59 protein-coding genes, 1 pseudogene and 2 other annotated features (1 of these 62 cut by a window edge) are annotated in these 57,671 nt (G+C 40.5%); of the genes and pseudogenes, 16 read left to right on the top strand and 44 right to left on the bottom strand.

Features of this window, described 5'->3' with window-relative positions; all coding sequences use genetic code 11:
- Positions 1 to 31 precede the first annotated feature (31 nt).
- From V3595_RS11885 to cyoE, 7 genes are all read right to left on the bottom strand, one after another.
- On the bottom strand, positions 32 to 493 hold the full coding sequence (locus tag V3595_RS11885) for a DUF420 domain-containing protein (RefSeq protein WP_057278459.1): 462 nt from the start codon (positions 491 to 493) through the stop codon (positions 32 to 34).
- Positions 494 to 699: 206 nt separating this feature from the next.
- On the bottom strand, positions 700 to 1,602 hold the full coding sequence (gene ctaG, locus V3595_RS11880) for a cytochrome c oxidase assembly factor CtaG (RefSeq protein WP_485907380.1): 903 nt from the start codon (positions 1,600 to 1,602) through the stop codon (positions 700 to 702).
- 145 nt (positions 1,603 to 1,747) lie between these two features.
- On the bottom strand, positions 1,748 to 2,083 hold the full coding sequence (gene ctaF, locus V3595_RS11875; protein ID WP_048684534.1) for a cytochrome c oxidase subunit IVB: 336 nt from the start codon (positions 2,081 to 2,083) through the stop codon (positions 1,748 to 1,750).
- Positions 2,084 to 2,086: 3 nt separating this feature from the next.
- Positions 2,087 to 2,716 (bottom strand): cytochrome (ubi)quinol oxidase subunit III, encoded by a 630-nt coding sequence (locus V3595_RS11870; protein WP_101224556.1) that lies wholly within the window; start codon positions 2,714 to 2,716, stop codon positions 2,087 to 2,089.
- Positions 2,716 to 4,587, bottom strand: coding sequence for a cytochrome c oxidase subunit I (gene ctaD, locus V3595_RS11865; protein ID WP_241590408.1), 1,872 nt, complete (start codon positions 4,585 to 4,587; stop codon positions 2,716 to 2,718). The genes V3595_RS11870 and ctaD overlap by 1 nt, the downstream gene beginning before the upstream one ends.
- A gap of 24 nt (positions 4,588 to 4,611) precedes the next feature.
- The gene (gene coxB / locus V3595_RS11860; RefSeq protein ID WP_485907379.1) at positions 4,612 to 5,694 is read right to left on the bottom strand and encodes a cytochrome c oxidase subunit II; all 1,083 of its coding nucleotides are present in this window, start codon (positions 5,692 to 5,694) and stop codon (positions 4,612 to 4,614) included.
- Between the two features lie 253 nt (positions 5,695 to 5,947).
- Entirely contained in the window at positions 5,948 to 6,886 is a 939-nt protein-coding gene (gene cyoE / locus V3595_RS11855; RefSeq protein WP_485907378.1) for a heme o synthase, read from the bottom strand.
- 599 nt (positions 6,887 to 7,485) lie between these two features.
- Here cyoE and V3595_RS11850 point away from each other — a divergent pair.
- Positions 7,486 to 8,472 (top strand): COX15/CtaA family protein, encoded by a 987-nt coding sequence (locus tag V3595_RS11850; RefSeq protein WP_485907377.1) that lies wholly within the window; start codon positions 7,486 to 7,488, stop codon positions 8,470 to 8,472.
- 181 nt (positions 8,473 to 8,653) lie between these two features.
- Here V3595_RS11850 and pyc read toward each other — a convergent pair whose 3' ends face one another.
- Both pyc and V3595_RS11840 read right to left on the bottom strand, forming a co-directional pair.
- Positions 8,654 to 12,091 carry a pyruvate carboxylase gene (gene pyc, locus V3595_RS11845; protein ID WP_485907376.1) on the bottom strand — a complete coding sequence of 1,146 codons (3,438 nt, stop codon included), beginning with the start codon at positions 12,089 to 12,091 and terminating at the stop codon, positions 8,654 to 8,656.
- A 569-nt stretch (positions 12,092 to 12,660) separates the two neighbouring features.
- Positions 12,661 to 12,942, bottom strand: a complete 282-nt coding sequence (locus V3595_RS11840; protein WP_034313996.1) for an Fpa/YlaN family protein — start codon at positions 12,940 to 12,942, stop codon at positions 12,661 to 12,663.
- A gap of 221 nt (positions 12,943 to 13,163) precedes the next feature.
- Here V3595_RS11840 and V3595_RS11835 point away from each other — a divergent pair, with 221 nt between their 5' ends.
- Complete coding sequence (locus V3595_RS11835) at positions 13,164 to 13,667, top strand: peptidyl-prolyl cis-trans isomerase (protein WP_485907374.1); 504 nt, start codon at positions 13,164 to 13,166, stop codon at positions 13,665 to 13,667.
- 64 nt (positions 13,668 to 13,731) lie between these two features.
- On the opposite strand, the gene V3595_RS11830 is transcribed toward V3595_RS11835, so the two are convergent.
- Positions 13,732 to 15,063, bottom strand: coding sequence for a PhoH family protein (locus V3595_RS11830; protein ID WP_485907373.1), 1,332 nt, complete (start codon positions 15,061 to 15,063; stop codon positions 13,732 to 13,734).
- 267 nt (positions 15,064 to 15,330) lie between these two features.
- Between V3595_RS11830 and V3595_RS11825 the strand changes: the two genes are divergently transcribed.
- From V3595_RS11825 to V3595_RS11815, 3 genes are all read left to right on the top strand, one after another.
- A complete protein-coding gene (locus tag V3595_RS11825; protein WP_485907372.1) occupies positions 15,331 to 15,930 on the top strand; it encodes a YhcN/YlaJ family sporulation lipoprotein in 600 nt (199 codons plus the stop codon).
- 160 nt (positions 15,931 to 16,090) lie between these two features.
- Positions 16,091 to 16,291 carry a YlaI family protein gene (locus V3595_RS11820; protein ID WP_072272690.1) on the top strand — a complete coding sequence of 67 codons (201 nt, stop codon included), beginning with the start codon at positions 16,091 to 16,093 and terminating at the stop codon, positions 16,289 to 16,291.
- Positions 16,275 to 16,706, top strand: a complete 432-nt coding sequence (locus tag V3595_RS11815; protein WP_485907371.1) for a hypothetical protein — start codon at positions 16,275 to 16,277, stop codon at positions 16,704 to 16,706. The genes V3595_RS11820 and V3595_RS11815 overlap by 17 nt, the downstream gene beginning before the upstream one ends.
- 39 nt (positions 16,707 to 16,745) lie before the next feature.
- Here V3595_RS11815 and V3595_RS11810 read toward each other — a convergent pair whose 3' ends face one another.
- Genes V3595_RS11810 through typA form a run of 3 tightly spaced genes read right to left on the bottom strand, consistent with a single transcriptional unit; the run spans position 16,746 to position 19,213 of the window.
- On the bottom strand, positions 16,746 to 17,030 hold the full coding sequence (locus V3595_RS11810; RefSeq protein ID WP_485907370.1) for a hypothetical protein: 285 nt from the start codon (positions 17,028 to 17,030) through the stop codon (positions 16,746 to 16,748).
- Positions 17,031 to 17,034: 4 nt separating this feature from the next.
- The gene (locus V3595_RS11805) at positions 17,035 to 17,343 is read right to left on the bottom strand and encodes a YlaH-like family protein (RefSeq protein ID WP_053534308.1); all 309 of its coding nucleotides are present in this window, start codon (positions 17,341 to 17,343) and stop codon (positions 17,035 to 17,037) included.
- Between the two features lie 22 nt (positions 17,344 to 17,365).
- Entirely contained in the window at positions 17,366 to 19,213 is a 1,848-nt protein-coding gene (gene typA, locus V3595_RS11800) for a translational GTPase TypA (protein WP_048684521.1), read from the bottom strand.
- Positions 19,214 to 19,337: 124 nt separating this feature from the next.
- On the opposite strand from typA, the gene V3595_RS11795 reads away from it, so the two are divergent.
- Complete coding sequence (locus tag V3595_RS11795) at positions 19,338 to 19,520, top strand: YlaF family protein (protein WP_034314013.1); 183 nt, start codon at positions 19,338 to 19,340, stop codon at positions 19,518 to 19,520.
- A gap of 107 nt (positions 19,521 to 19,627) precedes the next feature.
- On the opposite strand, the gene V3595_RS11790 is transcribed toward V3595_RS11795, so the two are convergent.
- Together V3595_RS11790 and V3595_RS11785 are read right to left on the bottom strand one after the other, a co-directional pair.
- A complete protein-coding gene (locus V3595_RS11790) occupies positions 19,628 to 20,431 on the bottom strand; it encodes an inositol monophosphatase family protein (protein ID WP_485907369.1) in 804 nt (267 codons plus the stop codon).
- Positions 20,432 to 20,840: 409 nt separating this feature from the next.
- Complete coding sequence (locus V3595_RS11785) at positions 20,841 to 21,038, bottom strand: hypothetical protein (protein ID WP_034314018.1); 198 nt, start codon at positions 21,036 to 21,038, stop codon at positions 20,841 to 20,843.
- A gap of 194 nt (positions 21,039 to 21,232) precedes the next feature.
- On the opposite strand from V3595_RS11785, the gene V3595_RS11780 reads away from it, so the two are divergent.
- Entirely contained in the window at positions 21,233 to 21,853 is a 621-nt protein-coding gene (locus tag V3595_RS11780) for a YktB family protein (RefSeq protein ID WP_485907368.1), read from the top strand.
- A 299-nt stretch (positions 21,854 to 22,152) separates the two neighbouring features.
- Here the strand turns inward: V3595_RS11780 and trpA are convergent, their stop codons facing one another.
- The 9 genes from trpA to V3595_RS11735 form a co-directional block, all read right to left on the bottom strand.
- Positions 22,153 to 22,932, bottom strand: a complete 780-nt coding sequence (trpA, locus tag V3595_RS11775; RefSeq protein ID WP_485907367.1) for a tryptophan synthase subunit alpha — start codon at positions 22,930 to 22,932, stop codon at positions 22,153 to 22,155.
- A complete protein-coding gene (trpB, locus tag V3595_RS11770) occupies positions 22,925 to 24,130 on the bottom strand; it encodes a tryptophan synthase subunit beta (RefSeq protein ID WP_485907366.1) in 1,206 nt (401 codons plus the stop codon). The genes trpA and trpB overlap by 8 nt, the downstream gene beginning before the upstream one ends.
- A gap of 4 nt (positions 24,131 to 24,134) precedes the next feature.
- Positions 24,135 to 24,749, bottom strand: a complete 615-nt coding sequence (locus tag V3595_RS11765; protein ID WP_485907365.1) for a phosphoribosylanthranilate isomerase — start codon at positions 24,747 to 24,749, stop codon at positions 24,135 to 24,137.
- A 10-nt stretch (positions 24,750 to 24,759) separates the two neighbouring features.
- The gene (gene trpC, locus V3595_RS11760; RefSeq protein ID WP_485907364.1) at positions 24,760 to 25,536 is read right to left on the bottom strand and encodes an indole-3-glycerol phosphate synthase TrpC; all 777 of its coding nucleotides are present in this window, start codon (positions 25,534 to 25,536) and stop codon (positions 24,760 to 24,762) included.
- Positions 25,536 to 26,558 carry an anthranilate phosphoribosyltransferase gene (gene trpD / locus V3595_RS11755; protein ID WP_485907363.1) on the bottom strand — a complete coding sequence of 341 codons (1,023 nt, stop codon included), beginning with the start codon at positions 26,556 to 26,558 and terminating at the stop codon, positions 25,536 to 25,538. The genes trpC and trpD overlap by 1 nt, the downstream gene beginning before the upstream one ends.
- A 27-nt stretch (positions 26,559 to 26,585) precedes the next feature.
- Positions 26,586 to 27,191, bottom strand: a complete 606-nt coding sequence (locus V3595_RS11750; RefSeq protein WP_063576936.1) for an anthranilate synthase component II — start codon at positions 27,189 to 27,191, stop codon at positions 26,586 to 26,588.
- On the bottom strand, positions 27,188 to 28,582 hold the full coding sequence (gene trpE, locus V3595_RS11745) for an anthranilate synthase component I (protein WP_485907362.1): 1,395 nt from the start codon (positions 28,580 to 28,582) through the stop codon (positions 27,188 to 27,190). The genes V3595_RS11750 and trpE overlap by 4 nt, the downstream gene beginning before the upstream one ends.
- Before the next feature lie 170 nt (positions 28,583 to 28,752).
- Positions 28,753 to 28,989, bottom strand: a binding site (T-box leader).
- A gap of 35 nt (positions 28,990 to 29,024) precedes the next feature.
- Positions 29,025 to 29,254, bottom strand: a binding site (T-box leader).
- Between the two features lie 69 nt (positions 29,255 to 29,323).
- On the bottom strand, positions 29,324 to 29,599 hold the full coding sequence (locus tag V3595_RS11740; protein WP_485907361.1) for a UPF0223 family protein: 276 nt from the start codon (positions 29,597 to 29,599) through the stop codon (positions 29,324 to 29,326).
- 56 nt (positions 29,600 to 29,655) lie between these two features.
- Positions 29,656 to 30,624, bottom strand: coding sequence for an NAD(P)H-dependent flavin oxidoreductase (locus V3595_RS11735; RefSeq protein ID WP_485907588.1), 969 nt, complete (start codon positions 30,622 to 30,624; stop codon positions 29,656 to 29,658).
- 407 nt (positions 30,625 to 31,031) lie between these two features.
- Between V3595_RS11735 and V3595_RS11730 the strand changes: the two genes are divergently transcribed.
- Complete coding sequence (locus V3595_RS11730) at positions 31,032 to 32,489, top strand: aminotransferase class I/II-fold pyridoxal phosphate-dependent enzyme (protein ID WP_485907360.1); 1,458 nt, start codon at positions 31,032 to 31,034, stop codon at positions 32,487 to 32,489.
- A 144-nt stretch (positions 32,490 to 32,633) separates the two neighbouring features.
- On the opposite strand, the gene V3595_RS11725 is transcribed toward V3595_RS11730, so the two are convergent.
- A complete protein-coding gene (locus V3595_RS11725; RefSeq protein WP_072272684.1) occupies positions 32,634 to 32,759 on the bottom strand; it encodes a GapA-binding peptide SR1P in 126 nt (41 codons plus the stop codon).
- A 368-nt stretch (positions 32,760 to 33,127) separates the two neighbouring features.
- Between V3595_RS11725 and V3595_RS11720 the strand changes: the two genes are divergently transcribed.
- Positions 33,128 to 33,562 carry a DUF1885 family protein gene (locus tag V3595_RS11720; protein ID WP_485907359.1) on the top strand — a complete coding sequence of 145 codons (435 nt, stop codon included), beginning with the start codon at positions 33,128 to 33,130 and terminating at the stop codon, positions 33,560 to 33,562.
- 26 nt (positions 33,563 to 33,588) lie between these two features.
- On the opposite strand, the gene V3595_RS11715 is transcribed toward V3595_RS11720, so the two are convergent.
- The 7 genes from V3595_RS11715 to V3595_RS11685 form a co-directional block, all read right to left on the bottom strand.
- Positions 33,589 to 34,416 carry a polysaccharide deacetylase family protein gene (locus V3595_RS11715; protein ID WP_485907358.1) on the bottom strand — a complete coding sequence of 276 codons (828 nt, stop codon included), beginning with the start codon at positions 34,414 to 34,416 and terminating at the stop codon, positions 33,589 to 33,591.
- Between the two features lie 42 nt (positions 34,417 to 34,458).
- On the bottom strand, positions 34,459 to 34,716 hold the full coding sequence (locus tag V3595_RS11710; RefSeq protein ID WP_306804763.1) for a hypothetical protein: 258 nt from the start codon (positions 34,714 to 34,716) through the stop codon (positions 34,459 to 34,461).
- A gap of 265 nt (positions 34,717 to 34,981) precedes the next feature.
- Positions 34,982 to 36,394: a dihydrolipoyl dehydrogenase gene (gene lpdA / locus V3595_RS11705; RefSeq protein WP_101224536.1), complete on the bottom strand. Its 1,413-nt coding sequence runs from the start codon at positions 36,392 to 36,394 to the stop codon at positions 34,982 to 34,984.
- Between the two features lie 3 nt (positions 36,395 to 36,397).
- On the bottom strand, positions 36,398 to 37,756 hold the full coding sequence (locus V3595_RS11700) for a dihydrolipoamide acetyltransferase family protein (RefSeq protein ID WP_101224535.1): 1,359 nt from the start codon (positions 37,754 to 37,756) through the stop codon (positions 36,398 to 36,400).
- Positions 37,757 to 37,876: 120 nt separating this feature from the next.
- Positions 37,877 to 38,854, bottom strand: coding sequence for an alpha-ketoacid dehydrogenase subunit beta (locus tag V3595_RS11695; protein WP_034314063.1), 978 nt, complete (start codon positions 38,852 to 38,854; stop codon positions 37,877 to 37,879).
- A gap of 3 nt (positions 38,855 to 38,857) precedes the next feature.
- Positions 38,858 to 39,973, bottom strand: coding sequence for a pyruvate dehydrogenase (acetyl-transferring) E1 component subunit alpha (gene pdhA / locus V3595_RS11690; RefSeq protein ID WP_251538854.1), 1,116 nt, complete (start codon positions 39,971 to 39,973; stop codon positions 38,858 to 38,860).
- Positions 39,974 to 40,617: 644 nt separating this feature from the next.
- Complete coding sequence (locus V3595_RS11685; protein WP_485907357.1) at positions 40,618 to 41,277, bottom strand: YkyA family protein; 660 nt, start codon at positions 41,275 to 41,277, stop codon at positions 40,618 to 40,620.
- 271 nt (positions 41,278 to 41,548) lie between these two features.
- Here V3595_RS11685 and V3595_RS11680 point away from each other — a divergent pair.
- Together V3595_RS11680 and def are read left to right on the top strand one after the other, a co-directional pair.
- Positions 41,549 to 41,647, top strand: a pseudogene (locus V3595_RS11680) (YjcZ family sporulation protein); the annotation flags it as partial.
- A gap of 240 nt (positions 41,648 to 41,887) precedes the next feature.
- The gene (gene def, locus V3595_RS11675) at positions 41,888 to 42,442 is read left to right on the top strand and encodes a peptide deformylase (protein ID WP_289349394.1); all 555 of its coding nucleotides are present in this window, start codon (positions 41,888 to 41,890) and stop codon (positions 42,440 to 42,442) included.
- Between the two features lie 48 nt (positions 42,443 to 42,490).
- On the opposite strand, the gene V3595_RS11670 is transcribed toward def, so the two are convergent.
- Positions 42,491 to 43,258 carry a Cof-type HAD-IIB family hydrolase gene (locus tag V3595_RS11670; RefSeq protein ID WP_241590435.1) on the bottom strand — a complete coding sequence of 256 codons (768 nt, stop codon included), beginning with the start codon at positions 43,256 to 43,258 and terminating at the stop codon, positions 42,491 to 42,493.
- A gap of 885 nt (positions 43,259 to 44,143) precedes the next feature.
- Here V3595_RS11670 and V3595_RS11665 point away from each other — a divergent pair.
- The gene (locus V3595_RS11665; RefSeq protein WP_034314070.1) at positions 44,144 to 44,353 is read left to right on the top strand and encodes a DNA-dependent RNA polymerase subunit epsilon; all 210 of its coding nucleotides are present in this window, start codon (positions 44,144 to 44,146) and stop codon (positions 44,351 to 44,353) included.
- Between the two features lie 3 nt (positions 44,354 to 44,356).
- Positions 44,357 to 46,027: a ribonuclease J1 gene (gene rnjA / locus V3595_RS11660; RefSeq protein WP_034314071.1), complete on the top strand. Its 1,671-nt coding sequence runs from the start codon at positions 44,357 to 44,359 to the stop codon at positions 46,025 to 46,027.
- Between the two features lie 754 nt (positions 46,028 to 46,781).
- Here the strand turns inward: rnjA and V3595_RS11655 are convergent.
- The 4 genes from V3595_RS11655 to ccpC form a co-directional block, all read right to left on the bottom strand.
- Complete coding sequence (locus V3595_RS11655; protein ID WP_284702805.1) at positions 46,782 to 47,444, bottom strand: potassium channel family protein; 663 nt, start codon at positions 47,442 to 47,444, stop codon at positions 46,782 to 46,784.
- Between the two features lie 58 nt (positions 47,445 to 47,502).
- The gene (locus tag V3595_RS11650) at positions 47,503 to 48,627 is read right to left on the bottom strand and encodes an N-acetyldiaminopimelate deacetylase (RefSeq protein ID WP_137018995.1); all 1,125 of its coding nucleotides are present in this window, start codon (positions 48,625 to 48,627) and stop codon (positions 47,503 to 47,505) included.
- Between the two features lie 75 nt (positions 48,628 to 48,702).
- Positions 48,703 to 49,413 (bottom strand): 2,3,4,5-tetrahydropyridine-2,6-dicarboxylate N-acetyltransferase, encoded by a 711-nt coding sequence (dapD, locus tag V3595_RS11645; RefSeq protein ID WP_402900603.1) that lies wholly within the window; start codon positions 49,411 to 49,413, stop codon positions 48,703 to 48,705.
- 124 nt (positions 49,414 to 49,537) lie between these two features.
- Positions 49,538 to 50,422 (bottom strand): transcriptional regulator CcpC, encoded by an 885-nt coding sequence (ccpC, locus tag V3595_RS11640; RefSeq protein ID WP_063231999.1) that lies wholly within the window; start codon positions 50,420 to 50,422, stop codon positions 49,538 to 49,540.
- A gap of 113 nt (positions 50,423 to 50,535) precedes the next feature.
- Here ccpC and V3595_RS11635 point away from each other — a divergent pair, with 113 nt between their 5' ends.
- Positions 50,536 to 51,273: a sulfite exporter TauE/SafE family protein gene (locus tag V3595_RS11635; RefSeq protein ID WP_485907356.1), complete on the top strand. Its 738-nt coding sequence runs from the start codon at positions 50,536 to 50,538 to the stop codon at positions 51,271 to 51,273.
- A gap of 38 nt (positions 51,274 to 51,311) precedes the next feature.
- Here the strand turns inward: V3595_RS11635 and V3595_RS11630 are convergent, their stop codons facing one another.
- The 4 genes from V3595_RS11630 to V3595_RS11615 form a co-directional block, all read right to left on the bottom strand.
- On the bottom strand, positions 51,312 to 52,817 hold the full coding sequence (locus V3595_RS11630; protein ID WP_485907354.1) for an MDR family MFS transporter: 1,506 nt from the start codon (positions 52,815 to 52,817) through the stop codon (positions 51,312 to 51,314).
- Positions 52,818 to 52,946: 129 nt separating this feature from the next.
- Positions 52,947 to 53,387: a cyclic-di-AMP-binding protein CbpB gene (cbpB, locus tag V3595_RS11625; protein WP_063232001.1), complete on the bottom strand. Its 441-nt coding sequence runs from the start codon at positions 53,385 to 53,387 to the stop codon at positions 52,947 to 52,949.
- Between the two features lie 122 nt (positions 53,388 to 53,509).
- Positions 53,510 to 53,656, bottom strand: a complete 147-nt coding sequence (locus tag V3595_RS11620) for a hypothetical protein (RefSeq protein ID WP_089362373.1) — start codon at positions 53,654 to 53,656, stop codon at positions 53,510 to 53,512.
- Positions 53,657 to 53,770: 114 nt separating this feature from the next.
- Positions 53,771 to 54,010, bottom strand: a complete 240-nt coding sequence (locus V3595_RS11615; protein ID WP_034314086.1) for a YkuJ family protein — start codon at positions 54,008 to 54,010, stop codon at positions 53,771 to 53,773.
- A 183-nt stretch (positions 54,011 to 54,193) separates the two neighbouring features.
- Between V3595_RS11615 and V3595_RS11610 the strand changes: the two genes are divergently transcribed.
- Positions 54,194 to 55,153 carry an MBL fold metallo-hydrolase gene (locus tag V3595_RS11610; protein ID WP_485907352.1) on the top strand — a complete coding sequence of 320 codons (960 nt, stop codon included), beginning with the start codon at positions 54,194 to 54,196 and terminating at the stop codon, positions 55,151 to 55,153.
- 92 nt (positions 55,154 to 55,245) lie between these two features.
- Positions 55,246 to 55,479, top strand: coding sequence for a glutaredoxin family protein (locus V3595_RS11605; RefSeq protein WP_387705363.1), 234 nt, complete (start codon positions 55,246 to 55,248; stop codon positions 55,477 to 55,479).
- A 91-nt stretch (positions 55,480 to 55,570) separates the two neighbouring features.
- Here the strand turns inward: V3595_RS11605 and V3595_RS11600 are convergent, their stop codons facing one another.
- The 3 genes from V3595_RS11600 to V3595_RS11590 form a co-directional block, all read right to left on the bottom strand.
- The gene (locus V3595_RS11600) at positions 55,571 to 56,056 is read right to left on the bottom strand and encodes a DUF3993 domain-containing protein (protein ID WP_485907351.1); all 486 of its coding nucleotides are present in this window, start codon (positions 56,054 to 56,056) and stop codon (positions 55,571 to 55,573) included.
- 181 nt (positions 56,057 to 56,237) lie between these two features.
- A complete protein-coding gene (locus V3595_RS11595) occupies positions 56,238 to 56,465 on the bottom strand; it encodes a hypothetical protein (protein WP_137018849.1) in 228 nt (75 codons plus the stop codon).
- 74 nt (positions 56,466 to 56,539) lie between these two features.
- Positions 56,540 to 57,671, bottom strand: partial view of an EAL domain-containing protein gene (locus V3595_RS11590; RefSeq protein WP_241590442.1) — the 3' portion only. 74 nt of this gene lie beyond the right edge of the window; the window shows 1,132 of its 1,206 coding nt (coding positions 75-1,206); the start codon falls outside the window, past its right edge — the gene reads right to left on this strand; the stop codon is at positions 56,540 to 56,542.

Genomic DNA, 57,671 nt, shown 5'->3' with positions numbered 1-57,671 from the left:
ATGCTTTTTTGCACCAGGCTTTTTCGTTATTTTAAAATCCTAGGATCGCCTTTATTAAAGATGTTGTTTCGCCGCCATGATAAATGACATAAAGCAGGATGTAAACAGCTACTCCTGTAATCCCAGTGAAAAACCAAATGATGCTGGTAGCAGGTCCGATTTTTTTATGAATGGCGAATTTACCTTTAAAACCAGTGGTAAGCATGATGATTCCCAAAACTGCTCCAGTTGTCGCAAGCGTTATATGGAAGATCAAAAAAATCGTATAATAAATTTTAATGTCATCGGGTCCGCCAAATGACGTACTGCCAATGAAGACCGTCCGGGAAAGATATATAGTGAAAAAGATTACCGCAAAAACTGCAGCTGCCATCATGGTTTTTTTATGGGTCTCGATTTTGCGTTGTTTAATTTGATACCAGCCTATTGCAACAGTGATTGCACTTAATACAATGAAAGCTGTACTTATCGTTGGAAGGATTGGTAAAGACATATGTATTGTAGTCCTCTCTATATTTATTAATCATCTACCATTTTATAAGAGGCAATCATAAAATTCAATAAAATCAAGGATTATTAACAGAATGCTCACTTTTATAGAATAGCCAAGTCGAATCACTGGCTATTTGCTTTAAATCAAAAATCAGGCAAGGCAGATAAAAGACTTGTCCGTCCCAAGACAAGTCTTTTATCGTACAATTATTCTACAGTCTGAAAATCCGAAGGTATTGGATCGATATCATTTTGGCCGCCATTCTCCTTTTTGAACCAAGCAAAGAAAATGACACCTAATACATAGCCTAAAACGATTTCTTGGATCACCTTCATCAGAACCCCGCCAAGCTGTTGATCCTCAAGCAATGGCAGTCCATTGAACATTTCCGGGCCACTGAGCGTTAAGCCGGACAGCGCTGAAGCCGGAACGCAAAGTTCCATGGCACTGGCCCAAGATTCCGCATTGGTGAATGTATCATACATCGGATCATTAGCAAAAATGATCAAAGCGCAAGCAGGGGTCATTAGAATGCCACTGCCGAAAATATATGCTACTTTTTTAACACCTGACAGACTTTCACGTTCCGGAAGTTGATTGACAAGCGGGAACCACATCAAAACAGCGGTAGTAAATAAAAGGACCGTGTATCCGGCATGAAACCACATCCCCGTTTTGATAAAGTCGAACACTAACGGGATATGGTACAACGAGAAAAGAACATTAAATAGTAAAAGGGCGACAAGAGGTCTCGTGAAAAATTGAAATAACGGCTTCACTCCCCTTGAGTTTATGAAAGTTCTCATAAGCCAATCTGGAATCGCTATGATAAATAAAGGCGGAATCACGAGATAGAGCAGTGCCATTTGAAACATGTGGGCACTGAACATGATATGGCTCAATAAATCCAGTGGCGATCCTTTTACTGCATATAGAAGGAACATGGCTATCAAAAAATAAGTTGCCTGTTTAACGGAAAGCGCTGAACTGCCCGAAAACTTCTCCCTTTTTTTTGTCACCAGCCAAAAATAGCCAACGGTTATAAGTACGAGGACGGCAAAATAATAAGGACTCCACAAAGCGCGAAATCCGAAAATATCAATAGACAAAAAAATCACCTCGTTCATAAACTTTTTCTTACTTTCATTATACCTAAAATGAAACATGGTAACAAATATAGATAAACTTGGATTCTTTTTCTAGCTACACATAAAGAAAACCGGCTATCATTCAATAGCCGATTTCCTTTATGGTTTATAACCAAACAATCGTTGTGAACACAAGGACAGTTATCAAGCCGACAGCAAGGCCGGAAAATAAGAACAATGCAATGGTGCCATGCCCTTTATGCTTCATATGCATGAAATAATACAATTGGAAAATCACTTGTACAACTGCCAGCAGCAAAATGACTGGTTTAATGAACCAATGTGAAAAACCCTCGATTCCTACAGCAGCAAAAGCAAGTAATGTAAAGAAAATCATAAGTGTAAATGATATCACTTGGTGTTTCATCTCTTCAGCATTTTTCTTACGGCGATATTTTAAATCGACATTCGGGTTCGCTGAATTTGATTGTTCATTCGCCATCAGTTATCCCACCATTCCCATTAAGTATACGACAGTAAAGATAAACACCCAGACTACGTCAATGAAATGCCAATAAAGACTCGCAACATAAAATTTAGGAGCGTTATATAAATTCAAGCCCCTTCTTGCATTACGAACCATAAGAGATATGATCCAAACCAGACCGAAAGCAACGTGTCCTCCATGAAAACCAACTAACGTATAAAACGCTGAGCCGAAGGCACTGCTTGTAAATGTATGATGGAATTCATGAACATAGTGATTAAATTCATAAATCTCGAGACCTAGAAAAGCAAAACCAAGTGCAACTGTAATTACAAGCCATGCTTGCATTTGTTTAAAATGGTTATTTTTCATATGGTACATCGCATATACACTGGTTAATGAACTGGTCAATAAAAGCATGGTTGCTACAAAAGTCAGCGGTAATTCGAATAAGTCTTTAGCTAGGGCTGCATCACCATTTGGAACTTTATCCTTCAATGCAAGGTAAGTTGCAAAAAGTGAGGCGAATAGTACCGTCTCTCCACCAAGAAACAACCAGAATCCCAAATACTTATTTTTACCTTCTAAAGTCGCTTTCTCGGGAGAAGCAGGCCAAGTGGCATCCGTGAATCTTTCATCTGCTTGCATTATGCCTTACCTCCCTTGTCTTTATTGTCCATAAGGTCTTCTTTATGAATGTGGTATCCATGATCGTCTTTAACGGAACGGATAAACATTGAACCGAATGTGATCAAAAGTCCAACAATCATTATAGGCAGGGTCCATGTCTTATCATCCATATTATATAAAGCACCGAATGCGGCAACAAATAAACCCAAGGCAATCGTTAAAGGAAGTATAGATGAATTCGGCATATGGATATCCCCCAGTGGTTCTGCAGGAGTCATTTCCTTTTTCCCTTCCATTTTTTCAACCCAGTAAGGATCTAATCCGCGGACAAGCGGCAATTGTTTGAAATTATAAAACGGCGGTGGTGATGGAATGGCCCATTCAAGCGTACGGCCGTCTCCCCATGGATCATTACCGACTTTCTCATTCTTCACAGATGTAATGATTATATTGATGACCATAACCAAGACCCCAAATGCCATTAAGAAGGCTCCAACTGTACTAATCATATTACCTGTATTGAGACCTTGATCGTCCAAGAATGTAAATACGCGACGAGGCATCCCCATCAAACCTAAGAAATGTTGAATGAAGAATGTTAAATGGAAACCGATCAAGAACGTCCAAAATGTGATTTGTCCCAATTTTTCACTTAACATCGTTCCAAACATTTTCGGCCAATAAAAATTGATTCCAGCCAGTAAGCCCAATACAACCCCACCAACGATTACATAGTGGAAATGGGCAACAACGAAATAACTATCATGGTATTGATAATCAGCTGGTGCTGATGCGAGCATGATACCTGTCACGCCGCCCATGGTAAATGTAGGGATAAAGGCAACTGCATAAAGCATCGGCACCGTGAACTTGACGCTTCCGCCCCACATCGTAAAAATCCAGTTGAATATCTTAATACCTGTCGGCACTGCAATAGCCATGGTAGCAACGGCAAAAATCGCATTCGCGATAGGTCCTAAACCAGTCGTAAACATGTGATGCGCCCAAACCATGAAACCTAGGAAACCGATTAAGACGGTTGCAAATACCATTGATGAATAACCAAATAATCTTTTTCTGGAGAATGTAGCGAAAATTTCGGAAAAAATACCGAAAGCTGGAAGAATTAGGATATATACTTCCGGGTGACCGAATATCCAGAATAAATGCTCCCAAATGATCGTATTCCCGCCCGCTGCTACATCAAAGAAATTCGAGCCGAACATTCTGTCGAACATCATTAACACCAATCCTACGGTAAGCGGAGGAAAAGCGAATAATATCAATGCGGAAACAACGAAAGTTGACCATGTGAACAGCGGCATACGCATATATGTCATACCAGGCGTACGCATATTAATAATGGTTACTAGGAAATTGATCCCCGCAATTAATGTTCCCAATCCTGATATCTGTAATCCCAGGACGTAAAAATCAATACCATGGCCTTCGGAATGCAGGGAAAGTGATGCATATGATGTCCAGCCTGCATCAGGAGCCCCCCCTAAAAACCATGAAAGATTCAGAAAGACTCCTCCAAAGAAAAACAACCAAAAACCTAACGAGTTCAAAAATGGGAACGCGACATCACGTGCCCCTATCTGTAAGGGTACAACCGCATTCATTACAGCAAATACCAATGGCATGGCTGCCAGAAATATCATAGTTGTACCGTGCATGGTCAATATTTCATTATAAAATCCGGCACTTACGAAGTCATTATTTGGGATTGCAAGCTGGATACGGATAAACATCGCTTCCAAACCGCCGATTACAAAGAATAATCCGCCAGAGATAAGATATAAAATGGCGATTTTCTTATGGTCCACCGTCGTCAGATAATCCCAAAGCGTAGCGCCAAATCCTTTTTTATTAGCGTACGTACTCACGATTTAACCTCCTTAATCAATGTTCTATTTGTCTTCCACCTTAAGCTCTAATAGATAAGCTGCCAGTGCATTAATATCTGAATCCGAAAGTTCGCCGTAAGTACCGGTCATCGTGTTGCCCGGTTTATACTTCTCAGGATCCTTGATCCATTTTTTCACATTCTCTTCCGTATGATCCAATACGCCAGCCACTTTTTGACGTTCACCGAATGTAGCGAGATTCGGAGCCTGACGAGCAGCTTCAGGCCTGCTGTCATTTGGTGTCACCGCATGGCAGCCTATACAACTTTGATTAAAGACATCTTCACCCTGTTTGGCCAAATCACCTTCAACGACAGGTTCCTTCGCGGCTTTCATATCTTTAGTCCATGCTTCAAAATCGCTTTTGGACTTGGTTATGACCTTAAAATCCATCAAAGCATGTGAAGGACCGCAAAGTTCAGCACATTTTCCGTAAAACAAGTTGTTCGAATCTTCTGCCTTTTCACTGTCGAATTCTAAGAAAAACTGATTGACCCCTTCAGTATTTGTATCCATCTTTCCTCCGACAGCCGGTACCCAGAATGAATGCTTAACATCTGAAGCAGTTAGATTGAAGTACACTTTTTGATCGGTTGGCACAACCAAATCCTGACTTGTTACAACGCCAAGGTCCGGATATTCAAACTCCCACCAATAAAGGTTTGCCCTGACATTCACGACAAGTGCATCCTTCGTTTTTCCATCCTTATCTTTCTTATCCATTGCCTTTGTGTCGGCTAAGTCGAAAGTCGTGACGACGGTTGGAACAGCCAGAACAATTAAAAGAAGGATAGGAATAACAGTCCAGATAATTTCGAGTTTATGACTTCCTTCAATTTGTTTCGGTATTGTTTCGTCGCCTTCCTTCCGACGGAAGCGTAGTAAAACTACAACGAACAAAATAATCACAACAATAATAACCAGTACCATGATTAGTGTACTCAATATCAGTAAGTCATACTGAGATTGCGCAACATCGCCAGCTGGCTTCAGCGCGGATAGAAATGGTTCGCCGCAGCCCGAAAGGACAAGTCCTACAATACCCAGCAGAGCAATTAGGCGCCATTTGTGCAGCCTTTTTTTCATAGCTTCAGAAACCCCTCTTTCGTCAAAATTTTCTCACAAAAATAAAAATGGGCGCAATTGCGAATATTCTCTCTATGTCAATTTCTAAAAAGAAAGAATCCCTAAACTAAGGAATTATTAAGATGATCCATGTAACCGCTCTTATGTATGACCCCGTTGGTTCCGTTAATATGTATGAGTGGCGGTCAGTGCAATATATATCAGTAAGCTGGAGCCTGTAAAAGAACAGGCCGCCAGCTTATTTTAACCAAAACTAGATGAGAGTGACAATAACCATCGCTACAAATAAAATGGTCATATAATTTAAAGAATATACAAACATGGATGTTGCCCATTTAACATCATCTTTCTTTTTATACCCCTTAATTCCCAAAATAAGCCACCCCGTACTCAATAATGCAGCAAGAATAACTAGCGGAGTTCCTAATGGAGTTAAAAAGAAAGGCACAAACATTAAACAGATGATCCATAGCATAATCGACCTTTTTGCGGCCTTGAAGCCTTTTACGACCGGAAGCATAGGTACTCCGGCTGCACGATATTCTTCGACACGCCTCATTGCTAGTGCATAAAAATGAGGCGGCTGCCACAAGAACATGATCGCGAACAGGACCCAGGCGATCTTATCAAGGCCCGGGTCGACTGCAGCCCACCCGATAAGTGGAGGCACGGCTCCGGATATACTGCCTATAATCGTATTCGAGACAAATCTACGTTTGAAAACCATGGTATATAAAACAACATAGGCGAAGACGCCGAATGCACCTAGTATGGCAGTTGTCATATTAGTCAATGCAAGTAAAATCAGCCCTGCAGTAATTAAGCCGAAACTTAACGCCAATACCTTTGAAGGCTGTACTTTCCCAGTTACCGTTGGTCGGTTTTTCGTTCTTTCCATTAAATGATCGATATCACGGTCATAATAATTATTAAAACTGCAAGATCCCGCCATAATGAGCGCCGAACCTGCAAGTGTATAAAACACTACATCTAGATTGCTTAAGAAGCTAAGCCCCGAAAAATGAAGAGCTAACCACACGCCGGTAAAAGCTGTAATTATATTTGAATTGACAATCCCCACTTTTATAAGTGCGAGAAAATCCTTCCAAGCTGTTGTTTCAGGTATATCCGATTGAAGGGCGGCTTTACTGTCCTCCATGACAGCTTCTGACAAACCCCTTGTTTCTGACATTTGTTTTCCTCCTTTAAATCATTCAGCACAGACGCAAATGCAAAAAAATACTTACATATGCTATAGAACATTATTTCATACTTTTTGATATTTGTAACCAAGGAAGCGTAAACAAAAAGTAAATTATTTACCAATGACCGTTGTCAATGGAATCCATCGAGAGCTATCATTCTTAATATCATGCTTAATAACAGTAAAATTTAGTAAAATCATTTCTTCAATATATTAAAACACATTTTTGGAAGCTTTTGTGAAAATTTTTCGGATAATTTTTGACCAATTTGTGTCTCAATAATTTACTGCTGTTATAAGATGTTCATCAAGAACATGAATAGTATGCTGTTATCATCATCCCCTAGGCTTATTCCCTATTTTGCTCCTACTTGAAGGTTTACACTCCCTTTATTTCTATCAAAGTCTTTTGTAACTTTCAACTATTTCAGGCATTTTAATTAATAGCTATAATATAAACTGAACTTGTAAAATCATTCTATTTTGTGTAATATCGAGGAAGTTCGACAAATATTATGAAAAATCTTATGCTATTATTAATTTTAAGAACAATCCTATTTGCTACAGAGAAAAAGGTGGGACTACTAGTGAAATCGTCTCTTAAATGGTTTGCTGTTTTAACAACGATTGTAATGCTTTTCATCTTACTTGGGGGAGCTTTAGTCACGAAGACGGATTCCGGCATGGGTTGCGGCAGGTCCTGGCCATTGTGCAATGGCCAATTGATCCCGGACAAAATCACGATTGAATTGGTCATTGAGCTTTCCCATCGGCTCGTTTCAGGTGCTGGAGGATTCTTGGTTTTAATTTTATCGTATATGTCTTGGAAAAAAATCGGCCATATCCGTGAAGCGCGTTTCTTATCCGTCCTTTCTTTTGGTTTTCTGTTACTGCAAGGGTTGATTGGAGCCGCTGCCGTCATTTGGTCACAATCCGATTTCGTCCTTGCCCTTCATTTTGGCATATCGCTCATTTCCTTTGCTTCCGTCTTTTTACTGACACTGTTGATTTTTGAAGTAGACAAGAAGTTCGAAGCCGAAAAACTTATAGTTGACAAACGAATGAAATTCCATATTATTGGCGTATTGATTTTTTGTCTGGCAGTCGTATATACGGGTGCTCTTGTAAGGCATACAGAATCCAGTCTTATCTGTAAGGATTGGCCTTTATGTGTAAATGACAGCGCTGCACTCCCCTCAAACCTTTATGAATGGATTCAGATGGGGCACCGTGCAATGGCAGGCGCTATTTTCATTTGGGTATCATATGTGGCTTATATCGCCAAAAAACATTACAAAAATCAAAAAGTTTTATATGGCGGTTGGATTGCTGCATTCATTCTCGTATTTTTACAGGTTACAGCTGGAGCCTTTATCATTTTCTCAAGGCAAAACTTATATATCGCATTGACACATGCATTGTTCATTGCCTGCTTTTTTGGTGTAATGAGCTATTTAATGCTATTGACATCAAGAAGTAAAAAAAATGCCCTAGCCAAGCAAAAAGGGAGCTCCACGCACACAGTCAAAGGACAGGATGAACAGGATATAACACCAACTGTACCCGCCCGTTAATGTCTGATTGTTCAATCAATAATATAAAAGGATAAAACAAAAACCACCATTCCCGGGAATGGTGGTTTTTGTTTTGTCTCAGGATGACCGTACATTGCCTAAAAAGAGGGTACAGAGCAGCTTGAAACCTCAAGCATACCCCATATACCCCAAATCCTTCACAAGGTCACAGTCAGCTAGATTACTTAGTTATTTCAATCAATAAGTCTCCAGTACTGATCGCTTCTCCATCTTTTACATAAATATCTTTAATGGTCCCGGAGAATGGTGCTTGCACGGTAGTTTCCATTTTCATCGCTTCCGTAATGATTAGGTGATCACCCTGCTTGACCTGATCGCCTTTCTCGACCACTACACGAATAACCGTACCTGGCATTGTCGCACCGAGTTGTTCTTTATTTTTTGGGTCTGCTTTCATTTTTGATACAACGGAAGATTTAATGTTTTCATCCTTGATGATCACTTCACGCGATTGACCATTCAACTCAAAATAAACGACCCTTGTTCCATCAGCCAATGGCTGACCGATTGAAACCAATTTTACGATGAGCGTTTTACCCTTTTCAATTTCAACTTCGATTTCTTCCCCTAGCCTCATGCCATATAAGAAAGTCGCGGTATCGAGGTTGGAAACATCTCCAAACAGTTCAATCGTTTTATTGTAGTCCAGGAATACTTTTGGATATAGGGCATATGCAAGCACATCGAAATCAGTGACTGCCCGTCCCAGTTCCTTGAATAATTCTTCTTTAAGTGCTGCAAAGTCCACTTCTTCCAATAATTCACCCGGTCTTACTGTTATAGGTTTCTTCCCTTTCAGGATAACTTCCTGAAGCTCTTTAGGGAATCCCCCAACTGGCTGACCTAGATAGCCTTCGAATAACTCTATGACTGAATCAGGGAAATCGATGGATTTTCCTTTTGTCAGTACATCTTGTTCAGACAGGTTATTTTGTACCATGAATAAAGCCATATCCCCAACAACTTTGGATGAAGGAGTTACTTTAACGATATCGCCGAACATTACATTGACGCGCTGGTACATCTCTTTCACTTCATGCCAGCGGTCTCCCAGCCCCACTGCTTTGGCTTGCTGCTGCAGATTACTATATTGACCGCCCGGCATCTCGTGTTTGTAAACCTCGGTATGAGGTGCATTCATGCCGCTTTCGAAGTCATGATAGAATTTCCTGACCTCTCCCCAGTATTCTCCTAAACGCTCTAGTGAATCGACTTCCAATTTAGGCTGTCTGCTTGACCCCTCCAATGCATAATGAAGTGTTTGTACACTTGGCTGCGAAGTCAGTCCAGCTAAAGAACCAATCGCCGTATCAACGATATCCACACCAGCTTCGATCGCTTTAGAATACATGTAAATTCCATTTCCGCTTGTATCATGAGTATGCAGATGGATCGGAAGGGATGTCGATTCTTTCAGTTCCGAAACAAGGCGGTAAGCAGCATCAGGTTTCAAGAGGCCGGCCATATCCTTGATCGCTAAAATATGGGCACCGGCTTGTTCTAATTCCACCGCCATATTTTTATAGTATTCGATATTATACTTGCTGCGTGATGGATCATTCAAATCCCCTGTATAACAAATGGCTGCTTCCGCAATTTTGCCGGATTGACGGACTGCATCAATAGCCAATTCCATTCCTTTAACCCAGTTTAAACTATCGAAGATACGGAAAACATCAATGCCTGCATCCGCTGATTTCTCTACGAATTCACGAATGACATTATCAGGGTAATTTTTATAACCAACTGCATTTGAAGCCCTTAATAGCATTTGCAAAAGGACATTCGGAGCTTTTTTCCTGAAACTTAACAGCCTGTCCCATGGATCTTCTTTCAAGAAGCGATATGCGACATCGAAAGTTGCCCCGCCCCACATTTCCATTGAAAATAAATCAGGAAGGAGTTTTGCTGTAGGCTCAGCGATATCAAGGATATCTTTCGACCTGATTCTCGTAGCCAGTAAAGATTGATGTGCATCACGGAAAGTCGTATCGGTGATCAATACCTCATTCTGTTCTTTGATCCATTTGACCAGTCCCTCTGCACCATGCTCTTCAAGTATATTTTTTGTACCCGAGATAAGCGGCAGACCATCAACATTCGGAATTGGAGCTGGATCAAAAACCGGCTTTTTCTTTTTCTCGACTCCCGGGAATCCATTCACGGTCACATTTCCGATATATGAAAGCATTTTAGTCCCACGGTCTTTTCTGATTGGGAAGCTAAATAATTCCGGTGTTGTATCAATGAATGATGTATCATATTCCCCATTTATGAATTTTTCATGTTTAACAACATTTTCAAGGAAGGGGATATTAGTTTTAATTCCACGAATCCTGAATTCCTTAAGGTTACGAACCATTTTGGAAGCTGCCTGCTCAAATGAAAGCGCATGAGTCGAAAGTTTAACGAGAAGGGAATCATAATATGGTGTGATGACCGCACCTTGGAACCCATTCCCTGCGTCCAGACGAACACCGAATCCCCCACCGGAACGGTAAACCATCATTTTCCCGGTATCGGGCATGAAATTATTCAATGGGTCCTCAGTCGTCACCCTTGATTGAATCGCATATCCATGAGTTTTAATTCCTGCTTGTTCTGGAATCCCGATCTTTTTGCCATGGAGTTCATGCCCTTCAGCTACCATGATTTGAGATTGAACGATATCAATGCCGGTAATCATCTCAGTAATGGTATGCTCAACCTGTACCCGTGGATTGACTTCAATAAAGTAAAATTCGCCATTTGCGACAAGGAACTCGACCGTACCAGCGTTCACATAATCAATATTTTTCGCCAACTTGACGGCTGCCTCACAAATCCTTTCCCTTAAATCTTCGGAAAGGGAAACGGAAGGTGCCACTTCCACAACTTTTTGATGCCGTCTCTGAACGGAACAGTCACGTTCATATAAATGGACGATATTCCCATGAGTATCAGCCAAAATCTGAACTTCGATATGCTTCGGATTTTGTATGAATCTCTCTACATAGACTTCATCATTACCAAAAGCTGCTTTAGCTTCTGATTTTGCGCGATCATAAGCCTCTTCAACTTCTTCGATTTTTTCGACAATCCGCATTCCGCGTCCGCCGCCGCCTAAAGAGGCTTTTATAATAATCGGAAAACCATATTGTTCACCAAATTCCTTAACTTCTTCAACACTGGTCACGGGTCCATCGCTACCAGGGATAACCGGAATATCAGCCAGTTCAGCTTGTGTTCTGGCTTTTACTTTGTCACCAAACATATCTAGGTGTCTTGATTCTGGTCCGATGAAGATTATGCCCTCTTCCTCACAACGTTTCGCAAATTCAATATTTTCTGAAAGGAAACCATAACCGGGATGAATCGCATCGACTCCGCTCATTTTGGCAATCGCAATTATGCCTTCAATATCCAGGTATGCATCAATCGGCTTTTTGCCTTCCCCGACCAAATATGCCTCATCCGCTTTATATCTGTGATAAGAACCATAATCTTCCTTTGAATAGATTGCAACTGTGTGAATGTCTAATTCCGTACATGCACGAAAAATCCTTATCGCTATTTCCCCACGATTTGCCGCAAGTACTTTTTCTATACGTTTCCCCATTGCTACCACCCTAATCAATATGTATTTTTATTGAATATAGAAAAAAAGCGTGAAAGATTTCCACCACTTTTTATTCATGAATTGATTTCCCAAATAAGGAGTCCAATCTGATTAAGCTCATTTTATCGCTGATGTAATTATTTCGATATATTTTATATTCCCGTTTTTTACATCCGATAAAGACTAAAAAGAGCCCTAAACCATTAGCTAATGAAAATTTAGCTATAATAATATATTATCAAATTGATTTAACTTTCTATTAATATAACCATAATACTAAAATTAACTGAATACAATAAAAAAATAAAAAATTACATATATTCGTATATAAAAACAAGGAATTAACTCTGCTTTCCCACCAAGACTCCAATGCCTCAGCACAGGAATAGGACCATAAATTCCCAATGTTTGAATGAAAATTCAAAATATTGCAAAAACTCAAATTGAGCTTCCGTGGATCAATTAGTATGTCACTATTGAATATAGTATAACACTATTAATTAATTATGTACATAAATAAAAAACTCAAACAATCATCGAGATTTGTTTGAGTTAGTATGTTTTATCTATTATTTTTTTAATGATGCTTCATGCAAAACTGACAATTCCTGTTCAAGGGTTTCCAAAAGGGATTTACCCTCGGTTTCCTCTACCAAACCTAAGCGTACGGCAAAATCAATTTCTCTTGATAAACCGAACATTTGTGTATCAAGGACCTCTTCATATAAAGGACATTGAGGCATAGTGAGATTTTCCATTTGAACTTTTATCAGTTTTAGAATCTTGTCAGCATCTGCTTTTAATAAAGCATAAGCTTTTTCTCGATGATTGACAAGCATATCAGATGCCATGTTAAATCCCCCCGCTCAGAGCGATTAAATCTTATCTTTAAATTCTACCTTTAGTTTTGTGAAAAAGCAAGGACATTGACAAACAATTTGCCATTGAGATATCACGATTACCTCTCAAATGAATATACCCAGCCATGGAAATTGTTCACCATCGTGAAGATGTGACATTTCAATTATAATTGATTATAATCATTAAAGAGCAACAGAAAGGAATGAGATATTTGGAACCCATCGTATTTATAAATGGAAAAGTGAAATATCCAATTACGCTAGATCCTGGAGTATGGATTTTTGATGACCGTAAAGTTGAAATAAATACATATTTCCACGCAGAAAGAGTCCAAGTCAATGAATTAGAAGAATATACGATTGCCGCCTCCAAACATTGGCAAAAAGAAATACAGGAAGGCGCAATAATGCCACCCACATTAAAAACGGAACGAAAGTTCGAGAAGCAAAGATTGCTGGAAGGGACTTTCGGCATCCCTTTTGAACCTTTTTTAAAAAATGCCGAACCTGAAAATGGGGTAACTGAAATCATCGTTACAACCGATGATGAGGAGCTCACATTCCCGTTGGAAACGGCACTTGAATTTTTCCTGGGCTTTTCCAAGGAAGGAAAGCCACTTAAAATATCCGAGGGCGGTCCTTTGGAAATTTATTTCGGAGACGCTTCCAACATCAATGATCCGATAAAAAATGTACGGTCTTTCACTGTTAAATAAGACTTAGTCCATTCTCACCAAAAACTTTAGAGCAATCGGCAAGGGATATCCCTTGCCGATTGCATTATAAAAGCGTAGCTGCCAGCTGGGCCAATCCAGATCTTTCTCCTTTTATCAATTTAACATGGCCTGCAATTCGCTCGGTCTTGAATTTTTCCACCACATATGTCAAACCATTATTATATTCATCTAAATACGGATGATCTATTTGCTCCGGATCTCCCATTAATACAATTTTGCTTCGCTCCCCGACCCTCGTCAAAATGGTCTTGACCTCATGTTTCGTTAAGTTCTGCGCTTCATCGATGATGATGAACTGATCCGGGATGCTCCTTCCCCTGATATAGGTGAGGGCTTCCACTTCGATCGAACTCATTCCCGCTAAAATGGCATCCAATTCCCCAGGTTTTTTCGTATTGAACAAAAATTGGAGATTATCAAAAATAGGCTGCATCCATGGTCTTAATTTTTCTTCTTTTTCCCCTGGCAGATAACCAATATCTTTACCAACCGGAACAATGGGCCTGGCAACCAAAAGTTTCTTATATTGTGCCAAATCTTCAGTTTGCATCAATCCTGTTGCCAATGCCAATAAAGTCTTACCTGTCCCAGCCTTACCAATGAGCGTCACAAGCTTGATATCCGAACGAAGCAACAAATCTAGGGCCATCGTCTGCTGAACATTTCTCGGTTTAATTCCCCAAATATGTTCCCCTTCATACATCAATTTCTTAACGAACCTGCAATTCTCATCCACAATCCCTATCGCAGAAGCTGAACTGCCCAGCGTGTCCTTCATCAACAGGAATTGATTTGGATAATATGAATCTTTTGTTAGTTCTTCCAGTGCGAGAAAACTTTTTTCATAAAACTTATTCAGATTATCAATCGATACAAACACTTCTTTGTGCCCAGCGTAAATATGGTCCAGTTCTACGACACGGTCATTTAAAAAGTCCTCTGCCTCAAGACCGATCGCATCAGCCTTAACCCTGACGAGAGTATCTTTACTAACCAAAATGACCGTTTTTCCAGCTTCCTTCGTCTCTTCTTCCAAAGATAAATTTTTCGCGACTGCCAATATCCTGTTATCATTCGTTTTCTCCACAAAAATTTCCTGAAGCTTATGAAATGAACGGTGGTTGAGTTCAATCCTTATGCTGCCTCCATTATGAAGCGGAATGCTCTGATGAAGCTTCCCTTTTTCCCGAAAGCCATCGATCAATTTCGATACTTGCCTGGCATTCCTTCCGATTTCATCCATGTACCTTTTTTTCGAATCCAATTCTTCTAATACGACTGCTGGAATGACAACTTCATTATCTTCGAATGAATAAATCGAATACGGATCCTGCAACAGGACATTCGTATCTAAAACATAGATTTTTTTCCCCAATATGACGCCTCCTGCCTGCTCTAAAGGATATGCCTTACCATTTACTACACTCAGCATTTATGTAGCGGACGAGACTGTTGATAAAATATATGTTCCTTTGCATAAAGATAGAAGAACATTTACAGACTATAAAGAAAACTTCCAGCAAAGAATGCAATCCCCAACATTGATTACACCATGTTTCACTGCATTTTATACTTATATGCATCAGACTTGGTAGTGATGGTCAGGCTGGAACAAAAAAAAGAGCATTAAGGAGGTTTTACATTGCAAAAAATCATATTGTCGCTCGCTGCGGTTCTGTTGATGTCAGGTTGCACAATGGATAATAATAACGAAGTGTCTGAAAATAACTCGAAAAACAATATAACGAAAGTCAATAATACGACCATAAAGGAAGCAGACAGAAATACCGGCCAGCAAACAGCGGAAAGACTCACCGGTTTGGCTAAATCCATTCCAGAGGTGAACGATGCCACCGCTGTCGTACTTGGCAAATATGCCATCGTCGGAATAGATATTGACCAAGATATTGAGCGTTCACAGGTTGGAACGATAAAGTACTCTGTTGGAGAAACTTTAAAACATGATCCTGAAGGTGCAAATGCCCTCATCGTCGCTGACCCGGATATAAATGAGCGGATCAGGGAGGTGGCCAGAGACATTAAAGACGGTAAACCGGTAACCGGGATACTAAATGAACTGGCTGACATCACAAGTCGAGTCATTCCTGAGGTTCCTGGTGATATTTTAACCCCAACGCCGTCCAAGAACATTGAAAAGGAAAAAAATAAACTTGATGATGAAACGGAAAGAAAAGAACTCGATAAAGAGCAAAATGATCAATCCAATCACTTTAAAGAATGAATTTTCCTGACCCGAAGTGAATCTTCGGGTTTTTAGTCTATACCCGCCATGCACCAAGTAACATTAACTTTCAAATGTCAGTTTCACTTTATCCTCGTTTTACCATAAAAATATTGGTATACTTAAAAGCATATTCGAATTGAAGTGAGGTTCAACTAATATGAAGGTTAAATGTGTAATATGCGATCAAATTGAATCTATACCTGACGATAGCCCAGAAGCAAAGAAACTTCGAAACCGTCCTATACATACCTATATGTGCAATACATGTAACCAACGCATAGAAGAGCGTACGAACGAACGGATTGCAACCGGAAACTTCCGTCTGTACCGGACGATCAAAAATGAAGATGAATGGTAGAATATTTTATAAAGTTTGCCTGATTGGTCTCATCAATGGAGTTCTGCTTGGATTGATAATGAAGTGGGTCGAAATGTTTTCAGGCAAGCAAGTGTATAAGCTTTTATTGAATGTGGATTTCCTTCCTCTAATTGGAGCTGTTTCCTGGAGTGAGGCATCATTGTTCTTTTTCCATCTCCTTTTTTCACTTGCCATTACGTTTAGTTACGCTTATATTCTTCATCCTTTGAAAATTTTCAGGAAATGGAACAAATACGCACTTGCTTTTATCACGATACTTCCCGCTATCATGCTTTACTTCCCACTATCTGCGCTGTCGAAAACAGAGGTTGTCCTTCCTTCTGATTTGACAGCTTTCTTTTTGTGGACAATCTTACATCTTTTTTACGGACTTTTCCTCCCTAAAGCAATATAAAAAAAGAACCGTGCGTAAATCGCACGGTTCTTTTTATCATTACTCGATATTTTTATACTTTTCTGGCTCTAACTGAATCTGGTCTAACATGATATCAATCAATTCAATCGGATAACGTTGCTTTTTCATTTCGTCTCCCAAAAGGTACTCGACGAAATAAAAAGGTTCTGTTTTTAAAACAGAATCGATTATCACCTGATGATCGTCTTTCAGCATCTGCATGAAAAACATTTCCGTATCGCGTGCAGCTGTATCATCAGGCCTTGCATCACAGACAACTTTGATCGTCAACCAATTGTATAAAGCATCCTGTAATGATTTCATCATCTTAAGCCTGTTCTTCTTTTCTCGAATTATGAAGACGGATCCTATAGATCCCCAGAACAAGCGAAGCGATGATTAATGCTTCCCCCATAGGAAGAAACACCGCAAAGAAAGAAAGAAGGGTACATCCAAGTGCCATTACCACATAAATGACCACATTTTTTAGCAATGGTAACTTTTTGGCAAAACCTAACTGATAGACAAGGATGCATAATCCAAAGACCGTCAAATATAAATACCACATTCCTGCTTCAGGATTTTCATCCACTCTGTACAATGCTGCAAAAAATGATAATCGCTCTTGGATATCCAATCTTTTCTCCTCCTCTTGCTATTTATTTTTCTTCAACAGCAACTTTTTTTCTTTTAGCTGCTCTTTCACGCTCGTTTTTATCTAGAATTTTTTTACGAAGACGGATTGAATCCGGAGTTACTTCACAGTACTCGTCATCGTTCAAATATTCCAGAGCTTCTTCAAGGGACATGATTCTTGGTTTTTTCATGGAAGAAGTTTGGTCTTTATTTGCTGAACGCATATTTGTCATTTGTTTCGCTTTAACGATATTAACAGTCAAATCGCTATCACGGTTATGTTCCCCGACGATCATGCCTTCGTAAATATCCGTACCTGGCTCAACGAAAATAACACCGCGGTCTTCTACTTGCATAATACCATATTGTGTAGTTTTTCCTGATTCCATGGATACAAGTACACCTTGACGTCTTCCGCCGACTTGACCTTGTGCCATTGGTTGGTAGCTGTCAAATGAATGGTTCATGATACCATATCCGCGTGTAATCGTTAAGAACTCAGTTGAATAGCCAATAAGTCCGCGAGCTGGGATCGTGAACAGTAAACGAACTTGACCGCTTCCGCTGTTGATCATATCCAATAATTCACCTTTACGGGCTCCCATTGATTCCATGATCGAACCAGTGTGCTCCTCAGGTACGTCGATTTGTACACGTTCAACCGGCTCACAACGGACACCATCAATCAAACGAACGATAACTTCCGGTTTAGAAACTTGCAGTTCATAACCTTCACGTCTCATGTTTTCGATCAGGATGGAAAGGTGAAGCTCCCCACGACCTGAAACAATCCAGACATCCGGAGAATCAGTATTTTCGACTCTTAAGCTGACATCAGTCTGCAATTGGTTTCTCAAACGCTCTTCAATTTTACGAGCTGTAACGAATTTACCTTCACGGCCTGCGAATGGGCTGTTATTTACAAGGAAAGTCATTTGTAATGTTGGCTCGTCAATACGCAGGATAGGTAGAGCTTCAGGGTGTTCAGTCGGACAAACTGTTTCCCCTACGTTAATATCCTCCATACCAGAAACGGCAATTAAATCACCGGCAACGGCTTCTTGGATTTCAACTTTCTTCAAGCCAATATAACCAAAGATTTTCGTTACACGGAATTGTTTAACCTTCCCATCAAGTTTCATTAATGAAACCTGTTGACCTACATGCATTTTACCGCGGAATACACGGCCAACGCCAATACGTCCTACATAATCATTATAGTCAAGTAAAGCCACTTGGAATTGAAGCGGTTCATCTGAGTTATCAATTGGTGCAGGGATCGTTTCAACGATTGTTTCGAAAAGTGGGGTCATGTCTTCTTCTTGTTTAGCAGGATCTGAATCCAAGCTTGCAGTACCAGCAATACCTGAAGTGAAGACAACTGGGAAGTCTAATTGTTCTTCTTCAGCTCCTAGTTCGATGAATAAGTCAATTACTTCATCGACCACTTCATTTGGACGTGCAGAATCTTTATCGATTTTGTTCACGACAACGATTGGCGTGATCTTTTGTTCCAATGCTTTTTTCAACACGAAGCGAGTTTGCGGCATACAGCCTTCATATGCATCAACAACAAGAAGAACGCCATCAACCATTTTCATGATCCGTTCTACTTCACCACCAAAGTCGGCATGACCAGGTGTATCCAAAATATTGATCCTTGTATCTTGGTATTGAACTGCTGTATTTTTCGCAAGAATCGTAATTCCGCGTTCTTTTTCAATCGCATTAGAATCCATCGCACGTTCTTCCACATGTTCATTTTCACGGAAAGTACCAGATTGCTTAAGCAACTGATCCACTAACGTTGTTTTACCATGGTCAACGTGGGCGATGATGGCTATATTACGAATATTTTCTCTTAATTTCAAAAAATTCACTCCTAAAAAAGTTTGTGTATAACGTATCACTAGTATTAACTTACATATTATATCACAAACATACTAGAAACAAATACAGAAATTATGTACAATAGATATATTAGGGGTGATATTAATGAACATTAAATGGAATTTCTTAATATTAGCGGTATTGGCAACATCCAGCATTGGCTCCATTGGCATCTTCATTGCTGAAAAAAGCTTGATTGGAATATTGGCTGCAATCGTTATTCTTTGCGGAATAATGGGGTTCGGTTTCACTCAGAAGAAGAAATTACGCGAAGCCGGGAAGTTATAATATAAAAAACTCGCTGACAGACAGCGAGTTTTTTTTTGTTAATTATTTCAAAATGAGTATTTGATTCCATCCGTGCAAGATATCCTGCACACAATAGGCCCTTGATGCTAACGGCTGGAATTTCCTGACAAGTATTTATCGAATACTTCTTTGTGAAGCCCGGGTTTAGATACGAAAAGTGAGTCGCCTTTTAAATAATTCAATTTGCCCCCTTTAATATTACTAACTTCCCCGCCCACTTCCTCAACCAGCAAAACTCCCCCGGCAAAGTCCCAAGGCATGAGTCTCATGGTTATGTATGCATCAATCCTTCCAGCTGCCACGAATGCCAGCTCCAATGCTGCCGAGCCATAAGAACGTGTCCCTCTTGCATCCCGAACCAGCGGTGCCAAAAGACTCGGGTCAATCCTCCGGTTTTCCGTTACCCAGCTAGCATTAATGGAAATGATCGCTTTGCTTACTGATGCCTCTTCAAGTGATGGGAGCCTTTGATCATTCAGAAATGCTCCCTGCCCCTTGACCGCATGATATAATTCATCACTGAAGACATCATAAACCATGCCAATCTTTCCAATGCCATCCACATAAACCCCAAGAGAAATTGCAAAATTCCTCTGTTGATGAATGAAATTCAAAGTTCCATCAATTGGATCGATGATCCACACCGTACCTTTTAGGTCTTTAATATCATGGCCCATTCCCTCTTCGCCAAAAATGCGGTGTTCAGGAAAGACTTCGCCGATTTTTTCGCAAAAAAACTTTTCTATCCCCTTATCCATATTAGTGACCAAATCATTCGGATTCGTTTTCATTTCAATATTCAACTTGGTTTTAAAGGACGCCCTTAGCCTAGTACCCGCTTCTTTCATCCATAACTTCGCATATGTATCCATTTCCTTGACCGATGCCATTATAATATCCCCGTCCTTTATGATCAGAAACTACATTAAAATGATCCACTTCTAAAGATTAAAGCAAATATAGCTTGCCTTCAAGTTTTTAACATCTTAAATTTTCCATTTTTTAAAACATATGAGGAAAGAAGGTTCCTTGACCATCCATCCATTAATCGGTTTCACAATCATTAGTTAGCCCGCACGAATACTTTTCAAACCACTTTACCTTAACGTCTCCCTTCCTTATTAAATGGAACCGAACCAAAATAAAATACCACCTTATATATATTGGACATTTAATGAAAAACGGACACATTATTTTTTAATAAAATAAAGTGTCCGTTCATCTATAATAAAATTCCTTGTATTGAAATTGATTCATTTCCTTTATTCATTCTCCTTCAAGATCTCTGCAGCCAATCATTTACAAGGCTTTCAGTTTTAACAATTCCAAGCGGATGCGTTCAAGCCTTTGCTTGCATTGTGACCTCTTTTGATCATTCTCTTCACCAATTGCTTCAAAAAGGGTTGCTAATTCATAGTCCATTTCCATTCTCAACACTGCAGCTCTATGTCTTTCAACTTCTTTAGCTTTTAATGCTTGGTTCATGACTTGTTTCATAATTAACATTCTCCCTTCATCAATTAACGTAATTTTCTGAATTTATATTATCATATGATTTCCTACAACAAATAGCAACTAATTTGTGCTTTAACCTATAAGTAATTTTACATCGCCAACCCAAATCGTATTTTTTAAATTTTACTTTTACTTATGCTACAATATGTGCAGATATTACGGTAGGAGAGATGAAAATGAAAATAGCAAGTTTTACAGCAAGTGATTTTGATGTATTTAAAATTGATGGATTGGAATCCCGCATGGATGCTTTAAAAGAACGGATCCAGCCCAAATTACAAGCCCTAGGAGAGCACTTTTCTCAAAAACTGTCAGTTATGACCGGCGATGAAATGTACCCTCACGTTGCAAAGCATGCTAGACGGACAGTGAATCCTCCTAATGATACATGGGTTGCTTTCGCTGCCAACAGCAGAGGTTATAAAATGATGCCGCATTTCCAAATCGGGTTATGGGAAACGCATATGTTCATCTGGTATGCCGTCATTTATGAAGCCCCTAATAAAACGGAAATCGGAAAGCATCTGGAGCAGCAGGCAGACCGATTGGTGAATAGTATTCCCTCCCATTATGTTTGGTCAATGGACCATACAAAACCTGATGTCATCCCTCATGAAGGTCTTGGAGTAGATGATTTGAATTCAATGTTCACTCGTTTGCAAACGGTAAAGAAAGCCGAAATTCTATGCGGTATAAAAATTTCCCGTGATGACGCCATTAAGTTAAAAGATGATGATTTCATTAAAACCATTCAAGATGCGTTTGAACATCTTTTACCCTTATATCAATTAAATTAAACACATTTGATTTGTATTCGGATCCAACAAAAAACTGGTTAAGATAAAAGGAGAGCCTTAAGGCTCTCCTCAGACTGTAGACAAACTCGATCATTATAGAGTTTGTCTACAGTTTTTTTAGGTTTTTAAAATTTGGCCGTTGCCTCCAGACACTCGCTTTCCGCGGGCGGTCCGCCCTCGGCGCTCTTGCGCCCCTGGACACGCTTTTCCCGCAGGAGTCTCGAACACCCGCCCCAATCAACTTTGTTTTAAACTCCTTTTGCCTACAAACTGAGGGCAGCCTGGGAGTCTCTCCATTCCTATTTTTGCACTACCCCTTTACTTGCTTGTATCAAGTCACTAATTTGATCTTCCTTACCTGTCTCGAAGCAATCGATGATCTTGCTGCCGACTATGACACCATCGCAGTATTGTATTGCATCACGGACATGATCTGGCGTCGATATTCCGAACCCAGCAAGAACGGGAACCGGACTTATCTCTTTTACCTTCTTTAAATAGCCTCCAAGTTCTTCTCCAAAGACGTCACGGGCACCTGTAATGCCTTTGACTGTAACTGCGTAGATAAAGCCCTCAGCCCCTGCGGTAATCTCAGTGATACGCTCTTTCGATGACGTGAGTGTCACAAGTCGGATAAGAACGATTCCTGCAGTTTTGATTGATGAAAAGATGGCTTCTTCTTCAATCGGTAAATCGGGGATGATGCACCCGGAAATCCCTGCTTGCAGACAATCATTCGTAAACTCTTTAAGTCCATATGCCAGGATTGAATTCGTATATCCCATTAAAATAATTGGGATGGACACATCATTTTTGATTTCCATTACTTTTTTCAGGACATCTTTTAAAGTTGTTCCATTTTCCAAAGAACGGATGCCAGCTTGTTGGATAACCGGTCCATCTGCGACAGGGTCAGAGAATGGGATACCTAGTTCAACGGCAGTCGCTCCGCTGTTTTCAAGGAAAAGAAGCTGGCTCTTTAACCGTTCAAGACCTCCATCGCCTGCCATAATATATGGGATGAATGCTTTTTCCTGTTTTGTTTGACATTCTTGAAGCGCGTTTGTTAATTTATTCATGTTTACTACCCCCTATCAACGATTGGACCGTTTCAACATCCTTATCACCACGGCCGGACAGGCAAATCACCAGTCCTGTTCCTTTCTCCATTTCTTTAGCAAGCTTTAAACCGTAGGAAATCGCATGTGAACTTTCTAAAGCAGGGATGATCCCTTCCTCCCTTGAAAGCAACGCTAGAGCTTCTAAGGCTTCAGCATCGGTTACCGAAGTATATTCCACCCGATTTGTATCTTTTAAGTAACTATGTTCAGGTCCTACCCCTGGATAATCCAGCCCTGCTGAAATTGAATGTGCCTCCTGGATCTGACCGTCCTCGTTCTGCAACACATACATGAATGCCCCGTGGAGCACCCCAGGTTTCCCCTTCGTCAAACTTGAAGCATGCAATGGTGTTTCAAGTCCATGCCCTGCCGCTTCCACTCCGTATAATTTTACCGTTTCATCCTCAATGAAGGGATAAAACATTCCCATTGCATTACTTCCTCCGCCTATGCAAGCGACTACTGCATCCGGTAGGGAATGAACCGCCTCCGAATATTGACGCTTTGTTTCATTCCCTATCACGCTTTGAAAATCACGAACTATAACGGGGAATGGATGCGGTCCAAGAACCGATCCCATTATATAATGGGTGTCATCCACATTCGCCACCCAATATCGTAACGCCTCATTCACTGCATCCTTCAGTGTCCCGCTTCCTTGTGATACAGATATGACCTTGGCTCCCAAAAGCTCCATCCTGAATACATTTAATTTCTGTCTCCTGATATCTTCTTCTCCCATAAATATGATGCATTCCAACTTCAGCAATGCACACACAGTCGCCGTTGCTACCCCATGCTGTCCTGCACCCGTTTCGGCGATCACCTTTTTCTTGCCCATTTTCTGAGTCAGCAAAGCCTGACCGATCGTATTATTTATTTTGTGGGCCCCGGTATGATTCAAGTCTTCGCGCTTTAGGTAAATATTTGCACCACCAGCCAGTCTCGTTAAGTTCTCCGCAAAATAAAGTGGTGTTTCCCGACCGATATATTGTTTCAGATAATAGCTTAGCTGACTTTGGAATTCAGGATCATTTTTAGATTGTTCATATACTTCTTCAAGCTCCGTAATCGCCGCCATTAAAGTTTCCGGAACGAAACGGCCTCCATATGCTCCAAAATGTCCAGTTTTATCAGGCTGTGTATAAGTGTTCATCTATTCATTCCTCTTTTCCGGCTGTATATTTTGCCTCATTAATAAATGCTTTTATTTTTGCTGCATCTTTTAATCCGTTTGTTTCAACACCACTGGCTACGTCAACTGCGAACGGTGAAACGGCATCAATCGCTTTTCCGACATTTTCCGGAGTCAGCCCACCTGCTAGAATCACCTTCCCCATTGGCAGTTCCGCTATTCGGATCATATCCCAATCCAAAGTCAATCCCTTTTCAGATGAACTCTTAGGAAGATCAACTAATAGATAATCTGCTGGGTATTCATGAAGGTTTTCAAGGTCTTTCTCTGAATTTACGGCAAAGGCCTTGATCACCGGTAAGGGCATTCTGCGGGCGAAGCTGGCAGACTCGTTACCATGAAGCTGAATATAATCCAATCCTGCAATTTCAGCACTTTTTATCACTTCTTGTTCAGTTTGATTGGCAAACACTCCGACTTTTTTAACATGTCCAGCTAGATTGGCTCCGAATTCTCCCACTATCTCTGGCTCAACCTTCCTGCTGCTCTCGGCAAAGATGAAACCAATGAAGTCTGCCCCTGATTCAACAGCAGTCTGAGCGGCTGCCAATGTCTTTATCCCACAGATTTTCACTAACATATTAATCTCCTTATATACTCATTTGCAGTTCGGCCATCGTGTACGGAAGATTTGATGCAGTCATCAGTGTCTCCCCGACTAAAATCGCTTTTGCACCAGCTTCCTTCACACGCATCACGTCTTCTTTTGTCTTGATGCCACTTTCACTGATAATGATATGGCGTGTTGGATCAAGTAACTTCGCCAGTCGTTCCGTTACAGCCAAATCCACTTTGAAGGTCTTTAAATTCCGATTGTTAATCCCTATGAGCTCTGCATTCAGCTCGAGAGCCTGTTTTAGTTCGGCTTCATCATGGACTTCCGTCAATACTTCAAGCCCTTTCTTTTTTGCATATTGATATAATTCATGAAGTCGTTCTTTAGAAAGTGCTGCCACAATCAATAGAATGATAGTTGCACCAGCTTGATGGGCGCGATCGATTTGGATTTCATCGATGATGAAATCTTTGCAAAGCCTGGGAATCCGTATAGCCTCGCTTACGTTTCTCAAATCTGCAATTGATCCCTTAAAGAAAACCTCATCCGTCAATACGGATATCGCTGCCGCTCCGCCGCTTTCATATGAAAGGGCCTGCTCGATCGGATTAACATTGATTTTAATGTCCCCTTTTGAAGGGGAAGCCCGTTTTATTTCCGCGATAACAGACATCGATTTCGCCGTTTTCAAATTATCCACCAAAGATGGTCTGACTATGTTGACCATGACCGAATCACCTAAGCCCCTTTCTTTTAATTTTGCGACTTCCACCTTTTTCTGTTCGATGATTTTCGTTAAAATATTTTCCATTACATGACCACCTTATTTCTATTGCCATAAGCAATCAGATTTTCTAACTTTGCAAGAGCCGATCCGCTATCAAGGCTTTCCTTGGCCATGGAGATTCCTTTTTTGATCGTTGCTGCCGTTCCATGTGCGTATAATCCCAATCCAGCATTCAATAAAACGGTATCACGATAGGCCCCTTTTTCCCCCTTGAGAAGCCTAAGCATGATATCGGCATTTTGTTTGGCATCACCGCCGCGGATGGCATCATTTCCGTAAACCGGCAGATCCACTTCTTCAGGATGCAGCGTAAATGGGATAATATCCCCCTGCTCCAAGAGCACGAGTGAATTTTCCCCCTGTAGGCTCGCTTCATCCATGAATCCGGCACCATTTATCACGACCGCGCGTTTCCTGCCTAATTTATGCAGGACTTCCGCAAAAAGCTCGAGCATATCGCGTCGATTGATACCCATTAATTGCGTATCGAGTTGGACTGGATTTGTCAAAGGTCCGATGAGATTAAATATCGTCGGGATTTTCAGTTCTTTTCTCACTTTCATTATCCGTGCAATATTAGGGTGGACCGATGGGGCAAATAAGAATGCGATGCCATTTACCTCCAACAGTTCTTTTAACATATCAGGCTCCAAGTACAAATTAACACCTAGCTCTTCCAATACATCCGCACTGCCCGTTTTGCTTGAAATGCTACGGTTTCCATGTTTGGCAACCTTGACACCGGCACCAGCCAGCACGAAGGCCGATGCTGTACTTATATTGAAGCTTTGTGATCCATCTCCTCCCGTTCCGCAATTATCCATTACATTAAGGGAGCTTGTTTGTACACTTCTTGCTTCTTTTCTCATGACCCTGACAAGGCTCGCTATTTCACCTGCCGTTTCCCCTTTGGATTTTAGGGCAATGATGAATGCTGCCATTTCGCTTTCGGTGATATCTTTAGAAAATAACGATTGGGCTGCTCTGCTCATCTCTTCTTCCGTCAATGTTTGACGCTCTGCTAACTTCGCTAAATATTCCTTCACCGCTAACTCCCCCAGTCGTTTTTTTTTTTATAAAATGGATTGTTCCTTCTCTGATTGAAAGGTTCCAGCAATCTCATAAAATTGATGTAATAATTCCTTGCCGATTTTCGTCCCTATTGATTCAGGGTGGAACTGTAAACCGTAGAGCGGGAATTCCTGATGTTTCAGGGCCATGATTTCCCCATCATCCAGTGCTACTGCCGTCACAGTCAGTTCTTCTGGCAAACTCGCCCTTTCAACTACAAGGGAATGGTAACGCATTACCGGGAATTGTAAGTCCTGTTTGGCAAATACACCTGTTCCATCATGTTCGATTACCGATGTTTTCCCATGCATGATTTGTTTCGCTCCAACCACATTCGCACCAAAAACTGCACCAATGGCCTGATGCCCCAGACAAATGCCTAAAAGCGGAACCTTCTCATAAAAATTGCGGATGATCTCCATACTGATACCTGCATCTTCCGGCCTGCCGGGTCCCGGGGAAATGACGATTGCCATTGGATTCAGTTCCTCAATTTCCGCAAGGGTGATTTCGTCATTCCTTTTTACTACGATTTCTTTTTCCACTTCCCCTAAATATTGATAAAGGTTGTAAGTGAACGAGTCATAGTTATCAATTAATAAAATCATTTAGTGTGAACCTCCATTAAAGCGCGTGCTTTATTTTGTGTTTCTTCATATTCCGTTTTTGGATCTGAATCATAGACAATTCCAGCCCCTGCCTGTACATAGGCCTTGCCATCTTTAATGATCATCGTCCGAATGGCTAAAGCCATATCAAGATCCCCTCCAAAACCTATGTAGCCTATCGAGCCCGAATACATCCCCCGTTTACAATTTTCCAGTTCATTGATCAGCTCCATTGCCCTGATTTTAGGAGCACCTGAAACTGTTCCGGCAGGGAGGCAGACCGTAAGGGCATCTAAACTCGTGTACCCTTCCCTAAGCTTTCCGCTAACCTTCGAAGCAATATGCATGACATGCTGATATCTTTGAATTTCCATTTCCTCAGTGAGGTGGATTGAACCGATTTCGCAAACCCTGCCAAGATCATTTCTACCTAAATCAACAAGCATCTTATGCTCGGCAAGTTCCTTTTCATCCATCAGCAGGCTTTTTTCGAAGCCCTTATCTTCTTCATCCGTTTTCCCTCTCGGCCGTGTGCCGGCGATGGGATTAACATGAACCATTCCTGATGAAACACTGATTAAACTTTCTGGAGACGACCCAATGATTGTATAGTCGCCAAATTCTATATAAAACATATAAGGAGACGGGTTGGCTAATCGCAAACGTCGGTAAGCATCGAAAGGCTCCCCATCGAAATCCGCTTTAAACCTTTGTGATAAAACGACTTGGAACACTTCACCGGCTACAATCGCCGCTTTGACTTCAAGGACCATTTTCTCGAATTCATCCTGACTGAAATTCGAATCGAATTCCAAATATTCCGACGATATTTCCTTTGACGGCTTGCTCGCCTGATTGATTTTTCCCTTCATCTCCAATAAACTTTTTTCACTATCTTCTTCCGCAGTCAAAAGATGGATCTTCTGCAGAACATGATCGAATATATACAATTCTTTATAAAAAAGAAAATGAGCATCAGGCATTTGCAGAGAATCAGGAGGAACCGGACCTATATTTTCATATAGACGAATGATATCATAGCCCATATATCCGATTGCGCCACCGTTAAAAGGAGGAAGATGTATGGGAGCCTCTCCTATTTCCACTAATAATTCGTTTTTTAGAAACTCGATGATATTGATGTTCTTTACGATTTGGTCACCTGTTTCGGTGTCTTTCACATATACTTGGTCAGCAAGTGATGTCACCTCCAGGTACGGTTTTGAACCTAGATAAGAGTAGCGGCCGTTGTCATGATGCGAATTTGAACTTTCCAATAAAAACTTCTGGTCCCCATCCAATTTCTGAAATATGGCAATGGGTGTGTGGATATCCCCTTCAATTGTGTCCATTTTAAAACGGAGTATTTTTTTTTCATCCAAATTATTCATCTCAATTCCCTCCCGATTCTTATACGTTTTTTATAAACCTCCGAAGGGAAAACCCTTTTGGCCAAGTGCCGGAGTTTTCAATTCCTCTGGATATTTTTTGATGCTTCTCTAAAAGGTATATATATTGAAATTTCAATAAAAAAATCCCCTGCAAACACAAATATGTGTCTGCAGAGGACGGTATACCGCGGTGCCACCTCAAGTTGGAAAAACGCATCATTTTTCCCTCTTAAGCAAGAATGAAAAATTCTTGCGATTACCCTTTAACGGTGGCAGCCGAGTTTCCCTACTTATTTCAAGAAACCACTCATAAGTCCATTCATCTTCTTATATCGTACCGGTTTCCACCTTTTCCGGCTCTCTGTGACGCATCTAAAAAGATTACTACTCTCATTCATAGATTTAATTATCATTTCCATAAAAACGCAAAAAGGGCCCTCATCCAAAGGACGAGGAACCCGTGGTACCACCTTAATTAGCTAAATTAGCTCACTTTACGGCATTAACATGCCTATCTCCATTAACGATGAGATAATCGCCAAAGCCTACTCCGTTATCCGTTTCGGTTTGGGGCTCGGAAGTCCATTCGCTTAAATTCGTTCACCAGTTTTCAGCAACCACTGGCTCTCTGCAGAACATCATTAAGGTACTCTTCTTCGTCACTGCCTTTATCTTTTTCTTGTTTATTATGTTAAAACAATCTTTTCAGTAAGTCAATGGAGTTTTCTAAAAATTATATTTTTAATTTTTCATTTTAATCCATTCTCCGTCATCGATTCCTTTTGCCTTCTTTATAACAAGATAGGCTGAATAGGTGCTGACTGACTCGAACTCATCCGTATACTTTTTTTCATCCGCCTTACCGGGGACTATTTCCTTGAATCTTCGGTAAGCCTTCATGAATTCTTCCTTTTGTATTTTACTTTCATAAGCCTTTTCTACCGCTTCAAAGAATTTAATCACATCTACGATTTCGTCGGTAGACCAATCAAGATCCATTGGATATTGATAATCCATACCCTAAACACGCTCCTTCTAGATAGTTTTTCATGTTGTCCGGCAGACCATTTATATCAGTCTGCCCATTTTGAACGAATTGCTTCCGCCTGGTCGATAATCCGACTGAATAGTTCAGCAGTCGATGGTACATCATGAATCAGCCCCATCACTTGTCCAGCCCAGGCAAAGCCTTCAGCTTCAATACCTTCATGAATATAACGCTGGTTCGCTTTTCCACTTATGTAATCCTTCAATTGTTCATATCCGCCGTTTTCTTTTTCTATATCAAGGATCTTATCGGTCCAGCTGTTAGCAATTACCCTGGCTGGTGCACCAATGGACCGCTTGATGATAACGGTATCATTTTCCGTGCCGGAAACCAAGGCATTTTTATATAATTCATGTGCATGAACACACTCCTTGACTGCTATGAATCTTGTCCCCATCTCGATTCCTTCAGCACCAAGTGCCATTGCTGCCATCAAACCGCGTCCATCGCCAAATCCCCCCGAGGCGATGACTGGAATTTTAACGGAGTCCACAACTTGAGGAATTAACACAGAAGTTCCAATATCATCACGGCCTAAATGTCCTCCTCCCTCCTGACCAACCACCATCACTGCATCTGCCCCAAGCTGTTCAGCCTTCATTGCCTGCCTTCTTGCAGCAACAAGCACGAGTTTTTTCACCTGGGTGCCATTGACGTAATCAAGAAATGGGCCAGGGTTGCCGCCGGTTACGGAAACAGATGCAATATCCTCTTTCAAGGCTGCTTCCAGCATGTGTTCATAAGGCCTTCCATGCTGACCGATTGCAAAGTTCACACCAAACGGTTTATCCGTCAATGATTTCGTTTTTCTAATTTCATCTACCAGTTGCTCCGGGTTGTCCAAGGACATGGCCGTTACCTGCCCTAGCCCCCCTGCATTCGAAACTGCCGCAGCCAGGTCTGCATATGCTAAATGGGCCAATCCCCCTTGTACGATTGGGTATTGAATGCCTAATAAATCGGTCACACGCGTTTTCCACTTCAAACTCCTCATCTCCCTTTTCATTTTGGTCGTTTGTATATTTAGCTGAATCCAAATCATTAGCTTTATTATGGCAAATATTGTTTACCCGTTCAATTTTTAAACTCACACATACAATATTAATAAAAGAAGAATTCTTGAGTAAATCCAGTAAATACTAGGAAAATGGACATTTATAAACTGCAGATAATTTTATTGAGCCCCTTAACAACAAAGACATATATAAATTGTTTAAGTCAGGACATTAAAGTCACTCTAGGCATTTATTATAAGACGTGCTATAATTCATATGTTTTATGTCTATCCACAAGCTTACAAACCATTTGAATGGAATCGGAGAAACATACGATCGTAATAGAAAGGGAGTATATGCTCCCAAATATTTCGTACCTATTTTATTGAAAAGGGGCCACAAAGAATTGTCACAGAATGAAACACCCTTATACACTGCCTTATTGCAGCATGCAAAAAGAAATCCAGTTCAATTTCATATTCCAGGTCATAAAAAAGGAAAAGGAATGGACGCTGATTTCCGTAATTTCATTGGAGAAAATGCATTATCCATAGATTTAATCAATATCGCTCCACTCGATGATCTCCATCAGCCAAAAGGGATCATTAAACAAGCTCAGGATCTTGCCGCTGAAGCTTTTGGGGCAGATCACACATTCTTTTCCGTTCAAGGAACAAGCGGAGCAATCATGACGATGGTCATGACAGTATGCGGACCTGGGGACAAAATCATCGTTCCAAGGAATGTACATAAATCCGTAATGTCTGCCATTGTATTTTCTGGAGCTGTTCCCATTTTCATCAATCCTGAAATAGACAAAGATTTGGGCATCTCACACGGTATCACCGTCGAGGCCGTTGAAAAAACTTTAAGCGACCATAGCGATGCAAAAGGATTGCTTGTCATCAATCCCACTTATTTCGGCATTTCGGCTGATTTGCAGAAAATAGTTGAAGTGGCTCATTCCTACCAAATCCCAGTACTCGTAGATGAAGCGCATGGTGTCCATATTCACTTCCACGAAGACTTGCCGATGTCAGCCATGCAAGCTGGAGCAGATATGGCTGCAACGAGTGTTCATAAACTTGGCGGTTCACTAACGGGAAGTTCCATATTAAATGTTAAGACTGGATTGGTTTCCGCAAATCGTGTTCAAGCCATATTGAGCATGCTTACAACCACCTCAACCTCCTATATCCTTCTGGCTTCCCTGGATACGGCTAGAAGACAACTTGCGACGGTAGGCAGGGAAATGGTCGATGAAGCGATCAATCTCGCTGGGTATATCCGTGAGGCCGTTAATGAGATTCCTTATCTATACTGTGTCGGCAGCGAAATTCTCGAGAGTAAGGCAGCATATAGTTATGATCCGACTAAATTGATCATATCCATTAAGGAATTGAATATTACCGGATACGACGTTGAGAAATGGCTTCGTGAAAAGCATAATATCGAAGTGGAACTTTCTGACTTGTACAATATACTTTGCCTGATAACACCTGGAGACTCAAAAACAGAAGCGGATCTGCTGATCGCTGCTCTTAGAGACTTATCGGATGAGTTTAAGGAAATGGCTGCTGAACATGAAAAAATTGAAGTCCTGCTTCCTGATACACCACCACTGGCTTTATCACCCAGGGAGGCATTTTATGCAGAAACCGAAGTGGTTCCCATTGAGGAATCGGTCGGCAAAATCAGCGCTGAATTCATCATGGTTTACCCGCCTGGAATCCCGATCTTCATTCCAGGTGAATTGATTACTGAAGATAATATCAATTACATCCGGAAAAACATCGAGGCCGGCCTTCCTGTTCAAGGTCCTGAGGACCCAGAAATAAAATATTTACGCATTATTAAGAATTGATGGATACCATCAAACCAGAGCAGAGTACTGCTCTGGTTTTTTTGAACCTTTTATTATTAAGCACTGGCTTCTATAAAAAGGGTGCTCCAGGTTACAATCCTGAAACACCCTTAAATTCTATTAATCTTGAAATCCTTTTTCGATTTATTTTTCAGAGGCAGCTGTATCACAGCTTTGGCAGTTGTGATTGTGTGTATATAGTACACTTACTTTTTCATCTTCAAAATGTTCAATCGTGCTATTGCAAGTTTGACATACGATAGTTCCCATTTTTACAACCCCTTCCTCTATATTGTATGCATCAATGACGTAATGTAACCGCTTTATATGAATTATAATATAACACATTTATTATTTCAAGTTAAAAAGTATAACATATATACTTTTTCCCATTTAATGAAACCTCATGTTGGATTAAATTGATTTCAATCGTTCGTTAGACATATTCTTTTTATTAATACACGAGATTTTTTTTATTAACGAAGGGCCCCTAGAGCTGCTTTTACATTTCATCACACACCTTGCTTCAGCATAGCAAGGTGAAAAAGGAATTTCGCCTTTTCATTTACATATAGATATGTATATAATACATCCATAAAATGTTAATATATTCTTACATTCTATTAAGGGGGATCCACATGACTGAAAATGCCTATATCAAACTTGTTCCTGAGTCCGCGAAAGGGACTGTAACCATCGAAGACGTGAAAGAATTGCTGAACTATTATCGAATGATCACAGCGAAAACCGGAAAGCAGCTGGATTGGGACTATGATAAGAAGGCATTTCCTTATGAAATGAAAGAACCGGAAAGAATGAAAGATAAGGCCATATACCTCCAATCCAAAGAAGATCGATATCACATGATATTGATAGGCGTCGACCAAGAGATCGTTAAGGGTGAAGATGGATCTGAGCGGATTCAATCCTATATCCAATTCACCCTCCCTGAAACAGCCACTTTCGGTGATAAGGGAAAAGCAAATGAATTGTGCAAGTTCCTTGCAAAGAAATTACGGGCACAGCTTCACCTCTTCAATAAACGGGTGATGTATTATTATCCAAGGAAATAAAAAAACCTGCAGATGCCGAAATTGGCTCATACAGGCGTTTCAATTAATTTTGGATCAAGGATCTCATAACCTTTCTTTTGAAAACCTTTCACGATATCCTCTAACGCTTCACGCGTCCATTTCCGGTCATGCATCAGTAAGTTCGCACCATTTCCTAAATAAGGGCTGTTCAACATGATTTCCGTTAAAGCTTTTTTATCCTGATACTCTTTTTCCCAGTCATATCCGTATGTCCAGTTCATGACCAACATTTTTTCTTTCTCAGCGACTTTTTTTGAATGCTCGGTATTCGATCCAAATGGCGCCCTGAAGTACTTAGGGCGTACCCCTGTAATGCCCTCAACCAAATTGTTCAATTTTACGATTTCCCGCTCCTGTTCCTTTTCGGTCAACTCTTTTAAATTCACATGGGAATAAGTATGATTGCCGATAGAAAAACCCATTTCATGAATTTCTTTTAGCATCGCTTTATTTTTATCATTTTCAAGAAAGTGTCCGTTCACGAAAAATATCGCAGGTACTTCAAGTCGCTTCAGCGTTTGGGCGATTGCCAGGGAATATTTATCAGGTGCATCATCAAATGTTAACAACACAACTTTCGAATTTGCATCCCCATTGGGTTTAAATGACCAATTCTCTTTATCCACCCGATATTCTGCCTTTACATTCCTTTCGCCAGTTGTTTTTGAAGTTTCTTTTTTCAAATCTTTCTCTTGATGGCTTTCATCTTGGATCGTTGTTGTCGTTTCAACACTTTTTTTATTCTCATTTTCAGTTTGACCGGAACTCGGATCATTACAAGCCATCAATAAAAATGATACAAATGTAAATAATGCTACTACTTTGTTAATCATGATTCCTCCGGGTTGCTTGTGTCATTGCGGCTTACTTAAAATTCAATAAACGGGTACCAGCGTTTCCAAAAGGATTTGCAAAATCCCGTAACATAATAGACTTATCACGGTAACAAGCATGGTTCGTCTATTGGATTTTAAAATCATCTTACCAATGTAGATGGCTAAATAAGAAAAGACCAGAAACATGAATACTTTGAAAACGAATCGATCGTTAACAGACAGCCATTCAACTAATGTATACCCGCTCCAAACGATTAGTTGAAAGAGGATTACCAGATAGTTTTTCAAGTGATCCACCTCATTTTAATATGAATATATCAGCCATGATCTTTTTATTGGCAAAAAATATTCCTATTGCACATCGCTCATCTTATTTTTTATCCTCTATTAACTTTTTCAAACCCTTTCAAGGAAAAAAGTAAGAAGTCCTTTTTATAGCTTATGCCCTTTTTGTCCTTTTCATTTAACTAGTGTGAAGAAAATCATGAATGGGCAGTTTTTGTATATCAAGTCAATACAAAAAAAGCGTACTGCATTAGCAGTACGCTTTAATAAAACTCAATTATTTAATGATGTGAATAGGAGTTCCAAGGGCAACTTCAGCAGCTTCCATTGTGATTTCCCCTAAAGTTGGATGTGCATGGATTGTCATTGCAATATCTTCGGCAGTCATTCCTGCTTCGATAGCCAAACCAAGTTCTGCAATCATATCAGAAGCGTTTGGTCCTGCAATTTGTGCTCCAATAACCAATCCGTCTTCTTTGCGAGTGATAAGCTTCACAAATCCGTCCGTATTATTTAAGGAAAGAGCACGTCCATTTGCAGCGAATGGGAATTTAGAAGCAAGCGCTTCGATTCCAGCTTCCTTCGCTTCTTTTTCATTATAACCGACAGAAGCAAGTTCCGGTTCAGAGAATACAACAGCCGGAATAGCAAGATAGTCGATTTCAGATGAATGTCCTGCAATGGCTTCAGCTGCAATTTTACCTTCGTAAGAAGCTTTATGAGCCAACTGAGGTCCAGAAACGATATCACCGATTGCGTAAATGTTTTTCACGCTAGTACGGCATTGTTTATCCGTTTCGATCAAACCACGGTCAGTCATTTTGATTCCGACTTGTTCCAGGCCGATTTCTGCAGTATTTGGACGACGTCCAACTGTTACTAAAACGTAATCGGCTTCAACTTTTTTCTCTTCGCCTTTTACTTCATAAGTAACTGTTACGCCTGTTTCAGTTTCTTCAACGCCTTTAGCATTAGCTTTAGTAACAATTTCAGCACCTTTGTTTTTAAGGTTACGCTTGACAAGTGCTGCCATTTGTTTTTCAAAGCCTGCAGAAAGGATTTCTTCCGTACCTTCAAGGATGGTCACTTTAGTGCCAAAGCTTGCGAATGCTCCGCCAAGCTCAGTTCCAATGTAACCTCCGCCGATTACCACGATCGAACTTGGAACTTCTTCCAAAGCAAGAGCGCCAGTTGAATTAAGTACACGTTTCGTATATTTAAATGACGGAATCTCGATTGGCGATGAACCAGTGGCGATGATTGCGTTTTTAAATGTATATGTTTGGGCTGAGTCTTCATTCATAACACGGATGCTGTTTTCATCAACGAAATAAGCTTCGCCAGTTACAACATCAACATTATTACCTTTTAACAGGCTGCTTACACCGCCTGTTAATTTTTTTACAACAGAACCTTTCCAAGCTTGTACTTTAGAAAAATCAACAGTAACCTTTTCTGCAAAGATACCCATATCTTCTGAATGCTGAGCTTCATGGAAACGGTGTCCAGCCGAAATTAAAGCTTTCGATGGAATACAGCCTACATTCAAACAAACTCCGCCGATTGTTCCTTTTTCAACGACCGTTACTTTCTGTCCAAGCTGTGCTGCACGAATCGCGGCAACATATCCCCCTGGGCCTGAACCGATTACTAAAGTATCTGTTTCGATTGGAAAATCTCCTACTACCATTGTTTACGCCTCCATTAACAATAATTCTGGGTCGTTCAATAACTTTTTGATATGATTCAATGCATGTTGAGCTGTAGCTCCATCAATCATGCGGTGATCAAAGCTCAGTGATAATGCCAGAACTGGAGCGGCGATAATTTCCCCGTCGCGTACAATTGCTTTTTCGGCAATGCGTCCAATCCCTAGAATGGCAACTTCTGGATGATTGATTACAGGTGTGAACCATTGACCGCCTGCGGAACCGATATTCGTAATGGAGCAAGAAGCACCTTTCATTTCGTTAGGAGCCAATTTGCCGTCACGGGCTTTCGTCGCTAATTCGTTAATTTCTTGTGAAATAGCAAAAGTTGATTTACGATCTGCATCTTTTACAACTGGAACGAGCAGTCCTTTGTCCGTGTCTGCCGCAATTCCGATATTGTAATAGTGTTTATGGATAATCTCACTAGCTTCATCATCAAATGATGTGTTAAGCATAGGGAATTCACGTAATGCACTTGTTAACGCTTTAACAACATAAGGTAGGAATGTAAGCTTGATTCCTTTTTCTGCAGCAATTTCCTTGAATTTCTTACGGTGAGCAACCAATAGCGTCACATCGACTTCATCCATTAATGTTACATGCGGAGCTGTCTGCTTGGATTTAACCATTGCTTTTGCGATCGCTTTTCTCATACCGCTCATTTTCTCGCGAGTTTCAGGATATTGCCCTTCTGGAATTGAAACTTTTTGTTTTTCGGTTGTTTCCGTATCATTTTGTTGTGAAGCTTCACTTTGAGCTGCTGGTTGCTGTGGAGCGGTTTTGCCGTTTTTGAAAGCATCTATGTCTTCTTTCATGATGCGGCCGTTATCCCCAGAACCAGAGATCTCACGAATGTTTACCCCTTGTTCGCGTGCATATTTCCTGACAGAAGGCATGGCGATAATACGTCGTGAAGGATCTGCCTCAACCTGTGGTTGTGCTCCCGCGCCCGTTACTCCGCTATTTTCTTGAACCGGAGCAGCCTCTTTCTTGACTTCCTGTCCAGCTTCAGCAGTTGCTTGAACCTGGGCCTCCGTATTCTTCTCGCCTTCTGCCTTCGCTTCTTCTCCATGATCCCCTTTAAACTGAAGATTTTCATAACCTGGAGCATCGAATGTTACAAGCACATCGCCAACAACGGCAACCGTTCCTTCTTGGACAAGGATTTCTTCAACGGTACCTTCCACCGGTGATGGGATTTCAACAACGGCCTTATCGTTTTGAACCTCGCAAAGCACGTCATCCTCTTGAATCTTATCTCCTGGTTTTACAAACCATTTCACTATTTCACCTTCGTGTATACCTTCTCCGATATCAGGGAGTCTAAATTGGAATGCCACTGAGTTCAACCTCCTATATTAAATCATACTTAGTGCTTTGAATAAAGTCCTTTATCTTGCATTACCGTTAATGCAAAACTACTTTCCCAAGCAGGACATTCATTCCATTACTTAAGATTGTTAAAACTTCAAGACTTTAGTCGCCGTTTCAATAATGTCTTTATAATTAGGGAGCCATACTGTTTCAGCTTGTGAAAACGGGAATACCGTATCAGCTGCCGCCACTCGCAGTACTGGAGCATCCAAGCTCAAAATGGCACGTTCGTTAATTTCCGCTACAACGTTCGCTGCTATACCAGCTTGCTTTTGTGCCTCTTGAACAACGATAGCGCGTCCTGTTTTTTCTACAGAAGCAATGATTGTATCGATATCCAATGGAGATACAGTCCGTAAGTCGACCACTTCGACGGAATGACCATCCTTAGCCAATTCCTCAGCTGCCTTGATGGATTCCTGCACCATCGCACCATACGTAATAATGGATAAATCTGTTCCTTCTCTTTTCACATCCGCTTTTCCTAATGGAATTGTATATTCTTCTTCAGGAACTTCCTGACGGAAAGAGCGGTACAATTTCATGTGCTCAAGGAAAATGACAGGGTCATTATCACGAATCGCAGAAATCAATAAGCCTTTTGCATCGTAAGGAGTGGAAGGGATAACTACTTTTAACCCTGGTTGCTGAGCCATTAAACCTTCTAAGCTATCAGCATGCATTTCCGGTGTATGCACTCCGCCTCCAAAAGGTGAACGAATTGTAACCGGTGCACTGTAACGTCCGCCTGAACGGTAGCGCATACGAGCAAGCTGACCGCTTACGGAATCCATTACTTCATATACAAATCCGAAGAATTGAATTTCAGGAACAGGACGGAAACCTTGTAAAGAAAGACCGACCGCTAATCCACCGATTCCAGATTCAGCAAGAGGTGTATCGAATACACGATCTTCACCGAATTCTTTTTGAAGATTTTCCGTTGCACGGAAAACTCCTCCATTAAGACCAACATCTTCCCCAAAAACGAGTACATTCTCGTCATTTTTAAGTTCTGTGCGTAATGCTTCTGTAATTGCTTGAATCATCGTCAATTGAGCCATGGCTTACTTCGACTCCTTCTCTTTATAAATTTCATATTGTTCTTTTAAGTTATAAGGCATTTCTTCATACATGATTTCAATTAGGTCTGTAACCTTTTGTTTAGGTTCTGCATCAGCCAATTTGATTGCTTCTTTAATATCGTCTTTAGCTTTTTCTATCGTTTCGTTTTCTAATTCTTCATTCCAAAGTTTTTTGTTTTCCAAGAACTTGCGGAAACGAACCAATGGATCTTTCAGTTCCCACTCGTTATCCATTTCGGAAGTACGGTAACGTGTCGGGTCATCCCCAGCCATCGTATGCGGACCATAACGGTAAGTTAATGTTTCAATCAATGTAGGGCCTTCACCATTGATTGCACGTTCACGTGCTTCTTTAACGGCTGTATAAACGGCCAACGCATCCATACCATCAACCTGGATTCCAGGAATACCTGCAGCCACACCCTTTTGGGCCAATGTTTTAGATGCTGATTGCAAATCAACCGGTGTCGAGATTGCGAAACGGTTATTTTGCACGATGAAGATAGCTGGCGCTTTAAATGCACCTGCAAAGTTAATTCCCTCATAGAAGTCACCTTGTGAGGTTCCACCGTCACCCGTATATGTAATGGCAACAGCCTTTTTCCCGCGTTTCTTCAACCCAAGAGCCACTCCGGCAGCTTGGATATATTGAGCGCCGATAATGATTTGAGGGGAAATGACATTGACGTCTTCAGGAATTTGATTTCCTTTAAAGTGTCCCCGGGAGAATAAGAATGCTTGCCAAAGCGGCAGACCATGCCAAACGATTTGCGGAACATCACGGTAACCAGGCAGAATGAAATCTTCTTTTTCCAAAGCATACTGGGAAGCGATTTGAGAAGCTTCTTGACCGGCAGTCGGTGCATAGAAACCTAATCTGCCTTGGCGGTTCAGTGATATGGAACGTTGATCCAAGATACGTGTATAAACCATACGACGCATTAATTCTTGCAATTGTTCATCACTTAAATCAGGCATAGCCGCTTCATTAACGACTTCTCCCTCTTCATTTAAAATTTGAAAAGTTTCAAATTGTTCTTCTACTTTCTTAAGCTGATCTTGAACATTAATTTTAGCTTGCTTAGTTTTTTGAGCCATTTGGCACCTCATCCTTTCATTAAAAAGGTTTGCTATTATTATTCTATAAAGCAAAAAAAGTTTGCTTTTTAGTTTCTTCAACAATTCATTCTTTTATTTTCCCCTTAAGACCAATCCCTCAAACGTGGATATGCTTAATATGTCTCAATCTTATTCTGTACCATAAAAAAAATCAAGGAAAATGATACAAGAATTTTTATAGATTAAGTTTACAAGATGAATTAACATCAAGTCAATCACTTGGAGTTCCTTATAATTTTGATTTAATAGAATTTCCAGCACTCACACTTCTTCTCTGTATTAGTTTTCACTTTACAACTGTACTATTAAAATTCACGTCTTTATCGATTTAAGGTTGGCGAAGGATAACATTTCAATTCCCCCGCATATCCCATCGATTCCAAAACCGCTTTAACTAAAGGCGTTTGAGGCTTCGGAATAATATTCCAAAAAAATGTTCAAGCGCTTTCATATAACGCTGCTGTTAGATTTTTAATTATCGATTTTTTTTAGTACAGGTATAAAACCTTACATCAATCTGGTTACACAAAAAAAGATCATTCTAGAAATTTTCAGTCCATAAACGGACTGGATGGAATAAAATATGGGCTGTGATTGAGGATCACAGCCCATCATTATTTATATTATTTTGTTGAATCAGCCATTTCTATGCCGGAACTATCATAAAAACTTTCTTTTTTTTGATTTGATTTTTCCGTTAATGCATTAAATTCCTCATTCGCTTTCAAAACTTTTGTATAAGATGTATTGATTTTCTCGATTTGCACTTGTAATTCATCCATTTTCAAATCCTCTTTTTTAAACAGTTCATATAATTCACGATCATAAGCCAGACTTTGTTGATAGGCATCATATAAATTATCGTAGGTGCTATAGCGCTCACTCATGACCTTTTTCATTTCAGTCGCTTCTTTTTTTATCTTTTCATCCTCTATTTTCCCGATTTGTTCATCAATCTGATTGAATTGTTCTTTTGAGGATTGCATACTGCTTTGTTCCTTTTCAATTATTTCTTCCCTTTGGTCAATATTCTTGGTTGCTTCATCTGAGAGCTCGACGATCTGTTCATAATCATCCAATCCAAGTTTAATGATTTTCTCATATTTTTCTTTTTCTTTTTTCTCCAAATCATTAAGAGGCTCTTGATTCTCGGTGAAATCACTTTCCTTTTCTGCAGTTTTCTCTAGGATTTTGTGGATTCTTTCTTCCGGTGAACCATTGAAGCAACCAGTCAAGACCACTAAAGAAAGAAGTAAAATAACATATGGGGCAATACGATTCAAAATAGACAGCTCCTTCTGATAATTCTTCGAAGATTCATATTTCTCTAAATTCCCTTACAAGCCGCTGACACTTGTTACAATAATATTCCGAACAGGTTTTTTTCATTACTGGGCGCTAGCCTACACCCTTTAAACCATACTGCATAGGCTGTAGGGACCGTTTCAAATCAGAGTGGTCAGCATTTTAATAATACAAAAACGGAGGTATGAAATTATGTATGGAGGTTCCAACCAGGAATGTTGTTATCCGGTTTCCGTTGCACCCAGCTTTGGTTATGGTGATCAATGTTGTGGAGGCTTTGGAAGCGGCTTCGCCATAATCATTGTCCTGTTCATTCTGCTAATCATTGTCGGCGCGTGCTTATGCTAAGCAGGTAATTACTATTACCTTTACCCGAAAATGTTAACTATTTACCCTGATTCACAAAAAATGATTTATTTTTTTAAATAGACCTCAACAGGCAAATAAAATAATGGTTGGGATAGAAATTAATCGATTTGATTCCATCCCTTCCATTTTTCTTTCATTAGACCATCCATTAACTTTCAGCATTTTTTTTGTTAAAATAATCCTATACATATTATTAGAATTTTTATGGGGTGAAAGATTATGCTAACCATGGATGATTTTGTTAATGAAGACGATCCAATCTTAAGGCAAGTCGCGGTAGAGGTTCCGCTTCCGGCATCATATGAAGATAAACAACTATTAGCCAGCCTGATGGAATATGTCCAAAACAGCCAGAAGCCCGATATTGCTGCTATATATGGGTTAAGGGCAGGAATTGGCTTGGCTGCACCTCAAGTGAATGTTTCAAAAAGGATGATTGCGGTTCATTTGAAAGAAAAAGATGATCAACTGTATAGCTATGCACTTTTCAACCCTAAACTCATTAGCCATTCAGTGGAAAAAGCATACTTGACATCCGGAGAAGGCTGCCTTTCCGTAAATCGTCCCGTTTCCGGCTACGTGCCCCGTTATGCTCGAATAACGGTTGTGGGTACGGACCTGGAAGGAAAATCGGTTCAACTCCGCCTGAAAGGCATCGCAGCCATTTGCTTTCAACATGAAATCGACCACCTTAATGGAATCATGTTCTATGATCATATCAACCCGGAAGACCCTTATGCCATTCCGGAAAATTCTATTGCGGTGGAAAGGTAACGTAATAAGCAAAACCCCCGCCTGTTGGTTGACGGGGGTTTTGTTTTTTTATATCAATTCAAGTTCCTTCAAACCAAAAAGTATGCCATCATCATCGACATCCTTCGTTACAAAGTCGGCCTCTTGCTTCACAAGTTGACCGGCATTCCCCATTGCCACGCCATATCCCGCTACTTTTAACATCTCTATATCATTTAAGCCATCTCCAAAGGCGTAAACATCCTCCAGAGCAAACCCGACTTTTTCCATTAATATTTTAATGCCTTCAGCTTTTGAACCGCCGAATGGAAGTACATCCGTCGAATACTCATGCCATCTAATGAAGTGAAAGTCATCATAATTCCCAACAAAGTTCCCTTCTTCATCTTCCGAGCAGAATAACAAGGCTTGGTATATATCATGGTCCTCATAAAAATCTGCCACATGTTCAGGATGGGGAAACTTCAGGCTGCTTAATGCCTCTTCAATTCGGCTATGATGAGGAACACTCGATTTCATTGTCTCCTCATTCATGAAAACGATCGGGATTTCATTATTTTCAGCATGTTCGTGGAGCCGTTTTATCTCAGGTATGCTCAAAGGGTTTTTATAAACGACTTTCCCTTCAAAAACAACGTATTGTCCATTGAAACTTACGAATGTATCGATGCCAAGCTCTTCCCTTAAGGACTCGAACATGAACGGAGCCCTTCCTGTGGCAATCGCTACAAAAACCCCGCTATCCTGCAGTTGCTTAATGGCTTTTTTTGTTGAAGCAGGTAACTTTTTTTCATGATCAAGCAATGTTCCGTCAATATCAAAGAATACGATTTTCACTAACGATTCACTTCCAATTCATTCATTTTTTCCTTTTTTAATATGTACCCATTTAATAATTGTCATCAAGATAAGTCAAGTAACTCTACCGGATCCAACTCAAAGTTACGTTTTTTATTCGGGAATGGTGCATATACTATTGTTAATCAGAAACCAGCTAAGGCTTTCAGATTACACTTCTCCCACCCTTCCTGCCTCTAAAATCCCAGTTGCTAGTTTGAATGAGCCTTTTTTTTCAAAAATGGGCCAAGTACCTGTAAAGACGTATTTACATTATTGAATAATCCTATACAATAATAATTAAGGGAGCGTGATCGCCATGTTAAAAAAGCTTCGTAAAAAGCTTGTTAAACAGTGGAATGATCTTTTAAGAAAAAAAACTATCGCATGATTTGCCACTCATTCCTGCCTTGGCCGTCATCCATATGCGAATTTTTTTCGGACAGCCCTTCAAAAACTTGCGGAGGGCTTCTTCCTTGTTGTAAAGTTCTTGTTAAGCATTCTTTCTATCTTGGCTTTTATATGGTCAGGTGAATACATATTTCAATCAAAATATGAGTCGTTGTCTTTTCATGAAACGCTGTGCACATTGATACTAATTAATTTAGAAAGAAATCGTTTACGAAAAAAAGATCCCATGATTTAAGTTTTACACATGGCAAAAACGGATAGGATATAAGATAGAGGAAGCTACAATCGGATTGATACCAGAATCTTCCATCTTTTTTTATATACTTTTAGACATTAGTATATTTAATTCATCAAACCCCTTCCGTTTTTATGGCGGAGCTGGGTTTATTTTTACATGATGTTGAAAAACATGAAAAAATTGTTGTTTTTATATATAATGAAAAAAGCAATGCAAACAAGTGAGGAGAGATTAAAATGGTTTTTAAGGTATACTATCAAGTAACCATATCAGAGGTTCCAATCAGGGAGAATACTAAAACAATGTTTGTCGAAGGTGAATCCGTTCGTGACGTCCGTTTAAAATTAAAAAAAGAACCTTATAACGTAGAAATCGTACTACCCGTAACCGGAGCATATTTAGAATATGAAAAACAAAATGAAGATTACAAAGTATTGGAGCTATAATTTATGAAATTTGTAAAAAACGATCAAACAGCTGTATTCGCCCTGGGCGGTTTAGGCGAAATCGGTAAGAACACATATGCTGTTCAGTTTCAAGATGAAATCATCATCATTGATGCTGGAATTAAATTTCCTGAAGATGAACTTCTCGGTATTGACTATGTGATTCCAGATTACAGCTATTTAGAGAAAAATGTAGATAAAATTAAAGGTGTATTCATTACCCATGGCCATGAGGACCATATTGGCGGGATTCCTTATTTACTTAGAAAAGTGAATGTCCCTGTATACGGCGGGAAGCTGGCACTTGGACTGCTTCGTAATAAATTGGAAGAACACGGCCTTTTACGTCAGACAACCATGATTGAAATCAGTGAAGATGAAGTGATCAAGTTCCGGAAGACGTCCGTTTCTTTCTTCCGCACAACTCACAGTATCCCTGATTCTTATGGGATCGTCGTTAAAACCCCACCTGGACAAATTGTCCATACTGGTGATTTTAAATTCGACTTCACACCAGTTGGCGAGCCTGCTAACCTGACCAAGATGGCGGAAATCGGTAAAGAAGGCGTATTGTGCTTACTCTCGGATAGCACAAATAGTGAAGTGCAGAACTTTACTATGTCCGAAAGCCGTGTCGGCGATACCATTCAAGATATTTTCCGTAAGGTTGACGGCCGGATAATTTTTGCAACGTTTGCATCAAACATTCATCGCCTTCAGCAAGTTGTGGAAGCAGCCGTGGCTAACGGACGCAAAATAGCCGTTTTTGGCAGGAGCATGGATTCAGCCATATCAATTGGACAAGATCTTGGTTATATCGTAGCGCCTAAAGATACATTTATTGATGTACAGCAATTGAATCGCATGCCTGCGAATAAAGTAACCATCCTTTGTACGGGCAGCCAAGGGGAACCAATGGCAGCCCTGTCGCGCATAGCGAATGGCACTCACCGCCAAATTCAAATCATCCCTGGTGATACTGTCGTATTTTCTTCTTCACCTATCCCAGGTAACACAATCAGTGTTTCCAGAACGATCAATCAATTATATCGTGCAGGAGCAGATGTCATTTCAGGTCCTTTGAATGACATTCATACATCAGGGCATGGCGGACAGCAGGAACAAAAGCTAATGCTTCGTTTGATAAAACCAAAATTCTTCATGCCGATCCATGGTGAATACCGTATGCAAAAACTTCATGCCCGCCATGCAGTCGATTGCGGAGTTCCGGAAGAAAATTGTTTTATCATGGATAATGGTGAAGTTCTTTCCTTAAGTGAAAACACAGCACAAATCGCTGGTAAAATCCCTTCAGGTTCGGTTTATATCGATGGAAGCGGCATCGGGGATATCGGTAATATCGTTCTCCGAGATCGTCGGATTCTTTCCGAGGAAGGTCTTGTCGTCGTCGTTGTCAGCATCAATATGAAGGAATTCAAAATTGCATCCGGTCCTGACATCATTTCACGCGGATTTGTTTATATGAGAGAATCAGGAGACCTGATCAGCGATGCTCAATCCTTGATCACCAAGCATTTAAATAAGGTGATGGATCGCAAAACTACACAATGGTCTGAAATCAAAAATGAAATTACAGACACTCTATCTCCATTCCTATATGAAAAAACTAAACGCCGTCCGATGATCCTGCCGATCATCATGGAAGTGCAATAAATAATAGAAGCCCAGCCATTGATGGCTGGGCTTTTTTTGTTTAGGTTTGTAAATCTCGAACGTTGAATTCCACTCCAGGCACTCGCTTTCCGCGGGCGGTCCGGGAGCCTCCTCGGCACCTTAGCGCCTGTGGGGTCTCCCTTGGACGCGTACTCCGCAGGAGTCTCGAACACCCATTCCAATCAACTTTGTTTTAACAGTTAGATAGAACTCCTTTTGCCTACAGTCTTTTTTGTTTTAAAACAGGAGTATTAAAACTTGAGGTGATAAGGATGCTTGAATAGATTTTCTATCGCATCTTAATGGAAAGCTTCCGAAAGTAAACTGATAAGTAGCATGTATTTGTTGATTCCACACATTGGAAAGCCAGTGCCGGAAACACGAACCTATCAAGTACGCCTTCAAGAAGAAATAAATCAAAATAGAGAGTACAAATCATCCAAACCCATTTGCGCGACTTGGTCACTTTTATCACAGTGTACAGAAAGTAAAGATCATCTGTGTCATTATGTAGATGTAAAATCTATATATGCGAAACGCAAAGAAACAATATTGCGTGTACTCGAGATGCAAAAGAAAAGAATGGTTTTCGTAGTACTACTTAAGGGAATTAAAAAATTGTCGATGCAGGCTATTCTCTATAACTACTTCAAATCCAATTAAAAAACAAAAAGGTTTCGGAATGAGACCATTCCGAAACCTTTTTGTTTTCCTTTGATAAAAGCCGCTGCTCCCATTTTAGCAGGACGCTTACTTATTCCACAATTTTTTTTTCAAAGCGATTGATGTCCGAATCCGCGCCGATGACGATCAATATATCACCTTTATGAATTAAATCGCTCGCCTGTGGGGAGACATTTATTTCGTTCCCTCTTTTGATCGCGACGATATTCAGCCCATAGTGAGCACGGATATCAAGGTCAAATATCGAGTTTCCATTCATCTTTTGGCTGGCAACAATTTCGACGATGGAGTGTTCATCAGAAAGCTCCAAATAATCGAGAATATTATTGGAGACGATATTATGGGCAATCCTTCTTCCCATATCTCGTTCGGGGTGCACGACAAAGTCGGCCCCGATTTTCCGGAGAACCTTCTCATGATAATCATTTTGCGCTTTAACCGTTACATTTCCGACACCCAATTCCTTAAGCATGAGGGTCGTCAATATACTAGCTTGAATATTCTCGCCAATCGCTACAATGACGTGATCAAAATTACGAATACCTATGTTTCTCAGCACATTTTCATCCGTCGTATCCCCTACAACGGCATGTGAGGCTATCCTGGCAAATTCATTCACTCGATCTTCGTCAGCATCGATGGCCAGAACCCCTAATCCTTCTTCAGCTAATGTCCTGACTATGCTGCCGCCAAAACGGCCAAGTCCAATCACCGCAAATTCTTTTTTCACAATAAGCCCTCCAACGTGATTCGTTCTCTCTTTAGAGCATGTTCTGTACCGAAAAGCATTTTTACGCTTCGCTTCCTTTAAACGTTATATATTCCGTTAAGTGATTGATTGCGAGTTCAATCGCTTTTTCATCAGGACTTAACTTGGCGTGGTGCAATCCGTATTCCGATGAAACCCCCAGCCAGAACATGAATCCTGGAATCTCCTTTAACATATATCCAAAATCTTCACCAGTCATCGCTTCAGTACAACAATGTAAATGAACAGCATTTGACTTCTCTGTAAATTCCATGAATTCCCTGGTCAACCGTTCTTCATTATATACCTGGTGATACATCGCTCCATAGTCGATATCAGCCAAGCACTCATATCCCACTTGTATACCATCCACAAGCGCTTTTATTCTTGACTTGACCTTTACCATCGATTCGGGGTTAAGGGTGCGTATTGTGCCTTCTAACCGCGCTGTCTCCGCAATAATGTTTTGAACGGTGCCTCCAGTAATCTTTCCAACTGTAATGACAGCTGAATCAAGTGGATTGACATTCCTTGAAACGATTGTTTGCAGCTGCCCTACAAGCGAGCAGGCCGCAATGACCATGTCATTTGTTTCATGCGGATAGGCTGCATGCCCTCCTTTCCCCCTCAAATCGATGAATAATTCAGATGTATTGGCAAATAGAAGCCCTTCTTTAACGGCAATCGTACCAACTGGATACTCTGGAGCAATATGTAAAGCAAGGATCATATCCGGCTTCCATTTTTTCATGGTTTCCGATTTAAGCATTGGTTCAGCTCCTCCAGGCCCCTCTTCTGCAGGCTGGAAGATGAATAGCAAGTCATCATCAATCGGATTTTCAGTGAAATATGTCAATAACCCCAAACCTATGCTCATATGAAAATCATGACCGCAGGCATGCATATATTCCTCGTGGTTGGATGCGAACGGCAATCCGGTTTCCTCTTTTATCGGCAGACCGTCAATATCAGCCCGGTAGCCAATAGTTTTTCGCGGATTCCTTCCCTTCACTTTCACGAATATCCCAGTCCGCCAAGTTTCGATTTCCATTCGCTCCTGGGCAAGATTCGTTATGTAATTCAGTAGGTATTGCTGCGTCTTGAATTCCTTGAATCCTATCTCCGGTATTTGATGCAAATCACGCCGGATCTCGGCAAAAGGATTTATTTTCACATTATTCCCTCCCTATACAGAAAGCGTGGATATATTTATCCACGCTTCAGGCAATATTCACTAAAGAAATTAAAGTTGACGAAGTTCTTGCATGATTTCTGTTTTTGATTTTGTTTTTTCGTCAATTTGTTTAATGACCCTCGCCGGGATACCAGCAGCCACGGAGTATGGAGGAACGTCTTTCGTTACAACTGCACCAGCCGCCACAACGGAACCTTCACCGATTTTGACACCTTCTAGCACGACCGCATTGGCTCCGATTAACACATCATCTTCCAAAATGACTGGTTGTGCGGAAGGCGGCTCGATGACACCTGCTAAAACGGCACCTGCACCTACGTGACAGTTTTTGCCCACTGTTGCACGTCCGCCCAGTATTGCGTTCATGTCGATCATTGTACCTTCACCGATAACAGAACCAATATTGATTGATGCACCCATCATGATGACTGCGTTGTCTCCAATGGATACTTGGTCACGGATTATTGCGCCAGGCTCGATACGGGCTTTGATGCCTTTTAGGTCCAATAAAGGAATGGCAGAGTTACGACGATCATTTTCAACTACATAATCCTCGATTTTTGTTCCTGCTGCCTTGATTGCTTCTTCGACTTCAGACCACTCACCGAATACAACCCCTGTATTTCCTGTAATGAAAGTTTTAGAAGCTGGACCAAAATCCATGCCTTCTAAATCGCCTTTCACATATACCTTTACAGGTGTAGATTTTTTACTATTTGAGATAAAAGAAATAATTTCGTTTGCATCCATTTTATTCATTCCGGGTAAACCTCCTAAATATGTATCATTACTCGTTTTAAATTTACCAGACAACAGCCGGCAAGACAAGTTGAATGTCTCTCTTATATATTATTCTGCCCTATTGACATTTTCGTAGGCGGACCTATAACATTCCTTGGTCGCGAATATGCTCTTTCACCACTTCCGTGAATGCCTGGACTTGCTTTAACTGGAAGGCAGATTCATAGCCGCAAAGCCATGTATCACGTTCGATTGAGTGGTTATGCCCATCCAATAGAGGGATTTTAAAAACATTCGTATCTTTATCATGTAAAGTGATGGCTGGCAGGATCGCATATCCTATACCATTAAACACCATTTGTTTGCATGTTTCGATTTGGTCCACGACTATGGTGTTTTTTGGTGTCGTTTTAAATTGCCGATGCCACCAGTCCTGGATTTCCTGGTAATAATTGGAATCACTTTTAAACTGAATGAATGGCCGGTCCGTTTCAAACACTTGATTCAGTTCCTTCATTTCAGTATCCACCAAATAAAGCATATCCGTGAATAAATGCTGTTTTACCCCTTTCCAATCCGGGGCTCCCCTTATGATGCCAATATGCACTTGCCCTTCATACAAAGACTTTAAAATCTCACTGCTCCAGCCAGTGATCAAGGAAATTTTGGCATACGGGTATTTTTGGACGAACTTTTTCAATACTTGCGGCAGCCAATTTTGACCGACAATCGAGGCGCAGGCTATTTTCAAAGTGCCATATACTTCATGGTCCATAGCTTGGATACTTTCCCTGACCTTTTCTTCTTTTTCTATAACTTCATTGGCCAAACGAATTACCGCTTCGCCTGCTGGCGTCAGTGACAGCCCTTTTTGTGAACGCAAAAACAGTTTCGAGCCCCAATCCTTTTCTATTGATTGTAAACGCTGAGATAAAGCCGGCTGGGAAACGAACAGCCGCTCAGCCGCTTTTCTCATATTCATTTCCTGAGCAAGCACGGATAATAAATGAAATTCTGAAAATGACATACACACCAACCTCTTGATAATCAAATCTTATCATGTTGAATTAATTTATTTAAATTTTATTATCAACAAAGTCGGCTTATAATACAAGAGAAAAGAAACGGAGTGGATATCCTTTGACGATCATTTTATTGCTTGTCATCAGTTTTGCAGCATCCTTTGTCGGCACATTGGCCGGTAGCGGCGGTCTTATCGGCATGCCATCCCTTCTGTTGATAGGTTTACCCATCCACCAGGTTATTGGTTCAGTCAAGTTTTCCAATATGTTTTCTTCTTTTTCCAGTTTTTATATTTTACTCAAGAATAAACAGTTAAAATTGAAGGATGCCCTCCAGTTAATCCCATTTGCCCTTTTCGGTGGCTTTTGTGGCGGGCTGCTTGCTAATTCATTCTCTGAAAAGGCGATGAATCTATTGGCCATCTGTCTTTTGACTGTCGCTTTGATCATGAATTTCATAAAAAAACCGAAACCTTCCGATGAAACGGATTGGCATCTCCCAAAAAAAGTTTATCCATCCCTATTCGGAATCAGTGTCTATGACGGAATGTTCGGACCGGGACAGGCAACCATGCTCATGTATACCTTTTTAAGAAATGGGGCCACCTACCTTCAATCTCTGGCTTTTACTAGATTCCAAACTTTCATTAGCTGTACAGCTGCATTCATCACCTATTTCCTTGCCGGTAACATTGCCTGGGAGATCGCCATTTATTACACGATCGGTTCCCTGATCGGATCACAGCTGGCCCTGCGGGTGGCTCAAAAAATCTCCACTCGACAATTGAAATTCATTTTACATTCGGTCACGATCGCATTATTGATTCAATTGATCATCAGAGTCGCGTTTCCTTAAAAAAGGCAAACTCCATTTAAAGAGTCTGCCTTTTTTTCCTATGCCTTCTTATTCTTTCTTAGTCTCGTAAGTAACAGGAAGCTGATTATAGAGAAGACTAGAACGATGAGATAAATCGTCTGCAGTGACAATGTAAGTCCTTCCTGTAAAACCTTCACCACATTTTCAGGAAGCGACATGCGTTCTTCACTGTTCAACAGTTTGTTAGCCGTATTTATCGTCACTCCCGAGCCGGCAGGCGCATGCTCGTTCAAATAGGCTTGAAGTCTCATATTCATGATTCCTCCAAGTAATGCGGCACCTACCGTATTACCTAAATTACGCATGAACATATTGGAAGCTGTCGCAATCCCCCTGCGTTCCCAGCTGACTGTTTTTTGAATGACGACAATGAATGAGGTAGAAGTCAACCCCATGCCAACACCGACAAAGAATGATCCCATGGCAGCAATCAGGGGCCCAGACTCCGGCTTCATCCATACTAGGATCAAACTCCCAAGGACCAATGAGCACCCTCCAAGGAGGGAGGTTGATTTGAATCCTATTTTCATCAATAACCTGCCTGAGACCATTGATGCGATCGGCCAGCCAATCGACATGGCTGTCAATGTAAAACCAGCTACCGTGGGCGAGCGCTCCATCACGCCCTGAACGAATGTCGGGAGGAAACTTGATAATCCAATCATCATCACCCCTGTCGTCAGGGATACAAGGTTCGCAATCAGAATCGAACGCTCCTGCCAAATTTCAAATGGCATCATCGGTTCGGCCGCTTTCTTTTCCTGAAGGATGAATAAGATAAAGGTGATGATCGCCACTAATGCCAAGGATATGACCGGAGCTGAAGCCCATGACCATTTCACTCCTCCTTCTACGAGTATCACCATAAGAGTGGATATGGATAACGTCAATAGCGCTGCACCCAGGTAATCGATATCACGTTTTTTCTTTTCGATTTTTTCATGAAGGAAAAACCAAATCCCAATAAAAGATAATAAGCCCAAAGGAACATTAACCCAGAAGACAAGCTTCCAAGTCAGGGATTCAACCAGCACGCCGCCCAAAGCGGGTCCCATTACCGCTGAAATGCCCCAAACGCTCGATAGATACCCTTGAACGCGGGCCCTCTCTTCGTTTTTATAAATATCACCAACAATCGTCGAAGCTACAGGAGCTACAGCTCCCGCCCCGAATCCTTGTACAAAGCGATAAATGATGAGTTCGGTCATAGAATCGGCAAAGCCGCAAAGAATGGAGCCAATTAAAAAGACAACGATTCCAAATAATAAGACAGGTTTTCTCCCGAGAATATCCGATAGCTTACCATAAATCAAGACTGTTACGGCGTTCATTAGCAAATAACTTGAAAACACCCAGCTGTAAAGTGAAAAACCACCTAAATCACTTACAATGGCTGGCATTGCCGTCGAAACGATCGTTCCTTCAATAGCATTCATAAACATAGCCAACATGATGGCAGCTAGGATGTAGGGACGTTTCAATTTTTTATTCTGCACTTTTGCACTATCCACTGCTTGGCCCAATTCCCGCATCCTCCCCTTAGACCTTAATTGTTTTTATAGACTTTACCCCTAAGTAGATCGAATATGTAAAAAAACAAGAAAACTCGCCAACTGGCGAGTCTTGAGGTTAACCATCATTTTATGCCTTGCTTATTTATCAGGTGTATTTTGTTTAAATACCTTTTTTAAGATTGCCCTTCTCGTTAAGATACCTTCAAATACATGTTCGTCATTCTCTACACAGACAAACGGATGATCAATCAACAATTCCACACCCTTGGTCAATGTATCTTCAATATGCAGGCGAGGTATCTCTATATTCATTATTTCGGAAACTTTTTTATTCTCAAGATTATCAAATTCAATTCGTTCCAGTCCCAAGATTGAATCAAGAATGACTGGTGTACTAATTAAACCATGCAGTTTATACATCGGATCTAACACAGGAATGGCCGTATAACCGCTCTTTGTTAATACCAATAGTGCATGTTCTAAATTATTGGTTACCTGCACGTGGGCCACGCGTTCAGAAGAAATCATTAAGTCTTTAACGCTGGATTCCAATAAATCCCCATCATGAGTACCGATCATGTTAAAACCCCTTACCATATGTTTTTATATACAGCTCTTTCTATAGTTTAACATATGTAAGCAGAAAAGGCTCATTCCTAGACCAATAAAATCCCAAACGGCGGGATTTCCGCAAGAGATCTTTAGCCCTTACTTGTTTTGATGTTAACCTGTTTAAAACCGCATTCCGGGCATTGATAAATCACATTTTGGTTGGATTGTGCCGTTAATACATTTTCCATTTCCCTTTCCTCACCGCATACTGGGCATATTACCATTGGATTTTTCATTTACATCCCTCCAATTAATAAGATGTCGTAAAAATCACTACTTCATTCAAGTAAAAATTGACCGGTTCACAATAAAAAAGCCGCTTCCAATGGAAGGCGGCTTTTTGTGATTTCTTAAGATTGAAGAAGATCAAAGATTTCAATGGTAATCATATCAATATTATCGAATTGATATTTAGATGATTTCCCTTTATCACTGTATACTTCAAGCTCGAACATTTCTGTTTTGCTGAAATATGTAACCTGGCACTTTTTCACACCATCTATTTCAAAAAAACGTTGAGCAGATTCAGATTCCTTCGCTTGCTCTTGAAGACTTTTCAATCTGGTAAGGATGCCCTGTAATTGAGACATACTCCCTCTCCTTTCTGAATAAAACCTTTTCGATAGGTTTCACTATACCATACTTTTCTATCCAGTAGCCACGCTGAAATAAATTCAGAATAATTTAAAACTTCATTCTTTACTTGGCACTATTAACAGAATAAAATAAGGAATGGATTTTGTACATGAAAAATTTTCTGGGGGTAGATTCTGTTGCAAAACATTAGTGAGCTTGGATATCGCATTTCATTGATTGATGGTTTTGATTTGGATAGAAGAAATCGTACAGGAACATATGTGATTGCCGATGAAGACATCACCTTAGTCGAAACTTCTGCCAGCCCTTCCATTCCCCACTTAATGAAGGGGCTCGAACATTTGGGAATCACCCTCGAAGATATTACATATATCATTCTTACCCATATTCATTTGGACCATGCAGGCGGAGCTGGACTTTTTTTACAGCATTGTCCGAATGCGAAAGTGATCGTCCACCCGAAAGGTGCACGGCATCTAGAAGATCCAACACGTTTGATCGCTGGGGCTAAAGCAGTCTATGGTGAAGAATTCAACAAGCTTTTCGATCCGATATTACCTATTCCATTAGATAGAATTCTGACTAAACATGATAGGGAATCGCTAAAAACAAGTGAAAATTCCAAGTTGACCTTTTATGACACGCCAGGACACGCAAACCATCATTTAAGCATTTTCGATTCAGTTTCAAAAGGGATGTTTTCAGGTGACACCGTAGGCATCTATTATCGTGAACTCGATGAAGAAGGTTTGGAATTTTACTTACCGTCCACATCGCCAAACCAATTTAATCCCGATGCGATGCTTGCTTCAGCGGAATTGTATGAAAGCATCGGCGTCGAACGTATATATTTTGGTCATTACGGGGTATCGGAAAATCCTAAGGAAGTGTATAAACAACTTCATTACTGGCTGCCTAAATTCGTGGAGACTGCCAAATCGGCATATAGGGAATATGCTAGCTTCGAGGAACAAGTGGCAGCTACCAGTAAAAATATTTTCACGGAGGTCGCTGTTCATTTAGGCGAAAAAGGAATCACCGCTGATCATCCTGTTTTTGATATCATTGCCATGGACCTTAACGTTTGTTCCATGGGATTGATAGACTACCTGATAAAACGGGAAAAAGATCGGTAGAATGGTCCTTAAGGTTTTTTCCTATTCAAATGTCTCGGCATTCTCTATAATGAAAAAGTAAACCTTACCTAAAGCATACATGGAGGAATGAAATGAAAGACGTTACGCTCTATACCCAACCTGATTGCCCTCCCTGCAAAATCATGAAAATGTTCTTTGATGATAATAATGTCGTATACAAAGAAAAAGATATTAAAGCGGATGGACAAGCACGAAAAGAACTAACGAATAAATATGGCGCCTATTCCACACCGACGGTCGTCATCGATGGGAAAGCCATTATTGGTTTTGAATTGGACGAAATAAAGAAAGAACTGAATATATAACAAAAAGTCCAGGGAAGGCTGTAACCTTCCTTGGACTTTTTCATTTCAGCCTCCATACTTTTCAGCTTTGAAGGACTTTCCTCTAAATCCCTTATTTTATTTTTTCACTTCCATACTTTACGTCCATTATCTTCCAAACTCCATTTTCCTTTTTCAAAGTAACTGATTCAACATGTTTTTCCATCGATACAGGTCCATCCCCTGTGTCCTGGAATTCCTCCTGAACATAAATGAAATCACCGTTTTTCCCATATATAATTTCAGTATTTTTGTCGTAGCTGAAAAATGGGATATAATATGGAGCGAAATCTGATCCAAATGCGGTATAACCGCCATCAACTTTCACTACATTCGCTTGGACGAACTTCTCGATGAAATCATCTGTGAAATGTTTATCCAACTTCCCTTCAATCGCTTCCTTAGTACGTACTTCCTCACTGATCGAGCCTTGATTCTCCATGGCATCCTGTACTAAGGATAATACTTCCTCTCTATGTAAGCCTTCCGCTGAAGCAGTGAACCCTCCACTAAAAAATAGAAGGATACTGGCAAGACATGCAACTAAATATTTACTCATTACAATCATCTCCTAGTTATAGAATTTCTCCTAATGATTCGGATTTTTGCCCATGTCTTTCAATACCCGTCCAGATCAAAGCCAAACTACAAAATCACATTCTCCGTTAGACCTTGAAACCATTGCCCATTCTTCACAATAAAAAAGAAGATTTCATAATAATGAAATCTCCTTCTCACCATTATCGAAAAGCATAGTAAAAAATAAAACCGGCAACCAAAATCGTCCCAACTAAAAGAGAAACGAATATCGGGTTCTTTAAATAAGGATGTTCTTTAACTGAATCATCGATAGTCGAATCATATCTGGCTTTCACTTTCTGTGCCCTTGCCACAGAATAAGTATAAAAGAGCAGATATAACGCCATGACTGTAACGATTATGATTAGAATCCAGATGTACGTGCTCAAAATATGTCTCCTCCAAGCGCATCATTTCTGCTTATCGTTACACATTTAAAGCGATTATATTCATGAATCGTTTTTTATAATAGTGCTTCATTTTCATATAAATAACTATAAGAAAGATCACAGAAAATGTATTCCTTATTATTCAGGGGATATGAAAAGGTCCGAATGGTTTCTCCCGTTTCGATATCACTGTATAAATCGGATAGTATTCCTGTTTTCCGATTACGCATCTTTACGATATTTTCGAGAAAATAAGGTCTCCAGCTCCAATTTTTATTCATATAGCTCGGTTGGACTAACCATTGCCCGTCCTTATGGAGGATATTGGGAGATTTTTGATACCCCTCTTCATCACAAATATAAAGCCGGAAACATACGGAATCCAACTTTTTCGCCAAAACTCCGAGAAACTCTTCATGGGAGCCAGCCCGCTTATGCTGTTTTAAGAAGTTTTGCATATTCTCATTGAATTGCAAAGTCTTTTGATAAACGGCTTCAAGCTTCTTGGTCTCTAAAGAAATGAAAGACTGACATTCTTGATGGAATTTTTCACGAAGTAAATCTTTATTAATGAACTCGCCTTCCGGTTTCGCCAAAAAATACCCTTGATAATATCGTCCCCCATTCTTCCATGCAAAGCGAAGCTGGTATTCGGACTCAATGTTTTCAAATAGTAAATTGGCGCCGATTTTTCGTGCAAGCATGCTTAGAGAAAACAGGATGACCTGATAGGCATCTCCACCTGAAATGCGAAGCTGGTCCAGGTTAACTTTTAAAATATTCGGAGAAATCTGTGCGATTCGGTCCAATTGCGTATCTTCCCCTAAATGATCTAAAGCTATCTTAATCCCATATGTTTTAAAGTAAGCAAGCACATGCTGCAAAGGATCTAAGTTTTCCGGACTGATCGTGTCTGATAATTCCAGCACGATCCGGTGCATTTCCTCCGGTTGAAAATGACGATGTAAAATCTCCATGAATTCTTCGCCATGATCCAGCATAAGCAAATTAGGATCTCTGTTGATAAAGATAAGAAAATCTTCACCATAGTCTTTTATTCTCTCCAAGGCAATTTCAAGTACGTAATTATCCACTTCCACCCTATACTCTTCCGGCACTGCAGAATCGTGAAAAAAAGGGCCAAGGCTTTTATATTCCGCTTGTTCCTCATAGCGCCCTAGAATTTCATACCCGATTACCTGATGT

The organism is Bacillus sp. CFBP9009 (assembly GCF_036541465.1).
Lineage (GTDB): Bacteria > Bacillota > Bacilli > Bacillales > DSM-1321 > Peribacillus.
This window is presented reverse-complemented; position numbering and strand designations above follow the sequence as displayed.

What these genes read in the sequence shown, in the direction of transcription:
- V3595_RS11735 (WP_485907588.1), bottom strand. Translation starts at nt 30,624, where the DNA reads ATGAGGAGTTTGAAGTGGAAAACGCGTGTGACCGATTTATTAGGCATT.
- V3595_RS11715 (WP_485907358.1), bottom strand. Translation starts at nt 34,416, where the DNA reads ATGATTAACAAAGTAGTAGCATTATTTACATTTGTATCATTTTTATTG.
- V3595_RS11665 (WP_034314070.1), top strand. Translation starts at nt 44,144, where the DNA reads ATGGTTTTTAAGGTATACTATCAAGTAACCATATCAGAGGTTCCAATC.
- V3595_RS11815 (WP_485907371.1), top strand. Translation starts at nt 16,275, where the DNA reads ATGAAGATGAATGGTAGAATATTTTATAAAGTTTGCCTGATTGGTCTC.
- cyoE (WP_485907378.1), bottom strand. Translation starts at nt 6,886, where the DNA reads ATGTCAGAAACAAGGGGTTTGTCAGAAGCTGTCATGGAGGACAGTAAA.
- coxB (WP_485907379.1), bottom strand. Translation starts at nt 5,694, where the DNA reads ATGAAAAAAAGGCTGCACAAATGGCGCCTAATTGCTCTGCTGGGTATT.
- ctaF (WP_048684534.1), bottom strand. Translation starts at nt 2,083, where the DNA reads ATGGCGAATGAACAATCAAATTCAGCGAACCCGAATGTCGATTTAAAA.
- V3595_RS11720 (WP_485907359.1), top strand. Translation starts at nt 33,128, where the DNA reads ATGACTGAAAATGCCTATATCAAACTTGTTCCTGAGTCCGCGAAAGGG.
- V3595_RS11615 (WP_034314086.1), bottom strand. Translation starts at nt 54,010, where the DNA reads ATGTCTCAATTACAGGGCATCCTTACCAGATTGAAAAGTCTTCAAGAG.
- V3595_RS11620 (WP_089362373.1), bottom strand. Translation starts at nt 53,656, where the DNA reads ATGAAAAATCCAATGGTAATATGCCCAGTATGCGGTGAGGAAAGGGAA.
- V3595_RS11785 (WP_034314018.1), bottom strand. Translation starts at nt 21,038, where the DNA reads ATGAAACAAGTCATGAACCAAGCATTAAAAGCTAAAGAAGTTGAAAGA.
- trpE (WP_485907362.1), bottom strand. Translation starts at nt 28,582, where the DNA reads ATGAATAATTTGGATGAAAAAAAAATACTCCGTTTTAAAATGGACACA.
- rnjA (WP_034314071.1), top strand. Translation starts at nt 44,357, where the DNA reads ATGAAATTTGTAAAAAACGATCAAACAGCTGTATTCGCCCTGGGCGGT.
- trpA (WP_485907367.1), bottom strand. Translation starts at nt 22,932, where the DNA reads ATGAATAAATTAACAAACGCGCTTCAAGAATGTCAAACAAAACAGGAA.
- cbpB (WP_063232001.1), bottom strand. Translation starts at nt 53,387, where the DNA reads ATGATCGGTACTCATGATGGGGATTTATTGGAATCCAGCGTTAAAGAC.
- dapD (WP_402900603.1), bottom strand. Translation starts at nt 49,413, where the DNA reads ATGAATAAAATGGATGCAAACGAAATTATTTCTTTTATCTCAAATAGT.
- V3595_RS11695 (WP_034314063.1), bottom strand. Translation starts at nt 38,854, where the DNA reads ATGGCTCAATTGACGATGATTCAAGCAATTACAGAAGCATTACGCACA.
- V3595_RS11605 (WP_387705363.1), top strand. Translation starts at nt 55,246, where the DNA reads ATGAAAGACGTTACGCTCTATACCCAACCTGATTGCCCTCCCTGCAAA.
- trpB (WP_485907366.1), bottom strand. Translation starts at nt 24,130, where the DNA reads ATGAACACTTATACACAGCCTGATAAAACTGGACATTTTGGAGCATAT.
- V3595_RS11765 (WP_485907365.1), bottom strand. Translation starts at nt 24,749, where the DNA reads ATGTTAGTGAAAATCTGTGGGATAAAGACATTGGCAGCCGCTCAGACT.
- V3595_RS11740 (WP_485907361.1), bottom strand. Translation starts at nt 29,599, where the DNA reads ATGGATTATCAATATCCAATGGATCTTGATTGGTCTACCGACGAAATC.
- pyc (WP_485907376.1), bottom strand. Translation starts at nt 12,091, where the DNA reads ATGGGGAAACGTATAGAAAAAGTACTTGCGGCAAATCGTGGGGAAATA.
- V3595_RS11885 (WP_057278459.1), bottom strand. Translation starts at nt 493, where the DNA reads ATGTCTTTACCAATCCTTCCAACGATAAGTACAGCTTTCATTGTATTA.
- V3595_RS11870 (WP_101224556.1), bottom strand. Translation starts at nt 2,716, where the DNA reads ATGCAAGCAGATGAAAGATTCACGGATGCCACTTGGCCTGCTTCTCCC.
- lpdA (WP_101224536.1), bottom strand. Translation starts at nt 36,394, where the DNA reads ATGGTAGTAGGAGATTTTCCAATCGAAACAGATACTTTAGTAATCGGT.
- V3595_RS11750 (WP_063576936.1), bottom strand. Translation starts at nt 27,191, where the DNA reads ATGATTTTATTAATTGATAACTATGACTCGTTCACTTACAACCTTTAT.
- V3595_RS11790 (WP_485907369.1), bottom strand. Translation starts at nt 20,431, where the DNA reads ATGGCATCGGTCAAGGAAATGGATACATATGCGAAGTTATGGATGAAA.
- V3595_RS11810 (WP_485907370.1), bottom strand. Translation starts at nt 17,030, where the DNA reads ATGAAATCATTACAGGATGCTTTATACAATTGGTTGACGATCAAAGTT.
- V3595_RS11600 (WP_485907351.1), bottom strand. Translation starts at nt 56,056, where the DNA reads ATGAGTAAATATTTAGTTGCATGTCTTGCCAGTATCCTTCTATTTTTT.
- ccpC (WP_063231999.1), bottom strand. Translation starts at nt 50,422, where the DNA reads ATGTCATTTTCAGAATTTCATTTATTATCCGTGCTTGCTCAGGAAATG.
- V3595_RS11725 (WP_072272684.1), bottom strand. Translation starts at nt 32,759, where the DNA reads ATGGGAACTATCGTATGTCAAACTTGCAATAGCACGATTGAACATTTT.
- def (WP_289349394.1), top strand. Translation starts at nt 41,888, where the DNA reads ATGCTAACCATGGATGATTTTGTTAATGAAGACGATCCAATCTTAAGG.
- trpC (WP_485907364.1), bottom strand. Translation starts at nt 25,536, where the DNA reads ATGGAAAATATTTTAACGAAAATCATCGAACAGAAAAAGGTGGAAGTC.
- V3595_RS11820 (WP_072272690.1), top strand. Translation starts at nt 16,091, where the DNA reads ATGAAGGTTAAATGTGTAATATGCGATCAAATTGAATCTATACCTGAC.
- V3595_RS11840 (WP_034313996.1), bottom strand. Translation starts at nt 12,942, where the DNA reads ATGGCATCTGATATGCTTGTCAATCATCGAGAAAAAGCTTATGCTTTA.
- V3595_RS11795 (WP_034314013.1), top strand. Translation starts at nt 19,338, where the DNA reads ATGAACATTAAATGGAATTTCTTAATATTAGCGGTATTGGCAACATCC.
- pdhA (WP_251538854.1), bottom strand. Translation starts at nt 39,973, where the DNA reads ATGGCTCAAAAAACTAAGCAAGCTAAAATTAATGTTCAAGATCAGCTT.
- V3595_RS11780 (WP_485907368.1), top strand. Translation starts at nt 21,233, where the DNA reads ATGAAAATAGCAAGTTTTACAGCAAGTGATTTTGATGTATTTAAAATT.